Genomic DNA, 57125 nt, shown 5'->3' with positions numbered 1-57125 from the left:
GACGAACGGGCCAACGGGCTGACACCCCCAGTTGCCGATACGGCTCACCCAAACAAGGAGAACAACCATGCAAGACGCTTATATCTACGACGGAATACGCACCCCTTTTGGCCGCCATGGCGGCAGCCTGGCGGCCATTCGCCCGGATGAGTTACTGGGATTGACGTTAAAAGCGCTGGTGGCGCGCAACCCGTTTACCCCAGAAAGCTACGAAGAAGTGCTGGCGGGCTGCACCAACCAGGCGGGCGAAGACTCTCGCAACGTGGCCCGCCACGGGGCGCTGCTGGCGGGCCTGCCCATCGACGTCGCGGGGCAGACGGTCAACCGGCTGTGCGGCAGCGGCCTGGCCGCCATGATGGACGCCGCCCGGGCGGCGCGTCTGGGCGAAGGCGAGCTGTTCCTGGCGGGCGGGGTCGAGTCCATGTCGCGTGCGCCCTACGTGCTGGGCAAGGCCGACTCTCCCTACGCGCGCAATCAGCCCATGTTCGATACCGTGATTGGCTCGCGCTTCCCCAACCCGTGGATTGCCAAAGAGTACGGCAGCCACAGCATGCCGGAAACCGCCGATAACATCGCCCACGACCTGAACATTGGCCGCGACGCCAGCGACGCCTTTGCCGCCCGCTCCCAGGCACGCTACGCCCAGGCTTTGGCCAACGGTTTCTATGACGGCGAGATGTTCGGCGTCGAAGTGCCCCAGGGGCGCAAACAGCCGCCACTGATGGTGGACAAGGACGAGCACCCCAGGCCGGAAAGTACCGAAGAGAAACTGGCCAGGCTAGGTGCGCTGTTCGACAACGGCGTCGTGACCGCAGGCAACGCTTCCGGGTTGAACGACGGGGCGGCGGCGCTGATCGTCGGCACCCTGGCTGCGGGCGAGCGTGCCGGAATTGCCCCCCGTGCCCGTATCGTGGCCAGCGCCGTGGCGGGCGTTGCCCCTCGGGTAATGGGCCTGGGGCCGGTGCCCGCGTCGCAAAAAGCGCTGGCCCGGGCTGGCCTTGAGCTGGCACAGATGGACGTCATCGAAATCAACGAGGCCTTTGCGGTGCAGGTACTGGGCTGCGTTCAGCAGCTCGGGCTTTCCGCCGACGACCCACGCCTGAACGCCAACGGCGGCGCCATTGCCATCGGCCATCCGCTGGGTGCCTCGGGCGCGCGCTTGGCCCTCACGGCCCTGCGCCAGCTGGAAGCCACCGGCGGGCGCTATGCGCTGGTGACCATGTGTATCGGCGTGGGTCAGGGCATTGCCACCATCATCGAGCGCCTGGAGCGCTGACGCAGGCCAAGCGTTGATGGCACTTTGTCATCACGCTTTGCATCGCCCCAGCGCAGGTATGCGATACTTGCTACTCAATGAACGATTAGCCGAGACGCTTGATGGAACCCACCGACGCCGCTGCTGATGAGCCGCAACCCTCCGAAAAAGACCGCAACTTCGTCACCGCGCTGGCGCGTGGGCTGGAACTGCTCCGCGCCTTTGGAACGGGCGAGGAGTACTTGGGCAATGCGGAGCTCTCCAATCGCACCCGCATTCCCCGCCCCACGGTGTCACGGCTGACCTACACGCTGACCCAGCTTGGCTACTTGCAGCATAACCGCCATCTGGAAAAGTACCGCCTGGGGCCAGGGGTGCTGGCACTGGGCTACCGCTTTCTGGCCAACATGGGGATACGCGAAGTCGCCCGCCCCCACTTGCAGCAGTTTGCCGATGCCACCGACTGTAACGTCAGCCTGGGCAGCGCCGACCGCAGCGACATGGTGTATCTGGAAACCTGCCATGGCCACGGCCCGCTGATCATTCGCCTGGACGTGGGCTCCCGGCTGCCCATCGCCACGTCGGCCATTGGGCGCGCGTGGCTATGCGGCCTGCCTGGCGAGCGTCGCCATCAGGTGATGCAAGAGCTGGCCGCGTTTCATGGCAGCGACTGGCCCCGCCTGCAGGCGGGCATCGAACAGAGCCTGCGCGACTATGCCGAATACGGCTTCTGCCTCTCCGAACAGGATTGGCAGCGGGATATCAGCGCGGTGGCGATGCCACTGATTCTGGAAGATGGTGCGGAAGTCATGGCCATCAACTGTGGCGGCTCCAGCCTGCGGCTGGATCATGATCGCCTGGTCAACAATCTTGGCCCACGACTCAAGGAGGTCGCTGCCCGCATCAAGCAGGAACTCGCCCCCAAATATGGGGCTTCACGTTAATCCCGTTGCCGGCGACCTTTCATTAACGCTCGTTTGAATGCATCATGGAGCATTAATCGCCTTGTCGACACATAGGGAGCAAGGATGCCAAACGAGTGGGTCACGCAACACGATGATCACATAGCGCTGCACGGGGAATGGACGCTTCGCCACTATTCGGCCTTGAGAGACACGCTGAATCGACAGCAGGAGGTCTCTGAGGCGTCTATCGAGCTGCCCGGCTTCGACAAACTGGACACGGCGGGCGCCGCGCTGGTCATCGAGCTGGTAGGCGTTGACAACGCCAAGCAGGTAAATGAGTGGGCCAGCGAGCTACCGGACGCGCAGCAAGCTCTGCTGATGCGTCTGGCCGAGGCCATGGCATCCCCGCTGGAAAATGACCAACCGCGCGCCTCTCGCGTCAGCGAAGCGCTGGCTTCCATCGGTCAGCAGATGAGCGGTTTGTGGTCTCAGCAGCGTCAACTGCTGGGGTTCATCGGTCTGGTGCTGGCGGCCTTCGCCCCGCTCGTGTTTCGGCCCAGCCGCTGGCGCATCACCGCTACGGTGGCCCATGTGCAGCAAAGTGGCCTGAATGCCGTGCCCATCGTGGCCCTATTGACCTTCATGGTGGGGGCCGTGGTGGCCTTTCTCGGGGCCACGGTGCTGGAAGACTTTGGGGCCACGGTGTACACCATCGACCTGGTGGCGTTTTCCTTCCTGCGTGAATTCGGCGTGCTGCTGGCGGCCATTCTGCTGGCGGGGCGTACTGCCAGCGCCTTCACGGCGCAGTTGGGGGCCATGAAATCCAACGAGGAGATCGACGCCCTCAAAACCCAAGGGCTGGACCCCATCGAGCTGCTGGTGCTGCCCCGGGTCATGGCCATGCTGATCAGCCTGCCCCTGCTGGCCTTCGTCGGCATGCTCAGTGGCCTGGTCGGTGGCGCCATGGTCGCCACCCTCTCGCTGGATATCTCCCTGACCCAATTCATGGACACGCTCCAGAACGACGTCTCGGTGACGCATTTTCTGGTGGGCATGAGCAAGGCCCCGGTGTTTGCTTTCGTGATTGCCGTGATTGGCTGCCTGGAAGGCTTCAAGGTCAGCGGCAGTGCCCAGTCCGTGGGCACCCATACGACCTCCAGCGTCGTACAATCCATTTTCATGGTGATTCTACTGGACGCCCTGGCGGCACTCTTTTTCATGGAGATGGGATGGTAAAGGAACACCACAAGACACCCGATGACCGAGACGACCACGCGGCCATCACCGTCGAGGGGCTGGTCAACCGCTTTGGAAGCCACGTGGTCCACGAAGACCTCGACCTGACGCTGCAGCGCGGTGAAATTCTCGGCGTGGTCGGCGGGTCGGGCACCGGCAAATCCGTACTGCTACGCAGTATCGTCGGTCTCAAGAAGCCTGATGGGGGCCGCATCGACGTGTTGGGCAACCGGCTCGACGAGCTGAGCGATGCCGAGCGCAGCCAGGTCGAACGGCGGTTTGGCGTGCTTTTCCAGCGTGGCGCCCTGTTCAGCTCGTTGACGCTACAGGAAAACGTCGCGCTCCCCCTCATCGAGCACGCTAAACTGTCCCGAGAAGAAGCCGAGTACCTGGCGCGCATCAAGCTGGCGCTGGTCGGCCTGCCCCCGCAGGCTGCGCGACAGTTCCCCGAGTCGCTGTCGGGGGGCATGGTCAAGCGCGCCGCGCTGGCTCGCGCCCTGGCCCTGGACCCTGACATTCTGTTTCTCGACGAACCCACCGCCGGGCTGGACCCGATTGGGGCCGCCGCCTTCGATCAGCTGCTGGTCACCTTGAGAGACGCCCTAGGGTTCAGCGTCTTTCTGGTCACCCACGACCTGGACACGCTCTACGCCGCCTGCGACCGCGTCGCGGTGTTATCCCAGAAGCGCGTGCTGGTGGCCGACACCCTGGAGAAAGTCGCCCAGACCGACGACGAGTGGATACAGGACTATTTCAATGGCCCCCGTGGACGCGCCGCGCAGCGCTCTGCCGAACCGACTTCCCGCGAGGAGTGAGACACATGGAAACCCGCGCGCACCATATCATGATCGGCTTGTTCACCGTGCTCACGGCAGCCGCTGCCCTGCTCTTTGCCCTATGGATGAGCCACGCGGCGGGCGAGCGCGACTACCAGCCCTACCGCATCCTGTTCGAGCGCAGCGTCAGCGGCCTGGCGGTGGGCAGCAAGGTGCAGTACAACGGCATCGAGGTAGGTGATGTCACCGAATTGAGCCTCAATCCGGATGACCCCCGCCAGGTGCTGGCCAGTATCCGTGTGTACGAAGACACCCCGGTCAAGACCGATACCCGGGCACGTCTGGCCTTTGCCAGCATTACTGGCAGCATGTCCGTTCAGCTGCATGGCGGCACGCCGGAAACCCCGCGCCTGCTGGACCAGAGCGATGACGACATGCCGTTCATTCGCGCCGACCCGTCGCCGATTGCCACGCTCTTCGAAGAGGGCGAAGAGATGATCGACAACATCAACGCCATTCTGAAAAACGTCAACGAGCTGTTCAGCGACGACAATCGCCAGGAAGCAGGCAACATTCTCACCAACGTTGCCCAGATCACCGACATGATTGCCTCCCAGCAGTCTGCTCTGGACGAGAACATGGCCCTGTTCGGGGAGGTCTCGCGTCAGGCCACCGCCACCCTGGAAAGCATCGAGGTCCTAAGCCAGGAAGCGCATTCGCTGCTCAGCCGCGAAGGCCGAGAGGTCATGCAGAGCGCCGAGAATGCCAGCCGCGACGTGGCCAACGCCGCCCAGCGCATCGAACAGCTGGTGGAGGACAATGCCGGTGCCGTGGAAAGCACGCTGCAAAGCACCCGCGATATTGCCCCGGCCCTGGCGGCGCTGCGCGCCACCCTGACCACCCTGGATCGCATTACCCGCCAGTTCGAAGAGAACCCCACCAACTTTTTGCTGGGCCGTGACCAGATAGAGGAGTTCCGCCCATGATGTTCAAGACCCTGCGAGCTAAAGCCCTGCAAATCAGGCCCCTTCGAACCGGGGCCCTGCGAATCAGCCCCCTGCGTACAGGCGCCCTGCTGATCATTCTGGCCACCCTGACGGCCTGTTCGATCCTGCCCGACAACGAACCGGCCACGCTTTATCGGCTGCCGGCCGTAGACACCTCAGGGCAGCCGAATGCAGCGGCCACCCACGCCATGACGCTGGGCATCGCCACGCCAGAAACGGGGCACTTGCTGGGCAGCAACCGCATGGTGGTATTTCCGGAAGGCAACGTGGTGAACGTCTACGAAGGCGCACGCTGGCACGAGGACGCTCCGGACATGCTCAAGGCCCGGCTCATCGAAGGCCTGCAGGCCCAGCAGCGGTTTGCGAGCGTCGGCAGTGATCGCCTGCCCCACGACCTGACCCTGCTCAGCGAGCTGCGCCACTTCCAGAGCGAATACGACGATACGCCGCCCAGCGTCAACGTGCAGCTGGATGTACAGCTGGTTGACAGCAACCGCGCGCCCTTGGCGACCAGCAGCTTCGCCATACGCAAGCGTGCCAGCAGCGTCGCCATTGCCGACGTGGTCGATGCCTTCGGCGCAGCGTCCGATGACTTGAATCAGCAGTTGGGCGAGTGGCTGACCCGCGAGGTAACCCGCTAACGCGGATCGATTGCCCCACCGCTCAGCTTGCGCAGATAGTCGCGCGGGTCTCTGGGGTAGTAGTGGGCAGGCTGGCACTCCAGGTGGGTAAAGAACCGGGTGTCCTTGTAGGGCATTTTCATGAAGCCCGACACCCCCAGCCCTTCGATCTGATTGACGCTGTCCAGCATGTGCGCCAGCAGCGCAGAGAACGCCTGCTCTCGGCGCGGGTCCAGCAGACGGTAGTAGCTATGAATCTTCAGGTGTCTGGGCAGCGCCTCGAAGATGATCATGCCGGTATGGTGGATGTCATTGAGCTGCTCCAGCAGGGCCATGATGCTTTCGGGCAATACCAGCAGCTCTTCGGGATCCGGACCATCTTCGAAGTAGCTGTGCTGGCGGGTGCGATCCTCCATCTCCGGCACGGCGCTCACCTCATACCCGATGGTCATGCCCGGCTGCGCAGCGAACGATGCGTCGGCGCTCTCCCGCTCCAGGTGCAGCGTCTGCCGCGCATTGAACAGGCAGCTCTTGAAAATACCCTGGCGATGGATGGCCCGCGCCAGATGCACCATGTTATTTACCGCTTCGGTAAAGGCGGGCTTCAGGTCGGGGTCGTGCAGATTGAGCGACGAGTCGATATAGACGCCCTCCCGCTCCCAGCGCACGGCCAGCCCGCCCACCACGGGGTATTTGCCCAACCGGCTCACCGACGCCAGAAAGGCTTTCTCGGTGTCGCCCATGCCCTGCATGAACTGCTTGTAGTAGCGGTCCAGCTGCACGTCATTGACGTCATTGAGGGTTTCTTCGACGCTGGCCTCGCGCAGAAAGGCCTTGCGAGAGCTGTACACCACGGTATCGATCTCCCGACGCTGGCGATGCCCCCAGATCGGCACCAGGGGCGGCGGCGGCACGGCAGGCAAGTCGATCATCACGGTTCTGGCCATACGCGGCATTTCACGAATGAAGTGATCGCCCGCGCGGCGGCGAATGGCCGGGTCGGCATCCAGCAGCCCATCCAGCGTGCGGGCAAACTCGATGGGCAGGCCCAACGCACTGGCCGGAATCGCTCGGCAGCCAAAACGGCAGGACTGCGCCGATGCCAGGGCATACAGGGTTCCCGCCACCCCCTGTTCGTCGAAACGCGGCGATGACAGCGCCCCGTTGAGCTGCTCTTCGCCGATGAAGTAGACGTCGCCCAACCGCGCGTTGGTCTGCTGCAGGTTATCCGACATCAGCTCCATCACGTTGGCACCGACGAACTGCAGCGCCGCATCCAGCTGGGCAAAGACCGACGACCCCCAATCGATCAGGGCGATGCTTTCCCTGCTGTCGTCGAACACCAGGTTGGAAGGCTTGATGTCGCCATGCACCACCGGCCGGGCGTGGGGGCCGGTTTCCCGGCGCAGGGTGACCAGAATCTCCGCCAACTGCGCGGCAATATGCACCACCAGGCGCGGCGAGAGCCGCCCCTGGCGCAGCGATACTTGCTCGAGATTCCAGCCGGGCGCGCGCTCCATGACCAGAATGGACTGGCCGCGCACGCGCTGATAGGCGATCAGTCCGGGAATCAGAGGGTGGCTGACCTGATCGAGCATGAACGCCTCTTCTTCGAGGCGCTCTTGCAAGTGGGTAGGCAGCGTGATGCGCGAGAACTTGAACACATAGTGGGTGGGCTGCCCCTGCTGCTGAGCGCTGCCCGCAAACACGAAGCCATAGGCCCCCTTGCCAATCAGCTCGATGTCCCGGTATCCCAGCTGCACCAGCTGAGCCTGGCACAGCGCTACCCAGTCTTTCAGCTTGCGCGCATCGTGATGGCTCAGCAGATAGACCGACTGCTCCTCTGGAATATAGAACTGCTGTAGCGCTGCCTGGCTCATGGGGGCAATGGCCTTGGGTCAGGCCAAATGCAGCAGCATGGTCTCTGGCGCTTCCAGAGACGCTTTCCAGTGATTGCAGAAGCGCGCAATGGTGCCGCCGTCGATGAATCGATGGTCTCCCGCCCAGGTCACGGTCATGATGGCGCGTCGCTGCACGGCGCCCTCGGCATCGAAACGCGGCAGCCACTGGGTCTTGCCGATGGCCACGATGGCCGCTTCCGGGGCGTTGATGATGGGAGCGGCATAGGTGCCGCCCAGGGCGCCAATATTGGAAATGCTGATGGTGCCACCCTTGAGATCCGCCTGATCCACACGACCTTCCCGCGCCGCCTGAGTCAATCGGCTCACCTCCCTGGCAATGTCCAGCAGGCTCAGCTGCTCCACCGCTTTCACGTTCGGCACCAGCAAGCCCGCCTTGCTGTCCACCGCCATGCCGATATTGCACTGGGCAAAATAGTGCAGCTCGTCCCCCTCGGCATTGAGCTGCGCATTGAGGATGGGGTGCTCGGCCACGGCCAGCGCCAGCGCCTTCATGAAGAACGGCATCAGCGTCAGCCGCTCCCCCAGCGCTTCTACCCGGGGCTTGAGGCGCTCGCGCAGCGCCAGCAGCTCAGTGACATCCACCTCTTCCCCATAATGAAAGTGCGGTATGGTCGTCGCGGCTTCCACCATGCGCCGAGCCATGACGGCGCGCACGCCGCGAAGGGGCTCGACCCGGGCGGGACCTGACTGGCCCACCGCCAGTTTCCCTTGGGTGTGATGGGCCGTGTCGCTGGGCGCAGCGTGGCTGGACTTCACATGCGCCAGCACGTCTTCCTTCAATACGCGGCCATCCTTGCCGCTACCGGCAATGTCCGCCAGCACCAGCCGATGCTCGCGCACCAGCCGCCTGACGGCCGGGCTGGCCGGGGTTTTCACCGGGCAGGCTGGCCCTTCCGTCGGGCACTGTGGCGTCGATTGTTCGACGCTGGGCGATGGCGCGGAAGGTGGCGTTTTGCTGATATCAGCAGCGTCGCTGGCAGGGGAACGAGTGTTCTCTGAACTCTTTTTTGCAACCTCTTCTGCACTCTCTTTGGCACCCTCTTCTGCACCTTGATAGGCGTAAAGCGGCGCATGCACCTTGGCGATTTTCCCTTGGGGCACATACAGTTTGGTCACCGTGCCCGCTTCGGGCGCAGTGATCTCCACCAGCGCCTTGTCGGTCATGACCTCGACGATGGGCTGGTCTTCTTCGATGGTGTCGCCTTCGGCCACTCGCCATTCCACCACTTCACACTCGACGATGCCTTCACCGATATCCGGTAGTAAAAAATCACTCATGACCGTTCTCCCTTGCGTCAAAAATTCACGCTTTCGCGAATCGCTTCAAAAATTTTCAGATGGTCCGGCAGGTACTCTTTCTCCAGGATCAACGGGAAAGGCGTATCCAGACCGGTCACCCGAGTAATCGGCGACTCCAGATAGAGAAAACAGCGCTCCTGTATCGTGGCGGCGATCTCACCGGCAAAACCTCCGGTCAGCGGCGCTTCGTGGCTGACGATCATACGACCGGTCTTGAAGACCGACTCGGCAACGGTATCCACATCCCAGGGCAGCAGTGAACGCAGATCGATGACCTCGCAGGCAATGCCCTGCTCTTCGGCCAGCTCGGCGGCCTTGCCGATCACTTCCATTTGCGCTCCCCAACCCACCAGGGTGATATCGCTGCCCTCCCTGACGACCTCGGCCTCACCAATGGGCAGCTGATAGTCGTCTTCGGGCACCTCGCCCACGGCGGCCCGGTAGAGGCGCTTGGGCTCCAGAAACAGGACCGGGTCGGGGTCACGGATCGCCCCCAACAGCAACCCCTTGGCCTGATAGGGGTTGCGCGGCACTACTACCTTCAGGCCCGGCGTGTGGGTAAAGTAGGCTTCTGGCGACTGAGAGTGATACAAGCCACCCGAGATGCCGCCGCCATACGGCGTGCGGATGGTCAGGCCACCCACGTTGAACAGATCGCCAGAGCGGTAGCGGAACTTGGCGGTTTCGTTGACGATCTGGTCGAAGGCGGGAAAGATGTAGTCGGCGAACTGAATCTCCGCCACGGGCACCGAGCCCTGGGCAGCCAGACCGTTGGCAAAGCCGATGATGCCCTGCTCCACCAGCGGCGTGTTGAAACAGCGCGCCTTGCCATACTTCTCCTGCAAATGGCTGGTCGCTCGGAATACCCCGCCAAAAACCCCCACGTCTTCACCAAAGCAGATGACCTTGTCATCTTCCGCCATGGCGATGTCCAGGGCGTTATTGATGGCCTGCAGCATATTCATGGTGCTCATCCTAGGCATCTCCCTGTGCGTCGTGGGCCGTCGATACGCTGGGGTCCAGCGACTGAGCGCCGCGCGGGTAGGCATCGGGATAGCGGCGAATGTGCCGTTTCAACTGATCCAGCTGGCGCTGCAAGGCAGGCGTCACGTCGGCATAGACATCGGTGATCAAGGAGTCCAGCGGCGGCGGCGGACGCTTTTCGGCGCGCTTCATGGTCTCCAGCACTTCCCGCCGCAGGCTCTCCTGCTGGCGGGCCTCTTCGTCGTCGCTCCACCATCCTTTACTCACCAGCCAGCGCTGCATGCGCAATAGCGGGTCCTTGACTCGCCACGCCTCCTCCTCGCTCTTGGCACGATAGCCCGACGGGTCGTCCGAGGAGGAGTGCGCCGCCAAGCGGTACGACATGGCTTCGATCAGCACCGGCTGATGCTGCTCCACGGCTATCTTGCGCGCCTGGCGGGTGGCTTCGAAGACGGCCAGGGCGTCGTTGCCATCCACGCGGATGACATGCATGTGATAGCCGAACGCACGCGGGGCAATGCCATCGGCGGCAAACTGTTCGGTGGCGGGAGTCGAGATGGCATAGCCATTGTTGCGACAGAAGAAAATGACCGGCACCTGATGCACCGAGGCCATGTTCAGGGCGGCGTGGAAGTCGCCTTCCGAGGCAGCCCCTTCACCGAAGAACGTCAGGGTACAGTGGCCTTCACCTGCGAGCTTCTGGCCATAGGCATAGCCGGTTGCCTGAGGAATCTGAGTGGCCAGCGGCGAAGAGATGGTCATGTAATGCAGCTTGCGGGAACCATAGTGGATCGGCATCTGCCGCCCCTTGCCATAGTCCAGCTCGTTGCCAAACAGCTGATTCATGAACTCGTCGATGGAGAACCCGCGATACATGAGTGCGCCCTGTTCGCGGTACTGCGCCATGATCATGTCGGCATCGTCCAGAGCGGCGGTGGCTCCCACCACCGCGGCCTCCTCACCGGTACACTGCATGTAGAAGCTGAGCCTGCCCTGGCGCTGCGCGGCCATCATGCGCTCATCGAGAATACGCGTGGCCAGCATGGCCTGATAAAGCCTGCGGGCGTGGTCGCGGCTCAAGGCGGGCTCGTCGGCACCTTCATGGAGCTCGCCCTCGGGGCTGAGCACGCTGAAGGTGTCTATGGAGAATTCGTCGCCGGTCATGAAGGTCGGCTGATGTACGAACTGAGTCATCGTTATTGTCCTTGTTTTTACCCCTTTTGAGGGCAGTGTTGTTGGTGATGACCGTTTGTGCCAGTGGATTTATCTGACACATGTCAACGCAACACTTGGACAGTAACGCAGTCTCCCGCCGTTAGGGATTCAACTTAAGACGCAGATCGGCGTACAAGGCGTTGTTGGAGGGCATTGAAGGCACTATCGACAGTGAGCGCCAGCAGGGCAATCGACAGCGCCCCCTGGATGATGTACGCCATGTTGTCATTGATGATCCCCGCGATGATCGGGTCACCCAGATTACTGGCCCCCACGGTTGCGCCCAGCGCCGCCGTGGCAATGTTGATGGTGACCGAAGTGCGAACGCCCGCCAGAATGACTGGCAAGGCCAGCGGCAGCTCCACATGACGCAGCAGTTGCCAGGGCGTCATGCCCATGGCGATGGCCGCCTGCTTGACCACAGGATCAACCTCGTTGATCCCCGTCAAGGTGTTACGCACGATGGGCAGCAGCCCATACAGCATCAGCGCCACGATGATCGGCAGTGTGCCAAATCCCAGTACCGGCACGGCCAGCGCCAGCACCGCCACTGGCGGGAACGTCTGCCCCAGCGACGACAGCTGAGCGACCAGCGGCAGGAAATCCCGCCCCTTGGCCCGGGTGACGGCAATGCCTGCAGAAACGCCCACCAGAAGCGTGACCAGCGCGGCCACGCTCACTACCAGCAGATGCCGCACCAGCAAATCGACAAAATCGGCACGCCCGTAGATCACCTGCCGCGCATTGGGCTCTACCCAGCGAAACAGCGGTTCCAGAGTGGGCATGGCCAACACCAGCACCAGCAGCAAGACCGCCCAGACCAGTGGCCAGCCCCACGCGCCATAGCGCGAAGCAGTGGAACTCGCGGGGACAGCGCTAGAAGTGGCTGAGGTCGAAGACGCAGAGCGAGATGGATCCGGCCTCACGTTGGGGTGCCCCTGTCCAACTGGGCTTCCTTGACGATTCTACGCAGCGACAGCTCGCCTATGGGCACATCGTTTTGGTCCACCACGGTCAAGCGGTCGCAGTGGTCACGCAGCATCATGGAAAGCCCCTGCCGCAGCGAAAAGTCAGCGGGAATACGCGACTGGGCTGGCAGCGTGGGGCCCAGAGACGCCATGTGATCCTTGACGCGCGTCAGCCCTGCCTGTTTGAGCCCCCGCTCCAGGCCGCCCAGCAGCGAATCCACGAAAGGGTCGGCGGGATTCTGCAGCAGCGCCAAAGGCGTGCCCTGCTGGACGATACGCCCCTCGCGCATGACGACCAGGTGGTCGGCCAGTTTCAGGGCTTCATCCATGTCATGAGTCACCAGCACCACGGTCTTGTGCAGCCGAGCCTGCAGGCGGGCCAGCTCATCCTGCAGCTTGTCCCGGGTGATCGGGTCCAGGGCACCAAACGGCTCGTCCATCAGCAAAATATCCGGGTCTGCGGCCAGCGCACGGGCGACGCCCACGCGCTGCGCCTGCCCGCCGGAAAGCTGATGCGGGTATTTGTGCGCAAACTCGCCCACCGGCAGCCCCAGCAAGCCCATCAGCTCTTCGACACGGCGGTTGACCTCGGCAGGTGCCCACTTCAACAGCCGCGGTACCAGGCCAATATTGCGCGCGACGGTCCAGTGCGGGAACAGGCCGGTGCTCTGGATGACGTAGCCGATACGTCGGCGAAGTTTGACCGGGTCGTAGTGCTCTATCGCCTGGCCATCCAGAATGATGTCGCCACGGGTATGTTCGATCAGCCGATTGATCATGCGTAGCGTGGTGGACTTACCGCATCCGGAGGTACCCACCAGGGCACAGAACTTGCCCTTGGCCACCCGCAGTGAAATATCATCCACCGCCGTTTCGTCACCAAACTGCTTGGAGACATGGGAAAGCTCGATCATTGCTGTCCTCCGGGGCGTAGCGCTTCCGCCAGCGCCCCTAATCCTGCATCCACGATCAGCGCCAGCACCAGGATTGGCAGCGCACCCAGCAGCACCATGTCCATGGCCGCCTGCCCCAACCCTTGAAAAATGAAGGTGCCGAGCCCCCCGGCACCAATCAGCGCCGCCACCGCCGTGAGCCCGATGGCCTGTACGGCGGTGACTCTTACCCCTTCCAGCAACACCGGCAGCGCCAGCGGTAGCCGAACCTGCCAGAACCGCTGCGGGCTCCGCATTCCCATGGCCTTGGCCGCTTCCAGGGTCTCTGCACTGACCTCCTCCAGGGCAACGTAAGTATTACGCACCATGGGCAACAGGCTGTAGGCAATCAAGGCGATCAGCGCCGGGGCATTGCCAATTCCACTGACGCCCATGGCTGCCAAGGCAGGCACATTGGCCGCCAGCCAGGCCAAGGGGGCTAGCAGCAAGCCGAACAGCGCCAGGCTGGGAATCGTCTGCAGAAAATTGAGTAGCCCAAAGGCGACGGTTTGCAGGCGCCGGTAGCGGCGCATCAGCATGGCCAGCAGCATGCCCATCACGACGCTGACGCTCACGGCACTGCTGACCAGCACGATATGTTGACTCAACGCACGGTAGAACTGCCGCTCCCGGGCCTGAAACTCCTGCACCAGGGCCAGCGCCTGCAATCCGAAGGCAGCGCACAGCCACCACAAGATGCCGATGCCGAGCAGCAGCAGCGCTGTCCACCATCGGGATAGCCCAAGCCGCAGGCGTACTTCCACCAGACACAGCAACAGCACGAACAGCACCGTCCAGTAGGCAGTCCCGATGCCTAGCCTGGCCTGGGGCGCATCCACGGGTATCAGCCAGTGCCCGGCGACCATCAGGCCAAACGGCATCAGCAACAGAGTCAGGGTAATCACCCCCAGCAGCGCCCGATAATGGCGCGTGCTGGGCACCCAGGCCAGGGCGGCCATGGCGATGAACAGAAGCGATACCAGTACGCCACCGGGCCAGCCAATGGCCGCCACCATTCCAAACCCCGTTCCCGTGACGATCCGATTGGGCGCCACGGTCACCAGATGGAAAGACCAGGCTGCCGCCAGCATGGCGGCGCTCAGGCACAGCAGTACGACATTAGGTTGCCAGCGGCGCCGAATGGCCGCTGGCGATGGCAGTGCGTCGATCAACGACATTCATCAGTCATCCAGGCTATCGAGATATTCGCGAGCCACCTGGTCGGCAGAGCGACCGTTGACGGCCACGTCCGCGTTGAGCGTTTGCAGAGTCACCAGATCCAGCGTCGCAAACACGTCATTGAGCAGGCCTTCGATGTCGGGGTACTGGGCCAGCACGTCTTCTCGTATCACTGGCGCAGGCTGGTAGACCGGCTGCACGCCCAGCGTATCCTCCAGCACCCGCAGTCCCAGCGCAGTGAGCCCGCCATCGGTACCGTAGGTCATGGCACCGTTGACGCCGCTGGTTTGCTGGGCGGCTGCACGCATGGTGGCGGCGGTATTGCCCCCGGAGAGCACCAGCAACTGGTCATCGCTCAACTCGAAGCCGTAGGCGTCTTGAAACGCCGGCAGGGCCTGCTCGGATTCGACGAATTCTGCACTGGCCGCAAACTTGAACTCGCCCCCGTCGGCCAGATAGCTGGCCAGGTCTTCCAGGGTGTCGAGCCCATGGGTCTCGGCCACATCCTGACGAATGCTCATGGCCCAGGTGTTGTTGGCACTGGCCGGCTGCAGCCAGATCAAGCCTTGCTCCGCATCCCGTTCACGAACGGTCTGATAGGCATCATCAGCACTGTTCCACACTGGGCTGTCGGTCATATCGAAAAAGAACGCACCGTTACCGGTATACTCTGGATAGACGTCGATTTCAGCGGCCAGCAGGGCATTCCTCACCACGCTGGTCGCTCCCAGTTGCAGGCGGTCCTGGGTGGCAATCCCATGGCGCTCCAGGGTCTGGATGATCAGTTCTCCCAACACCGAGCCTTCCGTGTCGATTTTGGAAGAGACCACCACCGGCTCGCTGGCCTGGGCCGTCGCGAGTACCGTCGAGGTAACGACCACCGTGGACAAGCAGGCGGTCAGCAGGGGGTTCAGCAGTCGGCGCATGGGGGTCATCCTTTGAGTGAGCATCCTGAGAGTGTCGCTTCAGTATACGAGGCAACTGCGTTGAAGTCAGACGCCGCCTCAACGGCATCCGACTTCCTTCGTCATCAAGGCGCTTCGATGACCCAGGTCGTGCCTTCTCGTGAGTCTTTCAGCACGATGCCAAGCGCTGCCAGCTCGTCACGAATGGCATCGGCGCGGGCGAAGTCCTTGTTGGCTTTGGCCGCCTGACGCTCGGCAATTCTGGCTTCGATCTCGCCTTCATTCAGCGCCATCGAATGCTGCGCCCCTTTCAGGAAAGCCTGCGGCGTCTGCTGCAAGAGCCCCAGCACTCCCGCCAGGCGCTGCAGCTCTCCGGCCAGGCGGGGCGCAGCTTCCGGCTGGTCGCTCTTGGCGCGGTTGAGATCCCTTGCCAGATCGAACAGTACGGCCAGCGCTTCCGGGGTATTGAAATCATCATCCATGGAAGCAGTGAAGCGCTCGGCATAACTCCCCTGCTCACCCTCAGACGCCACCACGACACCTTCAAGGGCGGTATACAGGCGCGTCAACGACTTGCGCGCCTCGACCAGCGAATCCACGGAGTAGTTGATCGGGCTGCGATAGTGGCTGGCCACCAGCAGATAGCGCACGACCTCCGGGTCATGCTCCGCCAGCACATCACGAATGGTGAAGAAGTTGCCCAGCGACTTCGACATCTTTTCCTGATTGACGCGCACGGCACCGGCATGCATCCAGGTGTTCACGTAGGTCTTGCCCGTGGCCGCTTCCGACTGGGCAATCTCGTTTTCGTGATGGGGGAAGGTAAGATCCGGCCCACCGCCATGAATATCGAAGGTGTCCCCCAGGCAGCAGGTGGACATGGCCGAACATTCGATATGCCAGCCTGGGCGGCCGTCCCCCCAGGGGGAGTGCCAATGGGCCTCTCCCGGCTTGGCCGCTTTCCAGAGCACGAAGTCCAGCGGGTCTTCCTTGTGCACGTCCACTTCCACGCGCGCGCCAGAGCGCATGTCATCCAGCTGGCGGTTGTTGAGCTTGCCGTAATCGGCAAACTTGCGCACCCGATAGTAGACGTCGCCGTTTTCCGCGGCGTAGGCAAAGCCTTTTTCCACCAGCGTTTCGATCATGCGGATGATGTCGCCAATATGCCCCGTGGCACGGGGCTCCTGGCTGGGAGGCAGCACATTCAGCCGCTGCTCGTCTTCATGCATGGCCGCGATCATGCGCTCGGTGAGCGAGCTGATGGCCTCACCGTTCTCTTCGGCACGCTTGAGGATCTTGTCGTCGATATCCGTGATGTTGCGCACGTAGGTCACGTCGTAGCCACGGTGGCGCAGGTAGCGGGTAATCACGTCAAAGGCCACCATCACCCTGGCGTGGCCAAGGTGACAGTAGTCATACACCGTCATGCCGCAGACGTACATGCTTACCTTGCCATCGACAAGGGGCTTAAAAGGCTCTTTGCGGCGTGTCAGCGTATTGTAAATGTGCATATGACGTTTCCTTAACCCTTCTGTTTGATTTTCGCCCAGCTATCTTTCAAGCCCACGGTGCGGTTGAACACCAGATGCTCTGCACTGGAGGCGTGGCGGTCGGCGCAGAAATAGCCCATCCGCTCGAACTGGAAACGATCTTCCGGCGCGGCGCTGGCCAGGCTTGGCTCACCGATGGCCTGGCAGGTGACCAGCGACTCGGGATTCAGGTGCTCGAGGAAATCCACATCCTTGTCGCGATCCGGCTGCTCGACCATGAACAGGTTGTCATAGAGGCGTACTTCCATCGGCACACCGTGGGCGGCGCTGACCCAGTGAATGACGCCCTTGACCTTGCGGCCTTCCGGATTTTTGCCCAGGGTGTCGAAATCCACCGAGCAGTGCAGCTCCTGGATCTCGCCAGCGTCGTTCTTGACCACTTCATCGCAGCGGATCACGTAGCTATTGCGCAGACGCACTTCCTTGCCAGGGGCCAGTCGGAAGAACTTCTTCGGCGCATCCTCCATGAAGTCGTCCTGGTCGATGTACAGCTCGCGACCAAACGGCACCTTGCGCATCGGCATGTCGTCACGGGCGGGGTGGCCCGGCACTTCGTAGACCTCTTCGTGGTCTTCCGGCACGTTGGTCAACACCACTTTCAGCGGCTTCAGCACACACATGGCGCGGGGGGCGTTGTCTTCCAGATCCGAACGAATGGCATGGGTCAGCATGGCAATGTCCACCAGGCCGCCATCCGAACGGGTCACGCCGATCATTTCACAGAATTTGCGGATCGAAGCCGGGGTATAGCCGCGGCGGCGCATGCCCGAGATGGTCGGCATGCGTGGGTCGTCCCAGCCATCCACGATCTGCTCATCCACCAGCAGCTTGAGCTTGCGCTTGGAGGTCAGCGTGTAGTCGAGGTTCAGCCGCGCAAACTCGATCTGGCGGGGTTTGGCGGGCACCGGCAGATTGTTCAGGAACCATTCGTACAGCGGACGATGGTCTTCGAACTCCAGGGTACAGATGGAGTGGGTGATCCCTTCGATGGCATCCGACTGGCCGTGGGTGAAGTCGTAGGAAGGATAGATCTTCCAGGCGTCACCGGTCTGGTGATGATGGGCGTGACGAATACGGTACAGAATGGGGTCGCGAAGATTGATGTTGGGCGACGCCATGTCGATTTTGGCGCGCAGCACTTTCTCGCCTTCGGCAAACTCGCCCTTGCGCATACGCTCCAGCAGATCGAGATTCTCTTCGACGCTGCGCTCCCGGTAAGGGCTGGGCTTGCCGGGTTCGGTCAAGGTACCGCGATACTCCCGGATCTCATCGGGAGAGAGGTCGTCGACATAGGCTTTCCCTTCGCGGATCAGGTGCTGTGCCCAGGCATAGAGCTGCTCGAAATAGTCGGAGGCAAAGCGTACGGGGCCTGCCCACTCGAAGCCCAGCCAACTGACGTCTTCCTTGATGGCATCGATATACGCCTGCTCTTCCTTCGCCGGGTTGGTGTCGTCGAACCGCAGATGACACTCACCACCCAACTGCTCGGCGAGCCCGAAATTCAGGCAGATCGACTTGGCATGGCCGATATGCAGGAAGCCGTTGGGCTCCGGAGGGAAGCGCGTCACAATTTTGGTGACCTGGCCGCCCGCTATCTCGTCGCGTACTTGGTTGCGAATGAAGTTCGGCGCTGGGGTGGTCTCGTTGGTCATGGTGGTGTTGATAACCTCATCGTGGATGGCGTGCCGGGCAACCGATGCCTATGCTAAACGGGTTAGCGCTTCGCGGTGCCGAGCAAAACCGCTATTATAACGTGACGCCGATGCACAGCGCCAAGGCGAACGCCTTTATTGAACAGGAATTTATCCATGATCGTATTACAGACGAACCACGGTGACATCACTATTGCTCTCAATCACGAAAAAGCGCCTGCCACCGCAGCCAATTTCGAGCAATACGTGCGCGATGGCTTTTACGACGGCACGCTGTTCCACCGGGTCATCGATGGTTTCATGATTCAAGGGGGCGGCTTCGACCAGGAGTTCAACCAGAAGCCGACACGCGACCCCATCGAAAACGAAGCCGACAACGGTCTGCAGAACACCATCGGCACGCTGGCCATGGCCCGTACCCAGGACCCCCACTCTGCCACCGCCCAGTTTTTCATCAACGTCGGTAACAACAGCTTCCTGAACCACAGCGGCAAAAGCCTGCAAGGCTGGGGTTACGCGGTATTTGGTGAAGTAGTGGACGGCATGGACGTGGTCAACTCCATCAAGGCCGTGAGCACCACGCGCCGTGGCATGCACGCAGACGTACCCGCCGAAGACGTGGTCATCGAGCGCGCCTACCTGAAGGATGCGGAATAACCGTCGGGAGTCTTATGCGTACGCTGCTGATCGCTGACATGCATTTGAGTAACGACACCCCTGAGCTCAATCAGGGGTTTTATCGTTACCTGGAGCATACCGCCAAAGGGGCCGAGGATCTTTACATTCTGGGCGACCTGTTCGACGCCTGGATCGGAGACGACTTGCTGGATACGCCTCACCCCCTCAGCGGGGTGGCCCATGAGGTGATCAAGCGTCTGCGGGCACTGAGCGATGCGGGCACGTCCATTTTTTTCATCCACGGCAATCGGGACTTTCTGATCGGCGAACGCTTCATCAACGCCTGTCAGGCCACCCTGCTGCCCGACAGTGAGCAAGTGGAATTGCAGGGCGTAGCCGCCGTCATTCTGCACGGTGACAGCCTGTGCACCAAAGATGAGGCCTACATGGCGTTTCGCGCCCAGTCTCGCCACCCTGAGTGGCAGGCGCAGATCCTGGCCATGCCGCTGGAGCAGCGGCTAGAGTTGGCCAAGAGCCTGCGTATGCAGTCTGGGGATGCCAACGCCAACAAGGCCGAGGCCATCATGGATGTGACCCACGCAGAAGTCGTGGCCACGATGCAGCGCCATGGGGTGAACATCATGATCCATGGCCACACCCATCGCCCCAAGGTCCATGACCTCACCGTCGAAGACGTACCTGCCAAGCGCTTCGTGCTGGGCGACTGGGACGAGACGCACGGCTGGGACATTGTCGTGGAGCACTCGAGCGAGCGCCACCCGGAGCCCGTACTGCGCCAGTTCTCGCTGACCCAGCCGCCTGGGGTCGACGGCGAATCGCACTAAGCACAGGCCCCGTCATGAAAAAGCCGATCACATGGTTCGGCTTTTTCGTTTTAGCGCTCTATCCTGGCATCACTGCGCAGGTCATCGATCAATCCTTGAATGATCGCCTGAGCCCGCAGCTGTTCGGCCATTTGTGACACGAAAGCATTCATCTGCTCGTCGACCTGCCCTTCGTTGACACTGTCCAATGCAACGACGGCAACGCCCTGAGGCAAGGCCACGGCACGGTAAACGCTGTCGCCCTCTTCAGGGTGTGGCATACGGAACACTTCACGGATCAGCGTTTGCGGCAAAGTGCTGTCCGATTGACGGGTGATGCTGGACGCACTCATCCAGTCCAGCTCCAAGGCTTGACCGTCGCGCAGAGCCGCAATCATCTCATTGGCCTCTTCCTGCAAGGCCTGCTGGCGCTGCTGGGCCGCTACGGCCTGTTCTACCTCATCACGCACGTCGTCAAGAGGCAAGAGCGTCGCGTCACGATGCTCGGCCACGCGAAGCACCAGGCGACGGTCACTGTCCAGCTCGATGACCTCGCTATTGTAACCTTCACCCAGCACGTCAGCGCTGAACGCCTCATCCAGCACGCCCGGCTCGGAAAGCGCTCCTTCACCTTCCCCACGCGCCAACCAGTCGCTCTCGTTGAGCGTCAGGCCGAGGTCATCCGCAACGGACTGCAGATCGTCTGCCGCGAAGCTCTCATCGATCAGACGCTGCACCTGACGATTGAAGTCATCATTGACCTCACGCAGCGCCACTTCCTGGGCCAAACGGTCACGCTGCTCTTCGAAAGAAGGCGCATCCAGCTCGGTAACCTGCAGGATATGGAAAGCACCGTCCATTTCGACGACCTGGGACGTCTCACCGACCCCAAGGGCAAACGCTGCGTCATCGAAGGCATCGCCAAAGAAGCCGCGACTGATCACGCCCAGATCACCACCCTGCTCGGCACTGGCGGTGTCGTCCGAAAAACGCACGGCGGTGTCGGCGAAACTCTCACCACTGTTCAGGTCAGCCAGCGCCTCATTGGCCAGCTGCTGGGCCTCTTCACGGCCACGCTCGGAACCAAAGGTCACCATTATATGGGAAACACGACGGTCGGCATCGCGATTCTGCTCACTCCAGGCAGCGCGGAGTTCGCTCTCGTCCACAGCAATATCTTCAGCCATGGCCTGGCGGTCGATCACCACGTACTCGACGCGCACCTGTTCCGGGCGCTCGAAGCGTTCCTGGTTGGCGTCATAGTAGGCCTGCATCTGCTCCTCGGTGACCTCTACTTCATAAGCAGCATCATTGGCATCCAGCATCACGTAGCGAAAATCTCGCTGCTGGCCTTGCAGGTCTGCCAGACGCTGCTCTTCATTGGCCAAGCTGAAGTCACTGAAAGCCAAGCCCTGCTGCAGTTGCTGACGCTTGATATCCATCCGCAGCTCTTCACGGAACGAGAGCGGCGTGTAACCCGCTCCTGCCAGACGATTCCGGAACATTTCTGCAGAAAAGCGCCCATCCTGATCATGAAACTCAGGCAGTGTCACGATCATCTGGTCAAGCTGAGCGTCGGAGACGTAAAAACCGCCGTCCTCAGCATACTGACGCAGTAAAGACTGAGTGATGAGCTGGTCGAGCATATCGTTGCGCAGTGCCCGCTCCTGCTCAGGAGGCACTTGCCCAGAACGCAGCGCACGCTGCACTTCGAGCTCCACCTGCTGACGCACGATGGGCTCGCCGTTGACGCTCGCCACTTCATTGGGGTCGCTACCAAAGACACTGAACAGCGACTCCACACCAAAAAGCGCCATGGCCGCGACCATGACACCAATGATTATCTTGGCACCCCAGCTTCTGGAGCCATCTCGAATACTTTGCAGCATGCTAGCCTCAGATCATCAAAGCCATTTATCGCCCAAACCATCGGGCCAGAAAAGAACATGGGCGCATCGCGGATGCGATGCGCCCATTAGCTTACAGCAAACGCGAGCCAATTAGTTGACGGCGTCTTTCAGCGCTTTACCGGCTTTGAAGCTGGGCACTTTGGCAGCGCTGATTTCGATCGGCTGACCCGTCTGAGGGTTGCGACCCGTACGGGCGGCACGTTCTTTGATGGCGAAAGTACCAAAACCTACTAAAGAAACGCTTTCGCCTTTTTTGAGGCTATCGGTGACAGACTCCACCATGGCATCCAATGCGCGGGTTGCCGCTGCTTTCGGAATATCAGCAGATGCGGCAATAGCTTCAATCAGCTCGGACTTATTCACACTTCACCCCTTGACTGTTTCAAAAAAATGGCTCTGAACGGCACGGTCACCGAGTGCAACAACCTCAAAGCATAGCTGCGTTTTATAGCAATGCCTTGAAACACCTGTCAAGCAACCGTGCCGTGAAATGCCCGTCGCTCAAGGCATTGGGCAAATTTATTAAGCAAAATTAAAGCAGGACTGCTTTAACACTTAATGGGTGCTTGCAACAGCATTGGTACTGAACGACTTATCCGCTGCTTTCAACGCGGCCTTGTCGTCCACCGATTCGGCTAACGCAACGGCCAATACGTCATCTATCCATCGTACGGGACGAATATCAAGTGCTCCTTTGATATTATCCGGCACTTCCTTGAGATCTCGGCGATTTTCCTCAGGGATCAGGACGATCTTTATACCACCGCGGCGAGCTGCCAGCAATTTCTCCTTCAATCCCCCGATGGGCAGTACCTCACCGCGAAGATTGACCTCTCCGGTCATGGCCACGTCACAGCGAACCGGACGCAGTGAATAGGCCGACACGATGGCAGTGACCATGGCGATACCCGCACTAGGTCCGTCCTTGGGCGTCGCGCCTTCGGGCACATGGATATGCAGATCTTCATTCTCAAAGCGCTGAGGATCGATACCATAAGCAACGGCCCGTGATTTGACCACGGTCTGTGCCGCACTGACCGACTCTTTCATGACGTCGCCCAGTGAACCGGTCTTGTGCAGACGCCCTTTGCCAGGCGTCACGACGGACTCGATATTGAGCAGCTCACCGCCTACCGAGGTCCAGGCAAGCCCCGTCACGCGCCCTACCTGGTCCTCTTGTTCGGCCAGACCGTAGCTGTAGCGACGCACGCCAGCGTAGGTCTCGATATCGTCGGCCAGGAGTACCTGTTTCGCCTGCAGCTGGCTCCCGGCTTTGGTGCCCGAAGTACGCTCCGCTTCCAGCCTTTCGCGCAGCACTTTACGGCACACCTTGGCGATCTGGCGCTCCAGCTCGCGCACTCCCGCCTCGCGGGTGTAGTAGCGCACCAGCTCTAGCAAGGCATCGTCTTCCAACGCCAGCTCTTCGTCTTTCAGGCCATTGGCCTCCAACTGTTTGGGCAGCAGGTAGCGTTTGGCAATGGCCAGCTTCTCGTCTTCCGTGTAGCCCGGCAGACGAATGATTTCCATACGATCCAGCAGTGGCCCGGGAATGTTCATCGAGTTGGCCGTACAGATGAACAACGTCTCGGAAAGATCGTAGTCCAGCTCCAGATAGTGATCGCTGAAGCTGTTGTTCTGCTCTGGGTCCAGCACTTCCAGCAGCGCTGAGGCCGGATCACCGCGATGGTCCATGCCCAGTTTGTCTACTTCGTCCAGCAGGAACAGCGGGTTTTTGACCCCTGCCCGGCTCATGCGCTGCATCAACTTGCCAGGCAGAGAGCCAATGTATGTCCGGCGATGGCCGCGAATCTCGGACTCGTCCCTCACGCCGCCCAGCGCCAGACGCACGTACTTGCGGTTGGTCGCCTTGGCGATGGACTGCCCCAGAGAGGTCTTGCCAACGCCAGGTGGGCCAACCAGACACAGTACCGGACCACGCATCTTGCGAACGCGCTTTTGCACCGCAAGATATTCGAGAATGCGCGCCTTGACCTCTTCCAGACCATAATGGTCTTGATCGAGCACTTCTTGCGCTTTGACCAGGTCATGCTTGATACGAGTGCGCTTTTTCCAGGGCACGGCAATCAGCCAGTCCAGGTAGGAGCGCACCACGGTAGCCTCGGCAGAATTCGACGACATCATCTTGAGCTTGTTCAGCTCCTGGGTTGCCTTGTCGGAGGCTTCTTTCGGCATACCCGATTCTTGAATGGCACGCTCATACTTCTCGGCCTCATTGGGCACATTGTCCAGCTCACCCATCTCTTTCTGGATGGCCTTCATCTGCTCGTTCAGGTAGTACTCGCGCTGGGTCTTTTCCATCTGCTCCTTGACCCGGGAGCGGATGCGCTTTTCGACCTGCAGCAAGTCGATTTCTGATTCGATCAGCGCCATCAGGTGCTCGATACGATCACGCACGCGGTCCATTTCGAGCAGATCCTGCTTGTCACCGATCTTCAATGACAAGTGCGCACAGATGGTGTCTACCAAACGGCTGGGATCTTCTATACCCGACAGAGAGTTGAGCACTTCATTGGGCACTTTTTTCGACAGTTTGACGTATTGCTCGAACTGATTGAGCAGCACGCGCACCAGCGCCTCCTGCTCACGACTGGTCAGAGGCTCACTGTCGCGGGGCAGAAGATGGGCCTGGGTGTAACCGGCCTCGTTCTCCTCGATACGGACGACATCCGCACGAAAGCTGCCTTCGATCAGCACTTTCACCGTGCCATCAGGCAATTTGAGTAGCTGCATGATGTCTGCCACGGTGCCCATGGCATACAAATCCGTATTGTCCGGCTCATCTTGAGACGCTTCACGCTGAGCCACCAGCAATACACGTTTGTCCGCTTCCATCGCGGCTTCAAGCGCTTGAATGGATTTTTCGCGACCCACGAAAAGCGGAATGACCATCTGCGGGTACACGACCACATCCCGCAGCGGCAACAGGGGTAGACATTGTGTCTGATCGGCGTTCTGCTGCATCGCAGACGTTCCTCAATTTCGGATGAGTACTTGAACGGCATTCAAGCCGGATACTTTGCCAAGCAGCTCATGATACAAGACGTATGAACAACAAGGGGCCGCCTAGGCGACCCCTTGGATTGGCGCATGCGGTGGTCATGAGACCGCGCGGAAACCCGGGCGGTTAACCATCGGTGCCGTCAACGCGGGCAGCCTCTTGCTGGGAGTAGATCAGCAGTGGCTCGCTTTCGCCGGCAATCACCGAACCTTCGATGACCACTTTGCTGACGCCTTCCAATGAAGGGATTTCGTACATGGTATCCAGCAGCACGGACTCCAGAATCGAGCGCAAACCACGAGCTCCGGTCTTGCGCTCCATGGCTTTGGCAGCCACGGCACGCAGTGCCTCATCCCTGAACTCCAGCTCCACGTCTTCCATCTCGAACAGCTTGGCGTACTGCTTGACCAGCGAGTTCTTGGGCTCCGTGAGAATCTGCACCAAGGCATCTTCGGTGAGCTCGGTCAACGTGGCGATGACAGGCAAACGACCCACGAACTCGGGAATCAGGCCAAATTTCACCAGATCCTCGGGCTCGACGTCGGCCAACAGCTCACCCACGCCCCGACTGGACTCCTTGCTTTTCACGCTGGCATTGAAACCGATACCACCTTTTTCAGCGCGATCACGGATGACTTTGTCCAGTCCGGCAAAAGCACCACCAACGATGAACAGGATGTTGGCCGTATTGACCTGTACGAACTCCTGCTGGGGATGCTTGCGCCCACCTTGGGGAGGCACGGACGCCGTCGTTCCTTCGATGAGCTTGAGCAGCGCCTGCTGAACACCCTCACCCGATACATCACGAGTAATCGAGGGGTTATCCGACTTGCGAGAAATCTTGTCGATCTCATCGATATAGACAATGCCACGCTCGGCTTTCTCTACATCGTAATCACACTTCTGAAGCAGTTTCTGGATGATGTTTTCGACATCCTCACCCACATAGCCCGCTTCTGTCAGCGTAGTGGCGTCTGCAATCGTGAAGGGTACATTCAATAGCCGCGCCATGGTTTCCGCCAGCAGCGTTTTGCCGCTACCGGTAGGACCAATCAGGAGAATGTTGGATTTACCCAGCTCCACGTCGCCTTCGCGCACCTCTGATTTGAGACGCTTGTAGTGGTTGTATACCGCTACGGACAGCACCATCTTGGCGCGGTCTTGCCCGATGACGTAATCGTCCAATGTATGACGTATTTCGCGGGGCGTGGGTAAACGCTCCTCATCGCTCTCGGCATCGGCTTCGAGAACTTCCTCGCGAATGATGTCATTACACAAGTCGACACACTCATCGCAGATATAAACGGACGGGCCAGCAATCAGCTTGCGTACTTCGTTCTGGTTTTTACCGCAAAACGAGCAGTACAGCAGCTTGCCACCTTCGTCCTTGCCTTTGCCGTCGGCCATTCGCGTACCTCTGTCACTAAGGCGGCCAGAGCCGCCTGAAAAGCTCTTAGAAAAGCAGAATCCTACTACGCTATCAGGATGTAGGACGCTTATCCAGCACTGCGTCAATCAAGCCATACTCTTTTGCTTTATTGGCGCTCATGAAGTTATCACGGTCGGTATCACGGGCCACCGTTTCGATATCTTGACCCGTATGATGGGCCAGAATCTGGTTCAGCTTCTCACGAATACCGAGAATTTCACGGGTATGAATCTCGATATCCGACGCCTGACCCTGATAACCGCCCAACGGCTGGTGGATCATGACGCGCGAATTGGGCAGACAGTAGCGCTTGCCAGCAGCACCCGCCGTCAGCAGCAAGGCGCCCATGCTGGCCGCTTGACCAATACACACCGTGGAGACGTCCGGCTTGATGAACTGCATGGTGTCATAAATCGACATGCCAGCCGTGACCGAACCGCCAGGCGAATTGATGTACAGATGAATATCTTTGTCGGGGTTCTCAGACTCCAGAAACAGCAGCTGAGCGACCACCAGGTTGGCCATGTAGTCTTCCACAGGACCCACCAGAAAAATGACGCGCTCTTTCAACAGGCGCGAGTAGATGTCGTAGGCTCTTTCCCCTTTGGCGCTTTGCTCCACCACCATGGGCACTAAACCGCCGGCGTTTTGAATATCAAACTCACTCATTCGGGTGATTCCTTGCGTCCGGTAAGGGAAAAGCGCACCTGAGAACAGGTGCGCGACTCGATGAGATCAGGCGCTCGCCTGCTCGCTTTCTTCAGCGGTCTCATCTTGCTCAGCCTGCTGCTGGGCGGCTGCCAGTGCCTGCTGATAAGACATTTCAACGTCTTTGACGTTCGTTTGCTCCAGCAGTTTCTCGACCGCCTTCTCTTCGAGGATGGCAGACTTCACCTGGGTTTTGAGCTGCTCGTTACCCATGTAGTACTCGACGACTTCCGAGGGGTCTTGATACTGCTCAGCCAGCTCTTCCACCTTCGCCTTGATGGCGGCATCATCGGCATCCAGCTCGTTGGATTTGATGACTTCCGCCAGCAGCAAGCCTACCTGCACGCGGCTCTTGGCCTGGTCGGCAAACAGCTCATTGGGCAGTTGGCTGACGTCGAAGTCTTCACCCAGACCGAATTGCTGAGCTGCCTGACGCTTCATGGCGTCGGTTTCCTGCTGCACCAGCGCGCTCGGCACGGGGATGTCGTTGGCTTTCTTCAGCGCATCCAGCACCTGCTGCTTGACACGGTTATCCACGGCTTGTGCCGCTTCACGGGTCATGTTCTTCTTGATTTCAGCGCGGAACTGGTTTTCGTCGCCGCCTTCAACGCCAAAACGCTCGATGAACGCCGCATCCACTTCCGGCAGCTTCTGGCTGCTGACCTTGTGGACAGTGACCTTGAAAGTCGCTTCCTGACCTGCCAGATGCTCGGCCTGGTAATCTGCCGGGAAGGTGACGGAAATCGTTTTCTCTTCACCCGCCTTGGCACCGATCAGCTGATCTTCGAAACCAGGAATGAAGCTGTTCGATCCGATGACCAACGCGTGGCCTTCAGCACTGCCGCCTTCGAAAGGCTCATCGCCCAGGAAGCCCTGAAAATCGATGGTGACCTGATCGCCAGAGGCAGCAGCGGCGTCGACTTCTTCCCAGGCAGCGTTTTGCTTGCGCAGGGTATCGATCATCTCGTCGACATCGGCATCATTGACGGCGACGACCGGACGCTCTACTTCAGTACCTTCGATGGAGGCCAGCTCGACCTGCGGGTAGATTTCCATGATCGCGACGAACTCGAGATCTTTGCCCGCCTGGTTTACCTTGGGCTCGATCTGCGGGAAGCCAGCAGGATTGAGGCCTTCTTCGGTGATGGCGCGCACGTAACGCTCGCGCATGACTTCGCCAACCACTTCATTGCGCACGCTGTCGCCGTAACGCTGGTTAACAACGGCCATCGGCACCCGGCCTTGGCGAAAACCGTTCAGGCGAACGTTTTTCGCAGTCTCTTTCAAGCGAGCGCTGACGGCCCCATCGATTTCTGCTGCCGGCACTTGAATAGTGATACGGCGTTCGATCTGGGAGGTCGTCTCGACGGAAACTTGCATGAATTGTCCTCTAGCGGCTGGGCGTTGGGTTGATTACGTAAAATTGATTCAAGAGGGCGATTTTAAGAACCCTGACGCAAGGAGGCAAGCGCCATGCTCGCAAGATGGGGGCTAGCCCCCCAATTTCAAGGGTTCGGGCATCAAAAACAGGCGCATTCCAATGCTTGCACGACTTCAAGCGCGCGAACGCCACCAAAGTGTGACGGCATGCAACAGTAGCCCACAGGTGGCCGCGTGGGAGATGAATTCCTGCCAACTGATCCACGCCGTGAACAGCGCATGCCAACCACCCATGATGATGGCGCCCAACAACATCATGACACTAAGGCGCTTGAGCAGCGCTGGCAACCGCTGACGAGCCTCGACGGGAAGCATCTTCCACTGCACCGCAGCCGCCCCTGCCACCAGCACCAGGGCCATGACGATCAGCGTTTGACGAGTCTCATGCCCGCCCGCCAGATAGCGCGGCAAAGCAGACAACATGACCACGCACAGGCCAATGGCAATGCTTACCCGTTCAGGAGAGTGAGCCGCTGACTGCATGGTTACGCCACCTTCAACTGCTGAGCCACGATCCACTCTTCCACCCACGGCACTGCAGCATCATCGGCCATGAAGGTCTCCATGGCATCGACTTCCAACCGTTCCCCGAGACGCTGAGCACCCAACGATGTCAGCAGCTCGTCCAGTGCACGGCCGGCACCGCAGAACGTATCGCCATAGGAGCTGTCGCCGAGCGCGATCAGTCCGTAACGAAGACCGGTGAGCGAAGGTGACTGGTCTTTCAGGCTGCGCACGAACGGTACGATATTGCCAGGAAAGTCGCCACTACCGGTGGTCGACAAGCAAAACAGCGTCAGGTCATTATCTCCACTCACGTCTGTCAACGTTGGCTGTTCAGACACCACTACGGCATATCCCGCCTTCTCGAACAGCGGCTTGACCTGCTCGGCTACGTCAAGGGCACCGCCATACATGGTGCCCACCACAATCGTCATCTTTGGCATTGCTTACTCCCAGTTCACAATGTTCAGTCGACAAATACCTGATGAATTTGGTCAAATATTAACACGACTGGCAAAAGCCGCGCACGTTGCGCACGCCCTTCTTCCTTCTACTCTTACATCTTCTATCTGCAGGAGCGCTTATGCAGCAAGCCTTTGAGACATGGATCACCCCTATCATGATCGGCGGCTTGATCGTGTTCATGTGCTTCATCATTTGGGATTTGGCCAAAAAGTCGAATGCAGGCAAATTCGGCACGATCATGCTGTTCGTCGTACTCGGCGCAGGCATGATGGGTTACATCATCAAAGTCATCATCACCTGGTTGATCGAAGGGAGAGGCCTGTAGCCTTTCTAATCTTTCAGCCATAAAAAAAGGAGTGCTTTCCAGCACTCCTTTTCGACATGGGTGGTCAAGGCTAATCCGGCTTGCCAAGACCACTTTCGCTCGCATACCGCTCTACCTGCTGCTTGAGCTTCTGACCAGGCCTGAAGGTCACTACTCGGCGCGCCGAAATCGGAATTTCCTCTCCGGTCTTGGGGTTGCGCCCTGGACGCTCACGCTTGTCGCGCAGGTCGAAATTACCAAATCCTGACAGCTTCACTTGCTCGTTTTCACGTAAGCAAGCGCGAATCTCTTCGAAAAAAGCTTCGACCATCGCTTTTGCTTCTCGTTTTGACAGCGCCAGCTCGCTATGTAAATGCTCTGCTAGCTCTGCTTTGGTCAACGCACCCATAAGGCTCCTCCATGTAGCAAACGGTGTAGCAAACGCACTGCCAGGATCGTGGTAAGCGTCATGTCATGGCATGGCGTCATCAACCGCGCAGATCAGCGTTCAGCTCGGTACGCACGGTAGTCACAATGGCATCAACCAACTGGTTGATTTCTTCATCATTTAGCGTGCGCGATGCGTGTTGCCAGGTCAAGCCCAGCGCAATGCTCTTGTGACCTTCGGCAACGCCCTTACCAGCATAGACATCAAACAGCTTGATGTCTTTCAAGCTTTCTCCCGCCTGAGACTTCGCACAGTCGAGCAGCGCCTGCACTGGCGTCTCTTCCTTGACCGTGAACGCCAGATCGCGGCGCACTTCTGGATAGCGGGAAAGTGGTTCAAAGGCGGGAACTGCTCCTTGACTCAGAGCATCCAGTCGCACTTCGAACAGCACGGCATCCACTTTCAGGCCCAATTTGGCACGCACCTGAGGATGCAGCGTTCCAATCCAGCCAACCGGCTTCCCTTTATGCAGCACCTTGGCCGTCTGCCCCGGATGCAAAGCCGAGTGCTCGCCAGGTTCGAAGCGCCAATCTTCTGCAGCCCCCCCCAGTGCCAGCACACTCTCAAGGTCGCCCTTGAGATCATAGAAATCGACGGCTGCCTTACCGCCACTCCAGCCTTCTGCTTCACGACCTCCGCACACCAGCGCCCCCATCATGGGTACTTGAGAAAGATCGTCCAGCGGGCCATTGAACACCAGGCCCGTCTCGAAGAGACGAACGCGCGACTGCTGGCGATTGAGGTTGTGCTCCAGCGCCCTCACCAGCCCCGGAAACAGACTGGCTCGCATGACGGACAGATCCGCCGAAATCGGGTTGGCCAATACGGGTGATACGGCGTCGGGCAGCAGTGCCGCCTGAAGGTCTGGCGCCACGAAGCTATACGTCACCGCTTCCTGGTAACCACGAGCCACCAGCTGGTTACGCAGACGCGCCAGCGTCAGGGTCGACTCGTTGGCAGGACGCAGCGCCAGGCGAGCGGCTGGTCGGCGGACGGGCAGATTGTTGTAACCATGCACACGGGCGACCTCTTCGATGAGGTCCTCTTCGATGGCAATGTCGAAACGCCAGCTGGCTGCCTTGACCTTCCAACCCTCCGCCAAGCGCTCCACTTGCAGCCCCAGACGCTCGAGGATATCGCTCACCTCATCACCTGGCAGCTGCTTGGAAAGCGCTGCTTCGAGTCGTGCTTCACGCAGCATGATGGTCTTCGGTGCAGGTATTGCCTGCTGGTGAACAGCTTCCGTAACCGGCCCAGCCTGACCACCACAGATCTCCAGCAGCAATTGGGTCGCCCGTTCGATCGCGCTACTGGCCAACTCAGGGTCCACCCCACGCTCGTAGCGGTGCGAGGCATCCGTATGAAGGCCATAAGAGCGAGCCTTGCCCGCAATCGCTAGCGGCGCGAAAAATGCAGACTCCAGGAAAATGGTGTGCGTTTTCTCGCTGACGCCAGAGTTTTCCCCTCCCATGACACCAGCCATGGCCAGGGGCCCACGCTCATCAGTAATCAACAGCGTATCCTGACGAAGCGCTACGTCCTGGCCGTCCAGCAAGGTCAGTCGCTCTGACGACTGCGCCATGCGCACACAAATACTGCCGTGAAGGTTGTCGCGGTCAAAGGCATGCAGCGGCTGACCCAGCTCGAGCATGACGTAGTTGGTGACATCGACGACCGGGTCGATCGAGCGCACGCCACTGCGGCGCAGCCGCTCCACCATCCATAGCGGCGTTTCCACTTGTACGTCGACACCCTTGATGACACGACCCAGATAGCGGGGGCACTGCTCTGCGGCGTCCACGCGCACAGGGAAAGTATCGTCGATCGTGGCGGGCACCGGCGTAATCTGCGGGCCGCTGACAGGCAGTCTGTTCAGCACGCCCACTTCGCGCGCCAACCCTTTGATGCTCAGGCAATCACCGCGGTTAGGCGTCAGATCGACCTCGATGGTCATGTCGTCCAACTGCATGTACTCGCGGAAGCTGACGCCGACCGGAGCTGCCTCGGAGAGTACCAGAATGCCTGGCGAGGTTTCCTCCTCCAAACCCAGCTCGGATGCCGAGCAGATCATGCCATTGGATTCGACACCACGCAGCTTGGCTTTCTTGATCTTGAAGTCGCCCGGCAGCACTCCGCCCACCTGGGCAAAAGGAATTTTCTGACCGACTGCCACGTTGGCGGCACCACACACCACCTGGACGGGCGCGCCGGTACCGTCATCCACGGTGCACACATTGAGCTTGTCGGCATCCGGGTGTTTCTCTTTACTCAACACTTCGGCAACGACGACACCACTGAAAGCTGCAGCAACGGCCTCGACCGCGTCGACTTCGAGCCCTGCCATGGTGATCTGATCGGCAATGGCTTGCGCATCCAACTGCGGAGCAACCCATTCACGCAGCCACTGTTCTGAAAACTTCATAATTTTTCCCGTCGTAAGCAGCAGTATCAGGTGAATTGGCGCAGGAAGCGCAAATCGTTCTCGAAAAATAGGCGTAGATCATTGACCCCATAGCGCAACATGGCCAGACGCTCGGCGCCCATGCCAAATGCAAACCCGGTATAGCGCTCGGTATCGATCCCCGAATGACGAAACACCTCAGGGTGCACCATGCCGCAACCCATGACTTCCAGCCAGCCACTGTGAGAACAGACACGACACCCTTCACCGCTGCACATCACGCACTGAATATCGACTTCCGCCGAGGGTTCGGTGAACGGGAAGTAGGAAGGACGAAAGCGAACTGACAAGTCGTCACGCTCGAAAAACGCCTGCAGGAAGTCTTCGATAGTGCCTTTCAAGTCGGCAAAACTGACGCCCTCATCCACCAGCAGCCCTTCTACCTGGTGGAACATGGGCGTGTGGGTCAGGTCAGAATCGCTACGATAAACGCGCCCCGGACAAACGATCCGGATGGGCGGCTCACTACTTTTCATGGTACGCACTTGCACCGGCGAGGTATGGGTACGCAGCAACCGCGTCGCATCGAAGTAAAACGTATCCGCCATGCCGCGCGCAGGATGATGGGCAGGAATGTTGAGTGCTTCGAAATTATGGTAGTCGTCTTCGATTTCAGGCCCTACCGCAACATCGTAGCCAATTCTGGTAAACAGCCCCTCGATACGCTCCAGCGTTCGCGTCACGGGGTGCAGCCCTCCGCTGGCTTGCCCACGCCCTGGCAGAGTGACATCGATCCGCTCTGCTGCCAGGCGCGCATCCAGGGCGGCATTTTCCAGCTGCTGGCGCTTGCTATCGATTTCCGCCGACAGGGTCTGCTTGGCCTGGTTGATCTGCTCACCTGCGGCAGGTCGCTCTTCGGCCGATAGCTTACCCAACCCTTTCAGCAAGGCAGTCACTTCGCCTTTCTTGCCCAGGTAACGTACGCGCAACTCATCCAGCGACGAGACACTCTGCGCAGCCTGGATAGCTTCGCGGGCCTCAGACACCAGAGTAGGAAGGTGGTCCATCCGATTTCACTCCGAATTAAGCGGCTCCATCCACGGGGATGGCAGGCATGTTGAAGGTGACAAAAAAACAGGGGAAGAGCGGCTGCTCTTCCCCTGCATGGGTCACACTGAAATGACCACGGGCATTTCACGCTGGGCTAGCCCAGTGAAAAATGCCTTATTGGGCAGCCTTGGCTTTTTCCACGATAGCAGCAAATGCGGCTTTCTCGTGTACAGCCAGGTCGGCCAATACTTTACGGTCGATTTCAATACCGGCTTTCTTCAGGCCACCTACGAAGCGGCTGTAAGACATGCCGTTGATACGTGCACCAGCGTTGATACGCTGAATCCACAGAGCGCGGAATTGGCGCTTGCGGTTGCGACGGTCACGGTAGGCATACTGACCGGCCTTGATGACAGCCTGCTTGGCTACGCGGAAAACACGCGAACGGGCACCGTAGTAACCTTTAGCCTGCTTCAGAACTTTTTTATGGCGACGACGGGCAACTACGCCACGCTTAACACGGGTCATAACACACTCCTGACTTTATGACTGAGACGGTGCTCAGATAAGAAAATTCGACCTTACAGGTTCGGCAGCATGCGCTGAATCAGCGCTTTGTCGGAAGCATGCACTTGCTTCATGCCACGCAGCTGACGCTTACGCTTGGTCGACTTCTTGGTCAAGATGTGGCTACGGAAAGACTGCTTGTGCTTGAAGCCGTTAGCGGTCTTTTTGAAGCGCTTGGCAGCGCCGCTGTTGCTTTTGATTTTCGGCATGAGATAACTCCGCTCGATATTTTTTAGAAAACCCAGGGCCGACCAGCGCAAATGCGCTGGCCCGTTAACAACGCCGTTGGATCACTTCTTTTTCGGGGCAAGGATCATGATCATCTGGCGGCCTTCCATTTTCGGGAAAGACTCCACCGCTCCGATCTCTTCCAGGTCTGCCGCGATCCGCTCCATCAGCTTGCGACCGATGTCCTGATGCGCCATTTCACGACCACGGAAGCGCAATGTGACCTTACCCTTGTCACCACCTTCCAGGAAGCGAATCAGGTTTTTAAGCTTGACCTGATAATCGCCCTCGTCGGTGCCAGGACGGAATTTGACTTCCTTGACCTGGATTTGCTTCTGCTTTTTCTTTTGAGCCGCTTTCTGCTTCTTGGTCTCAAAAACGAATTTGCCGTAGTCCATGATCTTGCAGACGATGGGGTCGGCATTCGAGATTTGCACGAGATCCAGACCTGCCGCTTCTGCACGCTCAAGAGCCTCGGAGGTGGGCACTACGCCCAACTGCTCGCCTTCGGCATCGATTAAACGTACTTCTTCTTCGGTGATCCGCTCGTTCATTGGTGGGCGTTTATCTTGTGGACGCCCGCGCTGATTGCTTCGCTTGATTGCTCTGTCTCCTTAGGCAATTGACGATGTCGCCAGGGCTGCTCTCTCTTCACTGAACCTTTCGATGAATTCGTCGATGGTCATGGTGCCGAGATTTTCGCCGCTGCGAGTACGCACGGCCACTGAGTCAGCTTCTACTTCCTTATCTCCTACCACCAGGAGATAGGGAACTTTCTGTAATGTATGCTCACGGATTTTAAAGCCGATCTTCTCGTTCCTCAAGTCCGCCTTGACCCGCAAGCCAATTTTTTGCAGCCGACGCTCTACTTCCAGAGCAAAATCGCGCTGTGCATCGGTAATCGTCATCAACACCGCTTGCTGCGGGGCCAACCATAATGGCATAGCACCGGCATAGTGCTCAATCAAAATACCCAGGAAACGTTCGAAAGAGCCCAGAATGGCACGATGAAGCATGACCGGCGTCTTGCGCGCACCGTCTTCATCCACGTACTGAGCACCCAAGCGGCCCGGAAGATTGAAGTCCAACTGCAAGGTACCGCACTGCCATACTCGATTCAGGCAGTCGCGCAGCGCAAACTCGATCTTGGGACCGTAAAACGCCCCTTCGCCTGGCTGCAACTCCCACGCAAGTCCCGTGGCATTCAAGGCAGCTTCCAGGCCCTGCTCGGCTCGATCCCACATTTCTGCTTCGCCAAGGAAGTCTTCAGGACGCGTGGACAGTTTGAGCTCTACCTCGTCGAATCCAAGCGTTTTGTAGACTTGCAGCGTCAGCGCAATGAACGCTTCGGCCTCTGCCTGAATCTGCTTTTCGGTACAGAAGATGTGCGCATCGTCCTGGGTAAACCCACGCACCCGCATCAGACCATGCAGTGAACCAGAGGGTTCATTACGATGGCAGCTGCCAAACTCGGCCAGACGCAAAGGCAGGTCGCGGTAGCTCTTCAGCCCCTGGTTGAACACCTGCACATGGCAAGGGCAGTTCATCGGCTTGACCGCGTACTCACGCTTTTCGGACTCGGTGGTGAACATCAGCTCACTGTAGTGACCCCAGTGGCCTGATTTTTTCCACAGCGAGAGATCGACCACCTGGGGTGTCTTGATCTCCTGATAACCATGCGCCCGCTGTACGTTACGCATGTACTCTTCCAAGGCCTGGTACATGGTCCAGCCATTGGGATGCCAAAAAACCATACCGGGAGCTTCTTCCTGCAGGTGGAAGAGGTCCATCTTGCGCGCCAATTTACGGTGGTCACGCTTCTCGGCTTCCTCCAAGCGCTGCAAGTAAGCCTTGAGCTGTTTCTTATCGCCCCAAGCCGTGCCGTAAATACGCGTGAGCATCGGGTTGGAAGCGTCGCCGCGCCAGTAAGCGCCCGCCAGCTTGGTCAACTTGAAGGCTTTCAGGTGCCGGGTATTCGGCACGTGCGGCCCCCGGCACATGTCCGTGTACTCTTCATGATGATACAGGCGAATCGCAGCACCTTCCGGAATATCACGGACGATTTCCTGTTTGTAGGGCTCGTCACGCTCTTCGAAGGTGGCCATGGCCTTGGCACTATCGACGTATTCACGTATTACGTCGTACTCCTGGTCGATCAGCGCCTGCATGCGCTTCTCGATCGCCTCCAGATCTTCTGGCGTCACGGATTGACCAAAATCGATATCGTAGTAGAAACCATCATCGATAACCGGGCCAATCGCCATCTTGGCGCTGGGGTAGAGCTGCTTCACGGCATGGCCGATCAGGTGGGCACATGAATGGCGGATGATCTCCAACCCCTCGTCGTCCCGCGCCGTGATGATGGAAACATCGGCATCCTGCTCGATGATATCCGCTGCGTCCACCAGCACCCCATCGATCTTGCCCGCCACGCAGGCCTTGGCTAAACCAGGACCAATGGACTCTGCCAGCTGCATGATGGAAAGGGGGCTATCAAATGTTCTCTGGCTGCCGTCAGGCAGTGTCACTATGGGCATTCAAATATTCCTTGAGCGCAGTGGTGATCCATACCAGGGATCACATTTCGCTATCAACGGTAGAAAAACGGGCTCGAAACCGGCCGACAGCCTAACAGACTTTGGCACTTCATAAAATAAAACGGGAGGCCCATGGCCTCCCGTTCTTTTACTCTCTTTCAGCGCCACACATGTGGCCTGTCAAGGAGCATCATACCGACAAGAGATTAGTTCCACTCATCCAGTTCTACGCGACGGTTCTGCGCACGACCTTCGTCAGTGTCGTTGGTCGCAACAGGACGCTCTTCGCCGTAACCTACAGCACGCATGCGGTTAGCTTCTACGCCACGCTGGGCAAGGTAGGCAGCCACGGACTCGGCACGACGCTGAGACAGGTTCTGGTTGTACTCGGCAGCACCACGTGAGTCGGTGTGGCCTTCGATGCTGACACGTACGTCAGGGTTGTTGACCAGACGCTCGGCAACACCGTTCAACACTTGCTGTGCATTGGCAGTCAGCTGTGCGGAGTCGAACTCGAAGTTGACATCACGCAGTACCAGGCTTTCCGGGCAACCCAGCGCGTTCACGGCAACACCCGCGGGGGTATCAGGGCACTGGTCACGGTAATCCGGCACGCCGTCACCGTCGGAGTCCAGCGGACAGCCATTGGCGTCTACTGCCACACCAGCTGGGGTACCCGGGCACTGGTCACGGTAATCCGGCACGCCGTCACCGTCTGAGTCCAGCGGGCAGCCTTCAGCGTCAACTGCCACGCCTGCAGGCACTTCACCATAGCTCGGGCACTGCGGTGCAACCGGCTCAGGGGTGTGGTCGGCACACAGCAGACCACCGATGGCAGCGCCAGCTGCGAAGCCAGTGGCAGCGCCGCTCTCTTCGTCAGAGCTGCCGCTAGTCGCGTAGCCAATGCTGCCACCGATCAGGCCGCCAGCAAGTCCACATACGGCGGGATGCTGGTACCAGCTACGGTCACTGCTTGCACTCGCCTGACCAGAAGACTGAGAGGCAGAGCTGGCGCAGCCAGAGAGGCCTACTACGAGGGCAGAACCGATTAGCAAGCCAGTTGTTGATTTTTTCATGCAAGACTCCTTCTTGATCCAATGCTGATATGGTCTGTGACCAAATCTATCTAATGCTTCTTTTAGCGAGAGCATCCATTTTTCGCTGTTCTTCTTCAGGATGGGCGCCGGAGCGCATCATGAAATCGAACGAGGTGCCTATCATTAACGTTTCAGCGTTAGAAGGCAACAATGCCGTGATATCAACTTCTTGCCAATACCAACGTGTTTAGCATAGCAAAGCTGACACCAATGACACTAAAAATCAGTGTAACGCCTTGGAACCTTTGGCTCGCCACTGGATCACAGCAGCGGCAGCGGCAAGCACCGCAGGTCGCATTTCAGCTTCCACTTCGAGCCGTTCCTTGTCTTCACGCATCCGCTCTCGGGGCGTCAATTGCTTGCGAGCAGAATGGGTCTTGAGATGCCGCGTCCGGTTGTAGACTTCGGCAAATGCTTGAAATTCTGGCCTTTCTGCAAGACTAGGATCAACGATTTCCAGCAGCACCTTACACCGCCAAGAGCCTTCGGTGATATCCACCTGCTCCTGCACCAGCGCGCTTACGACGTAATCCAGATTTTCAAGGCTGTTCTGCTGAGCACGCTGCTCTTCCTCGATACGAAAAGCTTCCCGACGCTTTACCTCCTTGCGCAGGGAATACGCATAGCCCCCAAGCCCGGCAATCACCATCAACGCGACAGCCAGCAACAGTAGTGCAACGGTAGAGCTCATGAAACCTCTTCATTCAGCCGTGAAATAGTTTAACGAAAATTGTACACCGTTTTCTACAGCGTAGACCAATTTTGTCATTTGCTCGTCCTCGCTACCCAAGGGCCGAGGGCAGCAGAAAAGTATAATGGTCCAACAAGAGCGCGCCAAACAGTCCCAGCAGGTAACGAATGGAAAACCAGAAGGCAAGCAGCGGCGCTTCTTGGTCATCCCCTTTCCATACGCGCCAGCTCCAATAAATGAACCGCGCATTGAGCGCTACGGCAATCACAAGATAGACCCAGCCACTCATCCCGACGACAACCGGCAAAAGTGATGCGGCAACCGTCAACCAGCTGTAGAGCCAGATCTGCAGTTGCGTAAACACGACGCCATGCGTCACGGGCAACATGGGGATGCCGGCTCGGGCGTAATCGTCACGCTTGTGGATAGCCAACGACCAGAAATGCGGCGGTGTCCATACGAAGATGATCAACATCAGCAGCAAGGGCTCTGCTGATACGCTGCCCGTCACGGCGACCCACCCAAGCAGCGGCGGCGAGGCCCCTGCCACACCACCAATGACGATATTTTGCGGCGTGGCACGCTTGAGGTACGCGGTATAAAGCACGGCGTAACCCACCAAGGATGCCAGCGTCAGCGCAGCCACTAGCGTATTCACCTGCCAGGCAAGCAGTCCAATGCCCGCCACCGAGAGCCCCACGGCCCATAGCACGGCCACCCAGACAGGCAAGCGGTGTGCCGCCAACGGCCGCCTTGACGTACGCGTCATCACAGCATCCAGATGGCGGTCGATGATATGGTTGAACGCGGCGGCCCCACTGGAGGCCAACCCGACCCCCAGAAGGCCGTAGATGACCGCTTTCAGTGGCGGCACCCCTGGTGTCGATAGCGCCATGCCTACGGCCGTACATACCAACATGACGACTACCACGTTGAGCTTGCACAGTAACACCAGCTCTTTCAATACTCCCCAGCGCACGGCGGGCAAGGTGCTATCCAGTGTTGCGTATCGCATAGTGATCACCTGATGGATTGTTATTGTTTTCAAGGTCAATCATTGGATTACCGGGCTTGCGCGTATGACGGCTGGCCATCGAGAACCTGCTCTGCGTATGATCCCTCAGGCGTGTAACGGTAGCGCCACCAGGCCCACCCCAGCCCCAGGCACAACAGCACTGCGCCAGCGGTATGCAGCAACGCCAGCCACAACGGCAGCCAAAGCAACACATTGGCAACACCCAACCCTGCCTGTAATACATACAGCAACACGACCATGGACAAGGCACCCACGACCTCACTCTGGCGGCGATAGCGCCACCAGAGCGCCAACAGCACGATACCCAGCAGCAACGCACCTAAACGGTGTACCACGTGAATGGCAGTGCGCGCATCGGCATGCAGTTGACCATGCAAATAATTGGGGCCCACGGTCTGGGTCAGATGAAACCCTTCGCTCAAATCCATTTCAGGCCACCACTGGGTGTTGCAGGTGGGAAACCCTTGGCACGCAATGCCGGCATAATTGCTCGTTACCCAGCCCCCCAGTGCCAATTGCAGCACCAGCGCCGCCCCAGCCAGCAGCCAAAGCAGGCTTGGCTTTCGGGGAGACGCCAACACCCCTTTTGCCGACCGCCGGATACGCAGATGAAGCCAGAAAAACAGCATCAACACACTCAGCCCGCCCAACAAGTGCAGCGTGACCACCTGTGGCCAGAGCTTCAAGGTCACGGTAAATGCGCCAAACGCGCCTTGGATGAGGATCACTGCCAGTAGCGCGACGCTTACCTTCCACGGGTAGCCTTCTCGGCGCCTCAATGGCCACCCCAGAAGCAGCGTTCCGATCACCAGCAGCCCGAGAAAACTGGCGACATAGCGGTGCCCCATCTCGACCCAGGCCTTGAACGGGTCGAGCGGCACATCCGGATGACGCAGTGCCGCATGCTCGCTATCAGGCACCAGCAATCGCCCATAGCAACCAGGCCAATCGGGGCACCCTAGCCCAGCATCCACCAAGCGAGTCCAAGCCCCCACCAGAATGACCAGCATCGTCAATAGCGTGCCTGACAGGCTCAACGCTACCAGCAGGCGCAAACGGTGCTTATCGGAATGAATCATCACGTGTCCTTACGGCTGTTCAGTCGCCGGGAGAAAATTACAGAGCATTCACTTTGAACAAGTGCCTGATATCTTTGAGCATGTCTGACGCAGTGGCCGTTGTGTGATAGGCCAGCGCTGGGCGGCCTGCGGGGTCCAGCACCCAGACTCGTTGCTCACCACGCCAAGTGGGCAAGGTGTGCCATGTCGTAGCCGCCTCCCCAGGCAATATCTGCAAGTCGCCGCCGATCCTGATGCGTTGCAAGCGCCCTGCCTCCCGTCCGAGCGCGCGGTGCAAACGCCACAGTTCATCCTGTCTTGCTTCACAGGGCTCCACGCACTCGAACACCAGCATCCACTGCTCACCAGGCTCAAGTCTAGACGTTAGTGGCCACTCCTCCAGTGGTGGCGCAGTCACGGAAACATCGCCATGAGCGGTGTAATGGGAAGGTATACCGATGCGCCATGTCACCATGACCCATGCGATCACCACTGGCGCGGCAAACGCAACGAACAGTAACATCAGGATAAGACGAGGAAAACGCTTTGCGCTGGAGGACATCGGGTTAACTCCTGATTCTCGCGACCCGAGGGTCATTCATGAGGCGGTGGCCCCCGATCAGCATTACCGCCAGAGCCGCCAACGCCAGGCCCCACCACTGAAACGCATAAGCCTGATGGCGAGCCGGTGGCACGACATTGGCTTCCCACCAGGGGGACAAGACACCATCGCCCTCCTGAGCATGCACCCATCCGGCAAAACGGAACTCGCCAAGTGCGGACGTCCAGGGAGCCAGGTCGAGCCGTTGCAGCCTCACCCCTTCCAGATTATTGCCATAGACGAGACCATCCGAATGCGCCACCTGCCACTCGCCGATGACCTGCACCAGGCCTGCTGGTGTCGCCGAAACCGGTGGCTCTCGGCTGCTGCCGGTTTCCATGAACCCACGTTGAATCAGCCAGAGCTGACCATGCTCGTCACGCAAGGGGGTCAGCACGGCAACGCCCAGGCGGCCATTGAGGATACGGTTATCGAGATAGAGCGTGTTCGCCGCCAGATATTCGCCCTGCAGGCGCAACGTTGCGCCCTCGACTGGCTCACTGACCGGTGACACCAGGGAGGGGGCTGCGGCACGCTGGTCAAGCGATCGCTGCTTGTCAGCAGCACGCTCCCACTGCCATAGTCCTAACAGCACACCAGCAACGACCACCACGGTCCAAAAACAACCCCATACACATAACCGCAAGGTAACACGGGAGCGTCGACGCATGGCACTCAAGCTACTGATCGCATTGGTATTCATAGGCATGGTGGCCAGCCTCGCCGCAGGTGCTGGTTTTTTATTGCGAGACCACGGCGCTTCACGGCGCCTTCTGACCTCGCTGAAGTGGCGTGTCGGCCTGGGCTGTCTGCTCATGGCATTGCTCATTTTTGGCTTCTGGTCCGGCGAACTGGGCTGACGCATTAAAGCACATAGACAAAGATGAACAGCCCTACCCACACCACATCGACAAAATGCCAATACCAGCACGAAGCTTCGAAACCAAAATGCTGCTCATTGGCGAAATGTCCCTTGATGATTCTGACCAGCATGGTGGCCAGAATCAGTGTGCCAATGATCACGTGTAGACCATGAAAGCCCGTGAGAATGAAAAAAGTCGCGCCAAAGATACCGGCTTCCAGGGTAATCCCGTAATGGTGGTAGGCTTCGTAGTACTCGACCCCCTGAATGACGATGAAGCAAATGCCCAGACCGACCGTTGCCGCCAGCCAATTCCGACATGTTGCTCGATAACCCAGCTTGAGCGCTTCATGAGCGACCGTCAGGGTGATGCTCGATGTGACCAGCAGCAACGTATTCACCAGCGGCAACTGCCATGGGCTCAGCACGCCATGGGGCCCTGACACGGCGGCATCAGGAGGGTTCAACAGCGGCCACTCGGGAATGAAACCAGGCCATAGCAGCGCCGATACACCTTTGGCACCCTCACCGCCCAACCACGGAAGCGCAAACGTTCGGACGTAGAAAAGCGCCCCGAAGAAAGCTGCAAAGAACATCACTTCCGAAAAAATGAACCACCCCATCCCCCAGCGAAACGAGCGATCCATCTGGGCATCGTACAAACCGCCCATCGACTCATGCACGACATCTCGGAACCAGAGACCCATGACCGCCACCACGGCCACCAATCCAACCGCCAAGACTGGCATACCGGTGCCATAGACCAGTTGAATACCGGCACCGATCATCATCACACCCAACGCAATCGAGCCCAATACTGGCCATCGGCTGGTCGCAGGTACGTAATAGCTGCCGCTGCTCATATGCTGCCTCCTGAGGCATTGTCATAAGGGTCACTCAGTGCGACGTGATGAACGGGATAGAGGGTGTACACCAGCGTAATCGTATTGATGTCCGCTGGCAGATCCCGGGCGAGTTGAAATACCAGCGGTATGGTCAGCCGTTCCTGGCCTTGCAGCTGCTGCTCTTGAAAGCAGAAACAGCTGACCTTGCGAAGGTGTGTCGTGGCGTTGGAAGGCGATACGCTAGGCACGGCACGCCCCCAGCTCTGGGCTTGGCTATTATTGGTGAACGTGAAATCGACCTCGGCAGTTTGCCCGGGATGCACACGCATCTGGCGCGTGGCAACACTCATCTGCCAGGGCAACCCCGCGCTGCCACGAGTAATGAACTGGACCGTGATGAAACGCGACGTGTCCACCTCTTCGTGAACGATGGCCTGGGCGGTCGTATCCACCTTGCCATTCAGCCCTGTGATACGGCAGAAAACGTCGTAAAGCGGGACCAAGGCAAAGGCGAAGGCAAACATCCCCACCAGCACTGCCGTGGTGCGAATGACCGTACGCCGAACGGCTACCGTTTGCTCTGCACTGCTGATGGCCATCTTGGAGCCCTCCCCCGACTACGCATGACTAATCATGTGCCTGATGGCGTTGAAAGACAGGTGGCGTCTCAAAGGTATGCAGTGGCGCCGGGCTAGGCACACTCCATTCCAGATCCTCAGCCCCTTCCCAAGCCTTGGCCGGTGCTTTTTTACCCCCCTTGACACACAGTACGACGACCAGCACGAACAGCAGTTGAGAGAAACCGAAGAAGAACGCGCCGATGCTGGACAGCAGGTTGAAGTCGGCGAACTGCAGCGCATAGTCGGGAATCCGTCTGGGCATGCCCGCCAGCCCGGCAAAATGCATGGGGAAAAAGGTCAGGTTGACCCCAATGATCGAGCACCAGAAATGGCACTGAGCCAAACGCTCGTTGGGATAGTGGCCGGTCCATTTGGGCAGCCAGTAGTACACGCCTGCCATGATGGCAAAGATGGCCCCCGGCACGAGCACATAGTGAAAATGAGCGACCACGAAGTACGTGTCATGGTATTGAAAGTCGGCCGGTGCAATGGCCAGCATCAGCCCGGAAAAACCACCGATGGTGAACAGCACCACGAATGCCAGTGCAAACAGCATGGGTGGCTCGAAGCTGATGGAGCCTCGAAATAGCGTGGTTACCCAGTTGAATACCTTCACGCCGGTTGGCACGGCGATCAGCATGGTGGTGTACATGAAGAAGAGTTCTGCCGCCAACGGCAAGCCCACCACGAACATGTGGTGCGCCCATACCAGAAACGAGAGCAGCGCAATGGCTCCCGTGGCATACACCATGGAGGCATAGCCAAACAGACGCTTGCGCGCAAAGGTTGGAATGATCGCCGACACGATACCGAAGGCTGGCAGAATCATGATGTAGACCTCGGGGTGCCCAAAGAACCAGAACAGGTGTTGGAACAGCACCGGGTCACCGCCCCCCGAGGCATCGAAGAAGCTGGTTCCGAAATTGATATCCATGAGCATCATGGTAATCACCCCCGCCAGCACGGGCATGACGGCAATCAGAAGAAAAGCGGTAATGAGCCATGTCCAGACGAACAGCGGCATGTCCATCATGCGCATACCGGGGGCACGCATGTTGAGGATGGTGGCGATGATGTTGATCGCCCCCAGAATGGAGCTGATACCGGCGATGTGCAGGGCCAGGATGAAGAAGGTCGTGGAGGGTGGCGCGTAGGTAGTGGACAAGGGCGCATAGAAGGTCCAGCCAAAATTGGGCCCGCCGCCCGGCATGAACAGTGTTGAAAGCAGGAGCGTGAAGGCGACGGGCAGCAGCCAGAAGCTGAAGTTGTTGAGCCGAGGAAGCGCCATGTCAGGCGCTCCAATCTGTAGCGGGATCATCCAGTTGGCCAGTCCCGTGAAGGCAGGCATGACGGCTGCGAACACCATGATCAAGCCATGCATGGTGGTCATCTGATTGAAGAACTCGGGCTGTACCAGCTGCAGTCCTGGTTGAAAAAGCTCTGCCCTGACCACCAGTGCAAAGATGCCCCCAATGAAGAACATGGTCAGCGAGAAGATCAGATAGAGCGTACCGATCTCCTTGTGATTGGTGGTCAATAGCCAGCGCATGAGTCCTTTCGGGTGATGCGCATGCTCATGGTGGGCAGAACCGGCGCTGGCATGAGTGCCAGCGTGAGTGGTAGAGCTATGCTGCAACGGATGCTGAGGGGGTAGTTGGGGCGCCATGAGCTTCTCCGCCTGCTTTTCGTTGTTATGGGTAGAAACGTGGAGTTATTGGGCTATCAGCTCAGCAATGGCTGCAGGCTGTACCGTTTCACCCGTGTCATTTCCCCAGGCATTGCGGGTATAGGTGACCACTGCGGCAATTTCAACGGGGTTCAGAGTTGCCCGGAAGGCAGGCATCGCCGCGCCAGAGACCCCATTGACGATCCTGTCGATATGCCAATCCAGGTCTTCGATCAACTGATCATTACCGGCCAATGCAGGGAAGGCCGGCATCGCCCCTTGCCCTTCGGCTTGATGGCAAGAAGAACAGATGGCGCGGTACACCGCTTCCCCTCTGGCCATCAGTTCCTCCATTTCCCATTCACGGTCGACGCCCATGGCCTCCTGCTCGGCCGCTTCACGCCGCTCTACCAGCCAGGCATCGAATTCCTCTTCTTCCATGGCATGTACCACGACAGGCATGAAGCCATGATTGACACCACAGAGTTCGGCACACTGTCCGCGATAAATACCGGGTGTATTGATCTGCACCCAGTTTTCATTGATGAAGCCGGGAATCGTGTCCTGCTTGACCGCCAGCTCGGGCACCCACCAGGAGTGGATGACATCGTCTGAGGTCATCAGAAAGCGCACTTTGCGATTGATTGGCAAGACCAGGGGTTCGTCCACGTCGAGCAGATAGTGCTCTCCTCGCTCCTCCTGCCCGCGGATCTGCTCCCAAGGGGTGCTCATGTTGGAGTTGAAGGCAACGTCTTCGCCCAGGTATTCGTAGCGCCAGCGCCACTGCTGGCCGGTGATCATCACATCCAGGTCGGCTTCCGAGGCGTCATACATGTTCTTGAGCGTAGCGGTGGCGGGAATCGCCATACCGACCAGAATCAGCACGGGAATGGCCGTCCACAACACTTCCACCGTGGTGTGCTCGTGAAAATGGGCTGCTTTGGCTCCCTTGGCGTGGCGATAGCGAAACAGCGAGTAGAACATGACGCCAAACACCACGACGCCAATGACGACGCAGATCCAAAAAATGGTCATATGCAGATTGAAGATATCACGGCTGACGTCCGTGACACCCACCGGCATATTCCAACTATTGGCCGACGCCGCTGACGCGACGGCAAGACTCGATGAGGGAAGTAGTAGCCATCGCCACACTGGGGGCATAGAAACCTCCTTTATTATTGTTGTTCTCGCCATGCTTTTATTAAAGCAGGATTAAGACGTCAATCTCAGTATAGAAAACAAATGCCATTCGTCACGCAAACCTTGCGTGATTTGCCTCAACGTTTCATCCGGCGACCCACTTGGCCAACCAGGCAATCGCCAGTACGAACAGGAGCGTGACGACGACCCCCGTCACAATGAACGCCGCAGGTCGCTCGCTGGAGAAGTCCTGCCTGCGCTGCCGATCATTCTGCACCCCGATCAGGGCTGCCAGTACCGACTTCAAGACTGACCACATATCCCCTCCCCACCTTCTGCACTCAACCGCCTGGGCGTCTTCCTGGCGCCCTTTTACAAGGACACCTGACTGATATCCCAGCATAGACACAAGGTGAACATGCCCGCCACCGACCATCATCTCCATTGCTGCATCGACACCATTGAAATTAGCTTGCGAGCAGTGGCGGTGCGCTTCACACTACGCAGCACTCGTCGTCACCCTTTTTCATGAGCATGTGCCATTTTCAGGGAGCTTTTCATGCCCAAGCGTCGTATCACGCTGTCTGGTTTCGTTTTTATTCTTGGTCTGTCGAGCCTGGCGGGCTGTACCACTTACACATGGCCGGATGGCTCTCAGGAAACGGTCTTTGGGGTGGTTTCCGAAGATGAGAACAAGCGTTACGAAGAACCTCGCGCGGACGGCGTACGCTATCAACGCCCTGGAGAAGTACCGGAACCTGCACAAGAGTAAAGAGCACGCTTTGACTGACCTTCAAGCGTTGCCCAAGCGGCGCTTGGTCAGTGCCGTGGCTTGCGCCGTCAAGGGGTCTTCCGGCCACGGGTGCTTTGGATACCGCCCGCGCATCTCTTTTCTCACCTCCGGGTAGCCGGTCAGCCAGAAGCTGCGCAAGTCCTGGGTTACCTGCAGAGGGCGTCGGGCCGGTGACAGCAGGTGAATCATCACGGCCACTTGCCCTTCGGCCACGGTCGGTGTTTCTTGCCAGCCAAAGGCCTCCTGCAGCTTCAATGCCAGCACCGGCGGCCTGCCCTCCAGGCAGGGAAGATAGTCCAGCGTAATCGTGTTACCGCTCGGCGCGGTGAGGCCGATAGGCGCCAGACGTGCCAACGCACTCTGCGCTTCCCAGGTCAGCGTATCCAGCAGGCACCGCGCGAAAGGCAGTTTTTCGACTTGTGCCAGCCGAGTCATACCGGCCACGTAAGGCGCCAGCCACTCGTCCAGATCATCCACCAACGCAGCATCGGACCAGTCGGGCCATTGCCTAGGGAAAGTACGCTTGAGCAGCGCCATGCGCCCCTGCAAGCGCCTGACCTCGTCATTCAGCAAGGCTGAAGGGCGGCGCTGCAAAGCGCTCATCAGCGCTTGTTCGGCAGCGGCGGCGGGCAGCGTCTGTAGCGGGCGTGCCGCCAATACCAGCTCACCGTGACACTGCACCGTTTCGGCCACCAGCTTGCCTGGCGGCTCTTGCCAGGCAACTCGTTCGTGCCACCTCGCCGTCGCCGGATAAAGGGCTCGCAAAGCCTGTTCGGAGAGGGGCACTGCCCTCTGGATCGGTGCATCACGGCTAGCGCTGTCGAGGTGAACGGCCACCAGATACGGCTCGTTGGCCAACGTGTGCTGCGGCGATAGCGTTGCCGTCTTGCCATTGGCCAGCTTGAAACGCCCGAGGTTCATGAGCTGGGCCACTCGGTCAGGAAACGCCACCGCAAGCAGCTCACCCACAGGCTCAAGATCAAGGCGTGACGGCACCGTGCATCCTATCAGCGCCGCCAGACGCTTGACTTCCTGGTGCCAGATTGGGAATGCAGAAGGTGTTTTCAGCCGAGCGGCCAGGGCTTCCTGCAATGTTCCCTCAAGACGCTCCCGGCCCTCCAGCAGCGCTGCCAACGCACAGGCCAGCGCGGTATTTTCTCCAGCCTTGGAGCGCACCAGCATCGCGGCCAGGCGAGGCTCCACCGGCAAGGTACCGCACTGCTGCCCCAGCGGTGTCAGACCGCCGGCCTGATCGAGCAGCGCTAGCCGCTGGAGAAGATCGCGCGCGCTCTGCCATGCGCCCTTGGGGGGTGGAGATAGCCAGGCCAGCGCGTCGGGTGCATTGACACCCCATAGCGCCAGTTCCAGCGCCAGCCGCGAGAGATCGGCCTGCAGCATCTCGGGTTCACGGTGCGCAACCAGTGGCTGGTCCTGTGCCCACAGACGATAGCAGTAGCCTGATTGCTGGCGACCCGCGCGCCCACGCCGCTGGTCGGCGCTGGCACGATTGACGCGACGGGTAGTCAACCGCGTAAGCCCCGTTTGGGCACTGAACTCGGGCACCCGTTCAAGGCCTGCGTCAATGACGACGTTGACGCCGTCGACCGTCAGGCTCGATTCGGTGATCGAGGTGGAAATGATCACCCGCCGCTGCGTACCAGGGCTAAGTGCCGCTTGTTGAGCATCCAGCGTCATGCCGCCATGCAGCGTGCGAATATCCAGCGTCAGCGATGAAGCCGCCAGCGCCTGAGCGAGCCGGCGGATGTCCGCCACGCCGGGCAAGATGACCAATATGTCCTGGGCATCGTCCAGCGCCACGGCTTCCTCCACGACGCTGCGCGCCGCCATGGCGGCGGTCTCACCGCCAACAGGTGGCCGATATAGCGTGGTGACCGGAAAGGCGCGGCCACTGCTCTCGATCACCGGAGTATGCTCGCCCAGCAAGGTACGCAGCGCCTCTATATCCAGCGTCGCGGACATCACCACCAGGCGGAGATCGTCACGAATGCTTTGCTGCACGTCCATTGCCAGCGCCAGACCCAGGTCGGACTCGATACTGCGTTCATGAAACTCATCGAAGAGAATGCCGGCCACCCCTCCAGCAGCGGGTCATCCTGCAGCATGCGCGTCAGCACCCCCTGAGTGATCACTTCCAGCTGCGTGTCAGGCCCCACCCGTTGATCACCGCGCATGCGATAGCCAATACGCTTACCCACCGGCTCACCCAACTGAGCGGCCATGTAAGTTGCCGCCAGCCTGGCCGCCACCCGCCGAGGTTCGAGCATCAGCAGGCGCTGGCCACGCGCCCAAGGGCGCTCGATGAGCCGCAACGGCACGCGGGTGGTCTTGCCCGCGCCGGGCTGCGCCACCAGAATGAGGCGAGAGTGGGTGTCCAGAGCGTCTTCGATCGACGCCAGGTGTTGCTCGATGGGCAGCTCAGGCATGGTCGAACTCATGCAATCGATACGACTGGGCGCTCTATGCCACAGCCTTTCAAGATCACATGCTCCAGGAAGCGACAAATAGCGTCGATGTCCTCCTCGGCCAGTGCCTCCTGGCCGAGAATGCCGTTCACCTGAGCACTGTACTCGGTATAGTGCTGGGTGGATGACCAGATCAGAAAAATCAGCCAGCGAGGATCCACATCATCCATCTTCCCCTGTCGCGACCACTCTCGCATGATGGCGGCACGGCTGCTGACCCACTCTCTCAGCTCACCGTTCAGGTAATCTTTCAGAAAAGGTGCGCCCCCCAGGATTTCAGCCGCAAACAGCTTGGAACCCTCGGGATAGCGCTGACCAAGCACCATTTTGGTGCGAATAAAATCGCTCAATACGGCTGCCGGGTCACTCGCGGGGGTAATGTCCTCCAGCACCGCGTTCCAGCGCTTCATCATGCGATTCAGTAGTCGCACATAGAGCGCCTGTTTGCTCCCCATGTAATAGAGGATATTGGCCTTGGGCAAACCAGCGACGTCAGCAATCGACTGCAGGCTGGCTCCGCGATAACCATGCTGAGCAAACACCTGTTCGGCGGCACTCAATATCGTCTGCTCGATGCGATCCCTGCTGGCGCTCTCATGGTTAGCGGTATCAAGCGTCATTGAGTAAGCTCCTTGATATAGGCTCGGGTTGTGCCGATCAGCTCAGGCCCAACATCGGACAACGCTGCAAAAAGGGGCATTTTCGCTCTTTATGCATCGTTTCAGGGCATCAAAACGCGCTGACAACAAAGTCTTGCAAGCCACGCTTTTTTGTCCCAAGCTCACCATTATTGACCAATCGGTCAGAACAATCATAACGGAGTTTGGCATGGCAACGATTGAGTTTCTGCTCAATGGCACCCGTCAACAGTGTCGAGTGCCCCCTGAGACCAGTATTCTAACGCTGTTACGCGACCATTTGGGGGCCACGGGCACAAAAGAGGGCTGCGCTTCCGGCGACTGCGGCGCTTGCACAGTCGCCTTGAAAAGCAGCGACCCCGATCAGCCACCGTTCCTGACGGTCAATGCGTGCATTACGCCGGCCCACCAACTGCACGGTCAGCATCTCGTCACTGTGGAAGGCCTTTCACAGGGCAACTCCTTGCACCCTGCGCAGCGCGCCATGATCGACTGCCACGGCAGCCAGTGCGGTTTCTGTACGCCGGGCATCGTCATGTCGCTGTTCAGTTTGCATACGCAGCAGCAGCGCCAACCTGCCCCCTTGACGCCCGAGCGTCTGGAAGCCGCGCTGGGTGGCAACCTTTGCCGCTGCACGGGCTATCGCCCGATTCGTGATGCCGCGCTGACCATGCACGCCAGCGACTGGCAGCCACCTCAATGGTGGGATGCGACGCTTGCTGACTCTCAGGATGGCGACAGCTCCACACAAGCCTTTCAGGAAGGTCCGCTATTTGCTCAGCCGAGCTCCCTGAGCGAACTGACAGCGCTGCGGCGTGATCTGCCCAATGCCAGGTTGGTCGCCGGCGCCACGGACCTATGGCTGGAAACGACCCAGCGCCTGGCCGCACTGGATCAACTGATCGATACCACTCGCGTGCCCGAACTGAGCATGATCTCGCCAGCGACCTTTCAGGGGCAGGAAGGATGGTGGGTCGGCGCGGCGGTGACCTATTCGCGGCTTGCTCCGCTGCTGGCAACACACTTCCCCGCTTTCGCGCACCTGCTCCACCGGCTGGGCTCGGAACAAGTGCGTAACCGGGGAACCCTGGGCGGCAATATCGCCAATGCATCTCCCATTGGCGATACCCCACCCGTGCTCCTGGCACTCGGCGCCCACCTCGAACTTGCCAGCCATGCGGGTACCCGCTGCTTGCCGCTGCAAGCGTTCTTTATCGATTACAAAAAAACGGCGCTGGCTGCCGATGAAGTCATCACACGTATCTTTATTCCCGCTCTGGAGAAGAGTGCTTCTCTCAGAGTGTGGAAGCTCTCAAAACGCCGTGAAGACGATATCTCTGCCGTTCTGGGTGCCTTTAGCTACCGCCTGCAGGACGGCAAGTTAAGCGACGTGCGCATCGCCTTCGGCGGAATGGCCGCCACGCCCCGGCGCGCTCCGGCAACGGAGGCCGCGCTGGAAGGGCAAAGGGTAGGCAAACAGGCCTTTCAAGCGGCCCGGCAAGCGCTGCAAGATGAGTTCGAGCCCATGAGTGACGTGCGAGGCAGCCAGCAGTATCGTCAGTTGGCGGCCGCCAATCTGCTGGAACGACTCTACTTGTCGCTATCATCACCAGAACAGGAGGTCATGTTGCATGCGTACGCTCACTAAACTCGACAACGACAGTCGCCGGGCCCGGCATGAGCTCGACCAGCGTATACATGGCGCGGCACCCTTGGCACGCCATACCGTGGACAGCAGCGGACAGCGCCAGGCGGGGTCCTCCAGCTTTCATGAGAGCGCCGAAAAACATGTGACGGGGAAAGCGCTCTATATCGACGACCTCAAGACACCTGCTGATGCTTTACACGTGGCTCTGGGGCTCTCACCCGTGGCCCACGGAACCTTGACGCACCTCGACCTGGAGGCCGTTCGCACCGCCCCCGGCGTGGTCGACGTGATCACATTCCACGACGTGCCTGGCCACACGGACATCGGCCCGGTCTTCCCTGGCGACCCTATCTTCGTCGAGCGCGAGATCAGCTATTCAGGGCAGTGCCTGTTCGCCGTGGCTGCCACTTCCCTGAGTGCGGCGCGTCACGCGATGCTGCTTGCCAATGTGCAGATCGACAAGCTGCCAGCACAGCTGGATGCCGTTCAAGCCGCTGCTCAACAGGAGTTCGTTCGTCCCAGCCACACCCAGCAGCGTGGTGACTGGCAGGCCACACTGGAGCAAGCCGAACACGTGCTGGAAGGCGCGCTGTTCATTGGTGGACAAGAGCACTTCTACCTGGAGGGCCAGGCCTGCGTCGTCATTCCGAGCGAAGACGAAGGCGTCATGGTACATACCTCCAACCAGCACCCCAGTGAAACCCAAAAGCTGGTTGCCGAAGTGCTGGGTATCCCGTTTCATGCCGTCACGGTGGAAGTACGGCGCATGGGGGGTGGTTTTGGAGGCAAGGAAACCCAGGCATCCCCCTGGGCCTGCATTGCTGCCCTCATCGCACGACGCACCGGCAAGGCCACGCGTCTTCGCCTACCCAGACGTGACGACATGCGCGCCACTGGCAAGCGCCACCCCTTTCACAACCGCTATCGGCTGGCCATCGATTCACAGGGAGTGATTCAAGGCAGCGACATTACCGTGATCGGCGACTGCGGCTACTCTCCCGATCTTTCCGATGCCATCGTCGACCGCGCCATGTTTCACGCAGACAATGCCTACTCACTGGGCAATGCCCGTGTCACCGGCCACCGAGCCCGCACCCACACTGCGTCGAACACCGCTTTTCGCGGATTTGGCGGCCCCCAGGGCATGATGATCATCGAAGCGGCCATGGACGATATTGCCCGCCATGTCGGTGAAGACCCGCTGACCATCCGCAAGCGCAACTTTTACCGCCCAGAACGCGACATGACCCATTACGGGCAACAGGTCGACCAGAAGCAGTTGCTTCATACGCTCGTCGAGCGCCTCGAGCAACGCAGCGAGTACTGGACGCGTCGACAGCAGATACGGGATTTCAATGCCTCCAGCTCCGTCATCAAGAAAGGACTGGCACTGACACCCGTCAAGTTCGGCATCTCCTTCACCGCCCAGCACCTCAACCAGGCCGGCGCACTGCTACACGTCTATACCGATGGCAGCATCCTGATCAACCACGGCGGCACTGAAATGGGGCAAGGCCTGCACACCAAGATCTGCCAGGTGGTGGCTCTGGAACTGGGGCTGGACCTGGAGAGCGTACGCATCAGCGCCACACGAACGGACAAGGTGCCGAACACTTCCCCCACGGCAGCCTCCAGCGGTGCGGATTTGAACGGCATGGCCGCCCGCGATGCTGCCATCAAACTGCGTGAGCGTCTGTTCGATTTTGCCGCCAACCACTTCGAGGGTGGGCTGGATCGTGAAGGCATGGAGCTGAGGGACGGCATGCTCATCGCAGGCATCGGCGAAAGTGAACGCCGCATTCCCTGGGGCGAGCTGGTGCAGACGGCATATCTACACCGGGTTTCGCTGTCCGAGAAAGGCTTCTACGCGACGCCACTGATTCATTACAATCGCGCAACTGGCCAAGGCCGCCCATTTTATTATTACGCCTTTGGCGCGGCCGCGGCGGAGGTCAGCGTCGACACTTTGACCGGCGAGTATCAGGTCGACCGTGTCGACATACTTCATGATGTGGGCAACTCGCTCAACCCAGCCATCGATATTGGTCAGGTAGAAGGCGGGTTCATCCAAGGCATGGGCTGGCTGACCAGCGAAGAGCTCAAATGGAACAGTGAAGGGACGCTGGTCAGCGATGGTCCAGCGACCTACAAGATTCCTACCTTTGGTGATCTGCCCAGCGTCTTCAATGTCGAACTGCTGGAAGGACACCCTAACTCCATGGCCAGCCTGTACCGCTCCAAAGCGGTGGGTGAGCCGCCCTTCATGCTGGGGATATGCGTCTGGTCAGCCTTGCGCGATGCCCTCGCCAGCCTGGATGACTACCGCAGCTCACCGCGTCTGGATACCCCGGCCACGCCCGAGCGCGTCATGCTGGCGGCGCATGCCATTCGGAAAAGTGCCTTATGACCCATGAAATGCCCATGACTTGGCACGCCGCCCTCGACCATTGTCAACGCCACGGCACGCCTCATGTCTTGGCCACCCAGATGACCAGCGCAGGCTCCACGCCCCGTGAGCCTGGCGCACGTATGGTGATTACCGAACACGCTGTCTTCGATACGCTGGGCGGCGGCACCTTCGAGTGGCAGACCATTCAGCAGGCTCGCTCCCTATTGAGCCAGCGCCAAGCGGGGTTCTCACTGGAATCCTTTTCGCTGGGCGGTCGTAGCGGGCAGTGCTGTGGCGGGCTGGTCAACGTCCTGCTGGAAGTATTTCTGGGCGCCACCGCTCACATTGCCCTGTTCGGCGCGGGGCATGTCGGACGCGAGATCGTCAAACTCAGCGCTCCTCTGCCTTGGCAGCTCGATTGGTATGACAGCCGCGCCGATGCTTTCCAGTCAGATGTCCCTCGTGCACGCTTGAGTTGTCATTTGCTAGGCGACGTTGGAGAGACGGTGGCAGGCTTACCCCTTGGCACCCATGCTCTGGTCATGACCCACGATCATGATGAGGATTATGCCTTGATCAAGGGGTTGCTGGAGCGCGCCGATATTGTGTCCATTGGGCTGATAGGCTCCGACAGCAAGTGGGCGAGCTTCAAAGGGCGCCTTTCCCGAGCAGGTGTCGACCAGCCGATACTGCAGCGCGTGCGCTGCCCCATCGGCTCGGTCAGGGATACCAAGCTCAGCAATAAAACCCCCTACGCCATCGCGCTGAGCGTGGTGACGGAATTACTCTGGTTGACCGACCAACCCTATGCCACCGAGACCCGTGGCCTGGATAGCGCTACGCTACGCGCGCTTTTTGCCCCTACTGCAACGCACTCGAGTTGATATGACCTTGCCCACCGATACGCTTATCCGCGCTGAATTGATCAGCTTTCCCAATGACCCCGGCGATGGCAACCTGCCCCACCCTGGCAGTCTGGAACACTACGCTGACGGCCTCTTGTGGCTGAAGGGTGGGCATATCCATGCAGCGGGGCATTATGCCGACCTGGTTGATCAGTTGCCGAAAGCAGCGGAAGTGATCGACCATCGCGGCAAGCTCATCATGCCAGGATTCATCGATACTCACGTCCACTATGTCCAGTTGGACATCATGGCCTCTTATGGGCGCCAACTGCTGGATTGGCTGAATGACTACACGTTTCCAGCCGAGTGCCAGTTCGCCAATCATGATCACGCCAAGGCGTTATCGGAAGCGTTCTTGAGCGAAATGCTGCGCGCAGGTACCACCACCGCGCAAGTGTTTGGCTCGAGCCACCCAGGCTCCGTGGATGCCTTTTTTGCAGCCTGCCAAAAGCGACAGCTGCGCATGCTGGTAGGCAAGGTACTGATGGATCGCAATGCCCCCGATGCCTTGATGGATGGCGTCTCGGGCATCTCCGACACAGAGCGGCTCATCGAGGACTGGCATGGGAATCAGCGCCTCGGTTACAGCGTTACCCCGCGTTTTGCGCCCACCTCGACCAGAGCCCAAATGGACGCGGCAGGTGCCCTGCTGCGCAATGCCCCCACCCTATGGCTGCAGACCCACCTCGCCGAGAACAGCGGAGAGCTGGACTGGGTGGCGGAACTGTTTCCCGGCAGTCGAGACTATTTGGCCGTTTACGAAGAAGCAGGACTCGTCGGCCCACGCAGCACCTTTGCCCACGGTATTCATTTGGACAACGGCATGCGCCAACGGTTGGCAGAGCGCGGCGCCAATATCGCCTTTTGCCCCAGCTCCAACCTGTTCCTGGGTAGCGGCCTGTTCGACCGAGACGCTGCCCGAGAGACGGGCATGGCATTTACCTATGCCAGCGACATTGGCGCAGGCACGGATCTTTCAGGCTTCGGCACCTTGAAAAGTGCCTACCAGGTAGGCCAACTGCGTGGTCAGCCTCTGACCGCCTGGCAAGGATTTTATGGCCTCACCCACGGCAACGCCAAAGCCCTCTCTCTGGATAGCCACATTGGACAGTTGGCCCCTTCCTACGAAGCTGACTTTGTCGTGATCGACCCTGACGCCACGTCACTGCTACAGCGACGTAGCCAGCACTGCACCACCCTCGGTGAACGGCTATTTGCATTGATGATGCTCGCCGATGACCGCGCTGTCTATGAAACCTGGGCCGGAGGCGTATGCCAACACCGCAGAGACGCCTAGCAACCGATCTCTTGTAAAGTCACTCTCACCCAGCCACAGGCTGGGTGTTTTTTTGCTCAGGAATTTTCCCAACCAACGTTTCTCGACGCCCCTTCCCACGACAAATTTAACGCATAGCAAAAAGCCCCGAACACAGTGTGTTCGGGGCTTTCTACGGGATAAGTGCCTGACGATGACCTACTCTCACATGGGGAGACCCCACACTACCATCGGCGCTAAGCGGTTTCACTTCTGAGTTCGGCATGGGATCAGGTGGTTCACGCGTGCTATGGTCGTCAGGCGTAGCAGGTAATGCATATCATGCTGAGGTGTTTTGACGTGTATTGTGTGCGTCTCTTGTCAGCAAGCACTTGGGCTCACTGCGACGTATCCGGTGTTTCGAGTGCGTTCGCACTCCTCGTTATCATCACGACCAGACCCCTTGGGTGTTATAGGGTCAAGCCTCACGGGCCATTAGTACACGTTAGCTCAACGCCTTGCAGCGCTTCCACACCGT

Annotated in this window: 55 protein-coding genes and 1 rRNA gene (1 of these 56 running past the window's edge); 16 read left to right on the top strand and 40 right to left on the bottom strand. The window is 59.4% G+C overall.

Features of this window, described 5'->3' with window-relative positions:
* From IE061_RS14875 to IE061_RS14845, 7 genes are all read left to right on the top strand, one after another.
* Window positions 1–22, top strand: the 3' end of a protein-coding gene (locus IE061_RS14875) for a 3-hydroxyacyl-CoA dehydrogenase (protein ID WP_193461935.1). Its footprint begins 1511 nt before the window's first position; 22 of the gene's 1533 nt are visible here — the last part of the coding sequence; its start codon lies beyond the left edge, outside the window; its stop codon occupies window positions 20–22.
* Between the two features lie 45 nt (window positions 23–67).
* Window positions 68–1276, top strand: coding sequence for a 3-oxoadipyl-CoA thiolase (locus IE061_RS14870; protein WP_193461934.1), 1209 nt, complete (start codon window positions 68–70; stop codon window positions 1274–1276).
* Between the two features lie 101 nt (window positions 1277–1377).
* Complete coding sequence (locus tag IE061_RS14865; protein ID WP_016913914.1) at window positions 1378–2199, top strand: IclR family transcriptional regulator; 822 nt, start codon at window positions 1378–1380, stop codon at window positions 2197–2199.
* A gap of 84 nt (window positions 2200–2283) precedes the next feature.
* Window positions 2284–3396, top strand: coding sequence for an MlaE family ABC transporter permease (locus tag IE061_RS14860; protein ID WP_193461933.1), 1113 nt, complete (start codon window positions 2284–2286; stop codon window positions 3394–3396).
* Window positions 3390–4211, top strand: coding sequence for an ABC transporter ATP-binding protein (locus IE061_RS14855; RefSeq protein ID WP_230478480.1), 822 nt, complete (start codon window positions 3390–3392; stop codon window positions 4209–4211). Before IE061_RS14860 ends, IE061_RS14855 begins: the two co-directional genes overlap by 7 nt.
* Window positions 4212–4216: 5 nt before the next feature.
* On the top strand, window positions 4217–5158 hold the full coding sequence (locus IE061_RS14850; RefSeq protein WP_193461932.1) for an MlaD family protein: 942 nt from the start codon (window positions 4217–4219) through the stop codon (window positions 5156–5158).
* Complete coding sequence (locus IE061_RS14845) at window positions 5155–5820, top strand: ABC-type transport auxiliary lipoprotein family protein (RefSeq protein ID WP_016913918.1); 666 nt, start codon at window positions 5155–5157, stop codon at window positions 5818–5820. The genes IE061_RS14850 and IE061_RS14845 overlap by 4 nt, the downstream gene beginning before the upstream one ends.
* On the opposite strand, the gene IE061_RS14840 is transcribed toward IE061_RS14845, so the two are convergent.
* From IE061_RS14840 to IE061_RS14795, 10 genes are all read right to left on the bottom strand, one after another.
* Window positions 5817–7679, bottom strand: a complete 1863-nt coding sequence (locus IE061_RS14840; RefSeq protein ID WP_193461931.1) for a protein kinase domain-containing protein — start codon at window positions 7677–7679, stop codon at window positions 5817–5819. The two genes, IE061_RS14845 and IE061_RS14840, sit on opposite strands and share 4 nt — an antisense overlap.
* Window positions 7680–7697: 18 nt before the next feature.
* Window positions 7698–8999 carry a 2-oxo acid dehydrogenase subunit E2 gene (locus IE061_RS14835; RefSeq protein WP_193461930.1) on the bottom strand — a complete coding sequence of 434 codons (1302 nt, stop codon included), beginning with the start codon at window positions 8997–8999 and terminating at the stop codon, window positions 7698–7700.
* A gap of 17 nt (window positions 9000–9016) precedes the next feature.
* Complete coding sequence (locus IE061_RS14830; RefSeq protein ID WP_016913922.1) at window positions 9017–9994, bottom strand: alpha-ketoacid dehydrogenase subunit beta; 978 nt, start codon at window positions 9992–9994, stop codon at window positions 9017–9019.
* 1 nt (window position 9995) lies between these two features.
* A complete protein-coding gene (locus tag IE061_RS14825) occupies window positions 9996–11198 on the bottom strand; it encodes a thiamine pyrophosphate-dependent dehydrogenase E1 component subunit alpha (protein ID WP_096922935.1) in 1203 nt (400 codons plus the stop codon).
* A gap of 134 nt (window positions 11199–11332) precedes the next feature.
* Window positions 11333–12004, bottom strand: a complete 672-nt coding sequence (locus IE061_RS14820) for an ABC transporter permease (protein ID WP_193461929.1) — start codon at window positions 12002–12004, stop codon at window positions 11333–11335.
* 137 nt (window positions 12005–12141) lie between these two features.
* Entirely contained in the window at window positions 12142–13101 is a 960-nt protein-coding gene (locus tag IE061_RS14815) for an ABC transporter ATP-binding protein (protein ID WP_039181792.1), read from the bottom strand.
* Complete coding sequence (locus tag IE061_RS14810) at window positions 13098–14297, bottom strand: ABC transporter permease (protein WP_189463148.1); 1200 nt, start codon at window positions 14295–14297, stop codon at window positions 13098–13100. The genes IE061_RS14815 and IE061_RS14810 overlap by 4 nt, the downstream gene beginning before the upstream one ends.
* A 3-nt stretch (window positions 14298–14300) precedes the next feature.
* Window positions 14301–15224 (bottom strand): glycine betaine ABC transporter substrate-binding protein OsmF, encoded by a 924-nt coding sequence (gene osmF / locus IE061_RS14805; protein WP_193461928.1) that lies wholly within the window; start codon window positions 15222–15224, stop codon window positions 14301–14303.
* Between the two features lie 104 nt (window positions 15225–15328).
* Window positions 15329–16714 (bottom strand): cysteine--tRNA ligase, encoded by a 1386-nt coding sequence (gene cysS / locus IE061_RS14800; RefSeq protein ID WP_193461927.1) that lies wholly within the window; start codon window positions 16712–16714, stop codon window positions 15329–15331.
* A gap of 11 nt (window positions 16715–16725) precedes the next feature.
* Entirely contained in the window at window positions 16726–18405 is a 1680-nt protein-coding gene (locus IE061_RS14795) for a glutamine--tRNA ligase/YqeY domain fusion protein (protein ID WP_039181804.1), read from the bottom strand.
* 156 nt (window positions 18406–18561) lie between these two features.
* On the opposite strand from IE061_RS14795, the gene IE061_RS14790 reads away from it, so the two are divergent.
* Window positions 18562–19062 carry a peptidylprolyl isomerase gene (locus IE061_RS14790; RefSeq protein WP_193461926.1) on the top strand — a complete coding sequence of 167 codons (501 nt, stop codon included), beginning with the start codon at window positions 18562–18564 and terminating at the stop codon, window positions 19060–19062.
* 14 nt (window positions 19063–19076) lie between these two features.
* A complete protein-coding gene (locus IE061_RS14785; RefSeq protein ID WP_039181807.1) occupies window positions 19077–19868 on the top strand; it encodes a UDP-2,3-diacylglucosamine diphosphatase in 792 nt (263 codons plus the stop codon).
* A 50-nt stretch (window positions 19869–19918) separates the two neighbouring features.
* Here the strand turns inward: IE061_RS14785 and IE061_RS14780 are convergent, their stop codons facing one another.
* The 8 genes from IE061_RS14780 to IE061_RS14745 all read right to left on the bottom strand — a co-directional run bounded on the left by IE061_RS14780 (window position 19919) and on the right by IE061_RS14745 (window position 29300).
* Window positions 19919–21736 carry a SurA N-terminal domain-containing protein gene (locus IE061_RS14780; protein ID WP_193461925.1) on the bottom strand — a complete coding sequence of 606 codons (1818 nt, stop codon included), beginning with the start codon at window positions 21734–21736 and terminating at the stop codon, window positions 19919–19921.
* A gap of 111 nt (window positions 21737–21847) precedes the next feature.
* Complete coding sequence (locus tag IE061_RS14775) at window positions 21848–22120, bottom strand: HU family DNA-binding protein (RefSeq protein WP_009724302.1); 273 nt, start codon at window positions 22118–22120, stop codon at window positions 21848–21850.
* A 192-nt stretch (window positions 22121–22312) separates the two neighbouring features.
* The gene (lon, locus tag IE061_RS14770) at window positions 22313–24739 is read right to left on the bottom strand and encodes an endopeptidase La (protein WP_193461924.1); all 2427 of its coding nucleotides are present in this window, start codon (window positions 24737–24739) and stop codon (window positions 22313–22315) included.
* A gap of 163 nt (window positions 24740–24902) precedes the next feature.
* Complete coding sequence (gene clpX, locus IE061_RS14765; protein ID WP_039181818.1) at window positions 24903–26183, bottom strand: ATP-dependent Clp protease ATP-binding subunit ClpX; 1281 nt, start codon at window positions 26181–26183, stop codon at window positions 24903–24905.
* Between the two features lie 73 nt (window positions 26184–26256).
* Window positions 26257–26874, bottom strand: coding sequence for an ATP-dependent Clp endopeptidase proteolytic subunit ClpP (gene clpP, locus IE061_RS14760; RefSeq protein WP_016913935.1), 618 nt, complete (start codon window positions 26872–26874; stop codon window positions 26257–26259).
* Between the two features lie 66 nt (window positions 26875–26940).
* Window positions 26941–28293: a trigger factor gene (gene tig, locus IE061_RS14755; RefSeq protein ID WP_193461923.1), complete on the bottom strand. Its 1353-nt coding sequence runs from the start codon at window positions 28291–28293 to the stop codon at window positions 26941–26943.
* Between the two features lie 174 nt (window positions 28294–28467).
* Window positions 28468–28836 carry a hypothetical protein gene (locus tag IE061_RS14750; RefSeq protein ID WP_096922926.1) on the bottom strand — a complete coding sequence of 123 codons (369 nt, stop codon included), beginning with the start codon at window positions 28834–28836 and terminating at the stop codon, window positions 28468–28470.
* A 2-nt stretch (window positions 28837–28838) separates the two neighbouring features.
* A complete protein-coding gene (locus tag IE061_RS14745) occupies window positions 28839–29300 on the bottom strand; it encodes a flavodoxin domain-containing protein (protein ID WP_039181827.1) in 462 nt (153 codons plus the stop codon).
* A gap of 140 nt (window positions 29301–29440) precedes the next feature.
* Here IE061_RS14745 and IE061_RS14740 point away from each other — a divergent pair, with 140 nt between their 5' ends.
* Window positions 29441–29647 (top strand): DUF2788 domain-containing protein, encoded by a 207-nt coding sequence (locus tag IE061_RS14740; RefSeq protein WP_039181829.1) that lies wholly within the window; start codon window positions 29441–29443, stop codon window positions 29645–29647.
* 70 nt (window positions 29648–29717) lie between these two features.
* On the opposite strand, the gene IE061_RS14735 is transcribed toward IE061_RS14740, so the two are convergent.
* The 13 genes from IE061_RS14735 to IE061_RS14675 all read right to left on the bottom strand — a co-directional run bounded on the left by IE061_RS14735 (window position 29718) and on the right by IE061_RS14675 (window position 42010).
* Window positions 29718–30035: an integration host factor subunit alpha gene (locus IE061_RS14735; RefSeq protein WP_039181832.1), complete on the bottom strand. Its 318-nt coding sequence runs from the start codon at window positions 30033–30035 to the stop codon at window positions 29718–29720.
* Window positions 30036–30114: 79 nt separating this feature from the next.
* Window positions 30115–32496 carry a phenylalanine--tRNA ligase subunit beta gene (gene pheT, locus IE061_RS14730; protein WP_144984621.1) on the bottom strand — a complete coding sequence of 794 codons (2382 nt, stop codon included), beginning with the start codon at window positions 32494–32496 and terminating at the stop codon, window positions 30115–30117.
* 26 nt (window positions 32497–32522) lie between these two features.
* Complete coding sequence (gene pheS / locus IE061_RS14725) at window positions 32523–33542, bottom strand: phenylalanine--tRNA ligase subunit alpha (RefSeq protein ID WP_039181837.1); 1020 nt, start codon at window positions 33540–33542, stop codon at window positions 32523–32525.
* Window positions 33543–33699: 157 nt separating this feature from the next.
* Window positions 33700–34053, bottom strand: a complete 354-nt coding sequence (gene rplT, locus IE061_RS14720; protein ID WP_009097607.1) for a 50S ribosomal protein L20 — start codon at window positions 34051–34053, stop codon at window positions 33700–33702.
* A 53-nt stretch (window positions 34054–34106) separates the two neighbouring features.
* Complete coding sequence (rpmI, locus tag IE061_RS14715; RefSeq protein WP_039181842.1) at window positions 34107–34301, bottom strand: 50S ribosomal protein L35; 195 nt, start codon at window positions 34299–34301, stop codon at window positions 34107–34109.
* 81 nt (window positions 34302–34382) lie between these two features.
* Window positions 34383–34922, bottom strand: coding sequence for a translation initiation factor IF-3 (infC, locus tag IE061_RS14710; RefSeq protein WP_081135803.1), 540 nt, complete (start codon window positions 34920–34922; stop codon window positions 34383–34385).
* Window positions 34923–34934: 12 nt separating this feature from the next.
* Window positions 34935–36857 (bottom strand): threonine--tRNA ligase, encoded by a 1923-nt coding sequence (gene thrS, locus IE061_RS14705; RefSeq protein ID WP_193461922.1) that lies wholly within the window; start codon window positions 36855–36857, stop codon window positions 34935–34937.
* A gap of 206 nt (window positions 36858–37063) precedes the next feature.
* On the bottom strand, window positions 37064–37933 hold the full coding sequence (locus IE061_RS14700; protein ID WP_039181848.1) for an OmpA family protein: 870 nt from the start codon (window positions 37931–37933) through the stop codon (window positions 37064–37066).
* Window positions 37934–38177: 244 nt separating this feature from the next.
* Entirely contained in the window at window positions 38178–38645 is a 468-nt protein-coding gene (locus tag IE061_RS14695; protein ID WP_144984616.1) for a DUF2489 domain-containing protein, read from the bottom strand.
* A gap of 91 nt (window positions 38646–38736) precedes the next feature.
* Window positions 38737–39660 carry a heme o synthase gene (locus tag IE061_RS14690; RefSeq protein ID WP_096922921.1) on the bottom strand — a complete coding sequence of 308 codons (924 nt, stop codon included), beginning with the start codon at window positions 39658–39660 and terminating at the stop codon, window positions 38737–38739.
* 47 nt (window positions 39661–39707) lie between these two features.
* Window positions 39708–40760 carry a COX15/CtaA family protein gene (locus IE061_RS14685; RefSeq protein ID WP_193461921.1) on the bottom strand — a complete coding sequence of 351 codons (1053 nt, stop codon included), beginning with the start codon at window positions 40758–40760 and terminating at the stop codon, window positions 39708–39710.
* A 37-nt stretch (window positions 40761–40797) separates the two neighbouring features.
* Complete coding sequence (locus IE061_RS14680) at window positions 40798–41301, bottom strand: hypothetical protein (protein WP_096922919.1); 504 nt, start codon at window positions 41299–41301, stop codon at window positions 40798–40800.
* Window positions 41302–41305: 4 nt separating this feature from the next.
* Window positions 41306–42010, bottom strand: a complete 705-nt coding sequence (locus IE061_RS14675; RefSeq protein ID WP_096922918.1) for an SURF1 family protein — start codon at window positions 42008–42010, stop codon at window positions 41306–41308.
* Here IE061_RS14675 and IE061_RS14670 point away from each other — a divergent pair.
* Window positions 42009–42200, top strand: coding sequence for a DUF2909 domain-containing protein (locus tag IE061_RS14670; RefSeq protein WP_039181867.1), 192 nt, complete (start codon window positions 42009–42011; stop codon window positions 42198–42200). The genes IE061_RS14675 and IE061_RS14670 overlap by 2 nt on opposite strands.
* Window positions 42201–42204: 4 nt before the next feature.
* Here IE061_RS14670 and IE061_RS14665 read toward each other — a convergent pair whose 3' ends face one another.
* The 5 genes from IE061_RS14665 to IE061_RS14645 all read right to left on the bottom strand — a co-directional run bounded on the left by IE061_RS14665 (window position 42205) and on the right by IE061_RS14645 (window position 46795).
* Window positions 42205–43065, bottom strand: a complete 861-nt coding sequence (locus IE061_RS14665; RefSeq protein ID WP_039181869.1) for a cytochrome c oxidase subunit 3 — start codon at window positions 43063–43065, stop codon at window positions 42205–42207.
* Complete coding sequence (locus IE061_RS14660) at window positions 43062–43646, bottom strand: cytochrome c oxidase assembly protein (protein ID WP_039181871.1); 585 nt, start codon at window positions 43644–43646, stop codon at window positions 43062–43064. Before IE061_RS14660 ends, IE061_RS14665 begins: the two co-directional genes overlap by 4 nt.
* A 28-nt stretch (window positions 43647–43674) precedes the next feature.
* Complete coding sequence (gene ctaD, locus IE061_RS14655) at window positions 43675–45333, bottom strand: cytochrome c oxidase subunit I (RefSeq protein WP_039181874.1); 1659 nt, start codon at window positions 45331–45333, stop codon at window positions 43675–43677.
* Between the two features lie 45 nt (window positions 45334–45378).
* Window positions 45379–46497, bottom strand: coding sequence for a cytochrome c oxidase subunit II (gene coxB / locus IE061_RS14650; protein WP_039181877.1), 1119 nt, complete (start codon window positions 46495–46497; stop codon window positions 45379–45381).
* Window positions 46498–46621: 124 nt separating this feature from the next.
* A complete protein-coding gene (locus IE061_RS14645) occupies window positions 46622–46795 on the bottom strand; it encodes a DUF2970 domain-containing protein (protein WP_084123813.1) in 174 nt (57 codons plus the stop codon).
* A 240-nt stretch (window positions 46796–47035) separates the two neighbouring features.
* Here IE061_RS14645 and IE061_RS14640 point away from each other — a divergent pair, with 240 nt between their 5' ends.
* Window positions 47036–47248 carry a hypothetical protein gene (locus tag IE061_RS14640; protein ID WP_096922917.1) on the top strand — a complete coding sequence of 71 codons (213 nt, stop codon included), beginning with the start codon at window positions 47036–47038 and terminating at the stop codon, window positions 47246–47248.
* 21 nt (window positions 47249–47269) lie between these two features.
* Here the strand turns inward: IE061_RS14640 and hrpB are convergent, their stop codons facing one another.
* Genes hrpB through IE061_RS14630 form a run of 3 tightly spaced genes read right to left on the bottom strand, consistent with a single transcriptional unit; the run spans window position 47270 to window position 50372 of the window.
* Complete coding sequence (hrpB, locus tag IE061_RS14635) at window positions 47270–49363, bottom strand: ATP-dependent helicase HrpB (protein WP_308429559.1); 2094 nt, start codon at window positions 49361–49363, stop codon at window positions 47270–47272.
* The gene (locus IE061_RS18260; protein ID WP_308429558.1) at window positions 49249–49713 is read right to left on the bottom strand and encodes a hypothetical protein; all 465 of its coding nucleotides are present in this window, start codon (window positions 49711–49713) and stop codon (window positions 49249–49251) included. Before IE061_RS18260 ends, hrpB begins: the two co-directional genes overlap by 115 nt.
* 8 nt (window positions 49714–49721) lie before the next feature.
* On the bottom strand, window positions 49722–50372 hold the full coding sequence (locus IE061_RS14630) for a TetR family transcriptional regulator C-terminal domain-containing protein (protein WP_039181886.1): 651 nt from the start codon (window positions 50370–50372) through the stop codon (window positions 49722–49724).
* Between the two features lie 208 nt (window positions 50373–50580).
* Between IE061_RS14630 and xdhA the strand changes: the two genes are divergently transcribed.
* Genes xdhA through guaD form a run of 4 tightly spaced genes read left to right on the top strand, consistent with a single transcriptional unit; the run spans window position 50581 to window position 56629 of the window.
* Window positions 50581–52038, top strand: a complete 1458-nt coding sequence (gene xdhA / locus IE061_RS14625; RefSeq protein WP_193461920.1) for a xanthine dehydrogenase small subunit — start codon at window positions 50581–50583, stop codon at window positions 52036–52038.
* Entirely contained in the window at window positions 52022–54445 is a 2424-nt protein-coding gene (xdhB, locus tag IE061_RS14620) for a xanthine dehydrogenase molybdopterin binding subunit (RefSeq protein ID WP_193461919.1), read from the top strand. The genes xdhA and xdhB overlap by 17 nt, the downstream gene beginning before the upstream one ends.
* Complete coding sequence (gene xdhC, locus IE061_RS14615) at window positions 54442–55311, top strand: xanthine dehydrogenase accessory protein XdhC (protein ID WP_193461918.1); 870 nt, start codon at window positions 54442–54444, stop codon at window positions 55309–55311. The genes xdhB and xdhC overlap by 4 nt, the downstream gene beginning before the upstream one ends.
* Before the next feature lies 1 nt (window position 55312).
* The gene (gene guaD, locus IE061_RS14610; protein WP_193461917.1) at window positions 55313–56629 is read left to right on the top strand and encodes a guanine deaminase; all 1317 of its coding nucleotides are present in this window, start codon (window positions 55313–55315) and stop codon (window positions 56627–56629) included.
* A gap of 164 nt (window positions 56630–56793) precedes the next feature.
* On the opposite strand, the gene rrf is transcribed toward guaD, so the two are convergent.
* Window positions 56794–56909: ribosomal RNA gene (rrf, locus tag IE061_RS14605) — 5S ribosomal RNA — on the bottom strand.
* Window positions 56910–57125: the final 216 nt, after the last annotated feature.

The sequence above is a fragment of the Vreelandella hamiltonii genome, from assembly GCF_014651795.1.
GTDB lineage: Bacteria > Pseudomonadota > Gammaproteobacteria > Pseudomonadales > Halomonadaceae > Vreelandella > Vreelandella hamiltonii.
The sequence above is the reverse complement of the archived record's forward strand: the minus strand, read 5'-3'. Positions and strand labels throughout refer to the sequence as shown.

Coding starts and splice junctions, on each gene's coding strand:
- IE061_RS14870 (WP_193461934.1), top strand. CDS start 68: ATGCAAGACGCTTATATCTACGACGGAATACGCACCCCTTTTGGCCGC.
- IE061_RS14865 (WP_016913914.1), top strand. CDS start 1,378: ATGGAACCCACCGACGCCGCTGCTGATGAGCCGCAACCCTCCGAAAAA.
- IE061_RS14860 (WP_193461933.1), top strand. CDS start 2,284: ATGCCAAACGAGTGGGTCACGCAACACGATGATCACATAGCGCTGCAC.
- IE061_RS14855 (WP_230478480.1), top strand. CDS start 3,390: ATGGTAAAGGAACACCACAAGACACCCGATGACCGAGACGACCACGCG.
- IE061_RS14850 (WP_193461932.1), top strand. CDS start 4,217: ATGGAAACCCGCGCGCACCATATCATGATCGGCTTGTTCACCGTGCTC.
- IE061_RS14845 (WP_016913918.1), top strand. CDS start 5,155: ATGATGTTCAAGACCCTGCGAGCTAAAGCCCTGCAAATCAGGCCCCTT.
- IE061_RS14840 (WP_193461931.1), bottom strand. CDS start 7,679: ATGAGCCAGGCAGCGCTACAGCAGTTCTATATTCCAGAGGAGCAGTCG.
- IE061_RS14835 (WP_193461930.1), bottom strand. CDS start 8,999: ATGAGTGATTTTTTACTACCGGATATCGGTGAAGGCATCGTCGAGTGT.
- IE061_RS14830 (WP_016913922.1), bottom strand. CDS start 9,994: ATGAGCACCATGAATATGCTGCAGGCCATCAATAACGCCCTGGACATC.
- IE061_RS14825 (WP_096922935.1), bottom strand. CDS start 11,198: ATGACTCAGTTCGTACATCAGCCGACCTTCATGACCGGCGACGAATTC.
- IE061_RS14820 (WP_193461929.1), bottom strand. CDS start 12,004: ATGCCCACTCTGGAACCGCTGTTTCGCTGGGTAGAGCCCAATGCGCGG.
- IE061_RS14815 (WP_039181792.1), bottom strand. CDS start 13,101: ATGATCGAGCTTTCCCATGTCTCCAAGCAGTTTGGTGACGAAACGGCG.
- IE061_RS14810 (WP_189463148.1), bottom strand. CDS start 14,297: ATGTCGTTGATCGACGCACTGCCATCGCCAGCGGCCATTCGGCGCCGC.
- osmF (WP_193461928.1), bottom strand. CDS start 15,224: ATGCGCCGACTGCTGAACCCCCTGCTGACCGCCTGCTTGTCCACGGTG.
- cysS (WP_193461927.1), bottom strand. CDS start 16,714: ATGCACATTTACAATACGCTGACACGCCGCAAAGAGCCTTTTAAGCCC.
- IE061_RS14795 (WP_039181804.1), bottom strand. CDS start 18,405: ATGACCAACGAGACCACCCCAGCGCCGAACTTCATTCGCAACCAAGTA.
- IE061_RS14790 (WP_193461926.1), top strand. CDS start 18,562: ATGATCGTATTACAGACGAACCACGGTGACATCACTATTGCTCTCAAT.
- IE061_RS14785 (WP_039181807.1), top strand. CDS start 19,077: ATGCGTACGCTGCTGATCGCTGACATGCATTTGAGTAACGACACCCCT.
- IE061_RS14780 (WP_193461925.1), bottom strand. CDS start 21,736: ATGCTGCAAAGTATTCGAGATGGCTCCAGAAGCTGGGGTGCCAAGATA.
- lon (WP_193461924.1), bottom strand. CDS start 24,739: ATGCAGCAGAACGCCGATCAGACACAATGTCTACCCCTGTTGCCGCTG.
- clpX (WP_039181818.1), bottom strand. CDS start 26,183: ATGGCCGACGGCAAAGGCAAGGACGAAGGTGGCAAGCTGCTGTACTGC.
- clpP (WP_016913935.1), bottom strand. CDS start 26,874: ATGAGTGAGTTTGATATTCAAAACGCCGGCGGTTTAGTGCCCATGGTG.
- tig (WP_193461923.1), bottom strand. CDS start 28,293: ATGCAAGTTTCCGTCGAGACGACCTCCCAGATCGAACGCCGTATCACT.
- IE061_RS14750 (WP_096922926.1), bottom strand. CDS start 28,836: ATGCAGTCAGCGGCTCACTCTCCTGAACGGGTAAGCATTGCCATTGGC.
- IE061_RS14745 (WP_039181827.1), bottom strand. CDS start 29,300: ATGCCAAAGATGACGATTGTGGTGGGCACCATGTATGGCGGTGCCCTT.
- IE061_RS14740 (WP_039181829.1), top strand. CDS start 29,441: ATGCAGCAAGCCTTTGAGACATGGATCACCCCTATCATGATCGGCGGC.
- IE061_RS14735 (WP_039181832.1), bottom strand. CDS start 30,035: ATGGGTGCGTTGACCAAAGCAGAGCTAGCAGAGCATTTACATAGCGAG.
- pheT (WP_144984621.1), bottom strand. CDS start 32,496: ATGAAGTTTTCAGAACAGTGGCTGCGTGAATGGGTTGCTCCGCAGTTG.
- pheS (WP_039181837.1), bottom strand. CDS start 33,542: ATGGACCACCTTCCTACTCTGGTGTCTGAGGCCCGCGAAGCTATCCAG.
- rplT (WP_009097607.1), bottom strand. CDS start 34,053: ATGACCCGTGTTAAGCGTGGCGTAGTTGCCCGTCGTCGCCATAAAAAA.
- rpmI (WP_039181842.1), bottom strand. CDS start 34,301: ATGCCGAAAATCAAAAGCAACAGCGGCGCTGCCAAGCGCTTCAAAAAG.
- thrS (WP_193461922.1), bottom strand. CDS start 36,857: ATGCCCATAGTGACACTGCCTGACGGCAGCCAGAGAACATTTGATAGC.
- IE061_RS14700 (WP_039181848.1), bottom strand. CDS start 37,933: ATGAAAAAATCAACAACTGGCTTGCTAATCGGTTCTGCCCTCGTAGTA.
- IE061_RS14695 (WP_144984616.1), bottom strand. CDS start 38,645: ATGAGCTCTACCGTTGCACTACTGTTGCTGGCTGTCGCGTTGATGGTG.
- IE061_RS14690 (WP_096922921.1), bottom strand. CDS start 39,660: ATGCGATACGCAACACTGGATAGCACCTTGCCCGCCGTGCGCTGGGGA.
- IE061_RS14685 (WP_193461921.1), bottom strand. CDS start 40,760: ATGATTCATTCCGATAAGCACCGTTTGCGCCTGCTGGTAGCGTTGAGC.
- IE061_RS14680 (WP_096922919.1), bottom strand. CDS start 41,301: ATGTCCTCCAGCGCAAAGCGTTTTCCTCGTCTTATCCTGATGTTACTG.
- IE061_RS14670 (WP_039181867.1), top strand. CDS start 42,009: ATGGCACTCAAGCTACTGATCGCATTGGTATTCATAGGCATGGTGGCC.
- IE061_RS14675 (WP_096922918.1), bottom strand. CDS start 42,010: ATGCGTCGACGCTCCCGTGTTACCTTGCGGTTATGTGTATGGGGTTGT.
- IE061_RS14665 (WP_039181869.1), bottom strand. CDS start 43,065: ATGAGCAGCGGCAGCTATTACGTACCTGCGACCAGCCGATGGCCAGTA.
- IE061_RS14660 (WP_039181871.1), bottom strand. CDS start 43,646: ATGGCCATCAGCAGTGCAGAGCAAACGGTAGCCGTTCGGCGTACGGTC.
- ctaD (WP_039181874.1), bottom strand. CDS start 45,333: ATGGCGCCCCAACTACCCCCTCAGCATCCGTTGCAGCATAGCTCTACC.
- coxB (WP_039181877.1), bottom strand. CDS start 46,497: ATGCCCCCAGTGTGGCGATGGCTACTACTTCCCTCATCGAGTCTTGCC.
- IE061_RS14645 (WP_084123813.1), bottom strand. CDS start 46,795: ATGTGGTCAGTCTTGAAGTCGGTACTGGCAGCCCTGATCGGGGTGCAG.
- IE061_RS14640 (WP_096922917.1), top strand. CDS start 47,036: ATGCCCAAGCGTCGTATCACGCTGTCTGGTTTCGTTTTTATTCTTGGT.
- IE061_RS18260 (WP_308429558.1), bottom strand. CDS start 49,713: ATGCCTGAGCTGCCCATCGAGCAACACCTGGCGTCGATCGAAGACGCT.
- IE061_RS14630 (WP_039181886.1), bottom strand. CDS start 50,372: ATGACGCTTGATACCGCTAACCATGAGAGCGCCAGCAGGGATCGCATC.
- xdhA (WP_193461920.1), top strand. CDS start 50,581: ATGGCAACGATTGAGTTTCTGCTCAATGGCACCCGTCAACAGTGTCGA.
- xdhB (WP_193461919.1), top strand. CDS start 52,022: ATGCGTACGCTCACTAAACTCGACAACGACAGTCGCCGGGCCCGGCAT.
- xdhC (WP_193461918.1), top strand. CDS start 54,442: ATGACCCATGAAATGCCCATGACTTGGCACGCCGCCCTCGACCATTGT.
- guaD (WP_193461917.1), top strand. CDS start 55,313: ATGACCTTGCCCACCGATACGCTTATCCGCGCTGAATTGATCAGCTTT.